54 protein-coding genes and 1 pseudogene (1 of these 55 running past the window's edge) are annotated in these 57671 nt (G+C 59.6%); 41 read left to right on the top strand and 14 right to left on the bottom strand.

Annotation, left to right across the window (positions count from 1 at the left end; translation table 11 throughout):
* Nucleotides 1-429, top strand: partial view of an NAD(P)/FAD-dependent oxidoreductase gene (locus L6D81_RS12275; protein WP_236179770.1) — the end only. Its footprint begins 720 nt before the window's first position; only the last 429 of its 1149 coding nucleotides appear in the window; its start codon lies beyond the left edge, outside the window; the stop codon is at nt 427-429.
* Nucleotides 430-619: 190 nt separating this feature from the next.
* Nucleotides 620-892, top strand: a complete 273-nt coding sequence (locus L6D81_RS12270) for an HU family DNA-binding protein (RefSeq protein WP_236179768.1) — start codon at nt 620-622, stop codon at nt 890-892.
* A 102-nt stretch (nt 893-994) separates the two neighbouring features.
* On the opposite strand, the gene L6D81_RS12265 is transcribed toward L6D81_RS12270, so the two are convergent.
* The 5 genes and pseudogenes from L6D81_RS12265 to tssI all read right to left on the bottom strand — a co-directional run bounded on the left by L6D81_RS12265 (nt 995) and on the right by tssI (nt 7260).
* Entirely contained in the window at nt 995-1939 is a 945-nt protein-coding gene (locus tag L6D81_RS12265) for a phosphatidate cytidylyltransferase (protein ID WP_236179766.1), read from the bottom strand.
* Complete coding sequence (locus L6D81_RS12260) at nt 1936-2535, bottom strand: lysophospholipid acyltransferase family protein (RefSeq protein WP_236179764.1); 600 nt, start codon at nt 2533-2535, stop codon at nt 1936-1938. Before L6D81_RS12260 ends, L6D81_RS12265 begins: the two co-directional genes overlap by 4 nt.
* The gene (locus L6D81_RS12255) at nt 2522-3154 is read right to left on the bottom strand and encodes a CDP-alcohol phosphatidyltransferase family protein (RefSeq protein WP_236179762.1); all 633 of its coding nucleotides are present in this window, start codon (nt 3152-3154) and stop codon (nt 2522-2524) included. Before L6D81_RS12255 ends, L6D81_RS12260 begins: the two co-directional genes overlap by 14 nt.
* A gap of 82 nt (nt 3155-3236) precedes the next feature.
* Nucleotides 3237-3908: a DUF2931 family protein gene (locus L6D81_RS12250; protein ID WP_373874304.1), complete on the bottom strand. Its 672-nt coding sequence runs from the start codon at nt 3906-3908 to the stop codon at nt 3237-3239.
* A gap of 10 nt (nt 3909-3918) precedes the next feature.
* Nucleotides 3919-7260, bottom strand: a pseudogene (gene tssI / locus L6D81_RS12245) (type VI secretion system tip protein TssI/VgrG).
* Nucleotides 7261-7975: 715 nt separating this feature from the next.
* Between tssI and tssA the strand changes: the two are divergent.
* The 37 genes from tssA to L6D81_RS12060 all read left to right on the top strand — a co-directional run bounded on the left by tssA (nt 7976) and on the right by L6D81_RS12060 (nt 47259).
* On the top strand, nt 7976-9538 hold the full coding sequence (gene tssA / locus L6D81_RS12240) for a type VI secretion system protein TssA (protein ID WP_236179758.1): 1563 nt from the start codon (nt 7976-7978) through the stop codon (nt 9536-9538).
* Nucleotides 9539-9570: 32 nt separating this feature from the next.
* Nucleotides 9571-10074 (top strand): type VI secretion system contractile sheath small subunit, encoded by a 504-nt coding sequence (gene tssB / locus L6D81_RS12235; RefSeq protein WP_003229587.1) that lies wholly within the window; start codon nt 9571-9573, stop codon nt 10072-10074.
* 28 nt (nt 10075-10102) lie between these two features.
* Entirely contained in the window at nt 10103-11578 is a 1476-nt protein-coding gene (gene tssC, locus L6D81_RS12230) for a type VI secretion system contractile sheath large subunit (RefSeq protein WP_011336600.1), read from the top strand.
* Between the two features lie 9 nt (nt 11579-11587).
* On the top strand, nt 11588-11995 hold the full coding sequence (tssE, locus tag L6D81_RS12225; protein WP_064379801.1) for a type VI secretion system baseplate subunit TssE: 408 nt from the start codon (nt 11588-11590) through the stop codon (nt 11993-11995).
* A gap of 11 nt (nt 11996-12006) precedes the next feature.
* The gene (locus L6D81_RS12220) at nt 12007-12513 is read left to right on the top strand and encodes a PAAR domain-containing protein (RefSeq protein WP_236179750.1); all 507 of its coding nucleotides are present in this window, start codon (nt 12007-12009) and stop codon (nt 12511-12513) included.
* A 3-nt stretch (nt 12514-12516) separates the two neighbouring features.
* Nucleotides 12517-13422: an alpha/beta hydrolase gene (locus L6D81_RS12215; protein WP_236179749.1), complete on the top strand. Its 906-nt coding sequence runs from the start codon at nt 12517-12519 to the stop codon at nt 13420-13422.
* Nucleotides 13423-13716, top strand: coding sequence for a hypothetical protein (locus L6D81_RS12210; protein WP_236179747.1), 294 nt, complete (start codon nt 13423-13425; stop codon nt 13714-13716).
* Nucleotides 13717-13827: 111 nt separating this feature from the next.
* Nucleotides 13828-14130 carry a hypothetical protein gene (locus L6D81_RS12205; RefSeq protein WP_236179745.1) on the top strand — a complete coding sequence of 101 codons (303 nt, stop codon included), beginning with the start codon at nt 13828-13830 and terminating at the stop codon, nt 14128-14130.
* A 128-nt stretch (nt 14131-14258) separates the two neighbouring features.
* Nucleotides 14259-14702, top strand: coding sequence for a hypothetical protein (locus L6D81_RS12200; protein WP_236179743.1), 444 nt, complete (start codon nt 14259-14261; stop codon nt 14700-14702).
* A 17-nt stretch (nt 14703-14719) separates the two neighbouring features.
* Entirely contained in the window at nt 14720-15151 is a 432-nt protein-coding gene (locus L6D81_RS12195; RefSeq protein WP_373874305.1) for a hypothetical protein, read from the top strand.
* A 27-nt stretch (nt 15152-15178) separates the two neighbouring features.
* Nucleotides 15179-16966, top strand: coding sequence for a type VI secretion system baseplate subunit TssF (gene tssF / locus L6D81_RS12190; protein ID WP_011336593.1), 1788 nt, complete (start codon nt 15179-15181; stop codon nt 16964-16966).
* Nucleotides 16930-17937 (top strand): type VI secretion system baseplate subunit TssG, encoded by a 1008-nt coding sequence (gene tssG / locus L6D81_RS12185; RefSeq protein ID WP_039765146.1) that lies wholly within the window; start codon nt 16930-16932, stop codon nt 17935-17937. Before tssF ends, tssG begins: the two co-directional genes overlap by 37 nt.
* 11 nt (nt 17938-17948) lie before the next feature.
* The gene (gene tssH / locus L6D81_RS12180; protein ID WP_236179741.1) at nt 17949-20606 is read left to right on the top strand and encodes a type VI secretion system ATPase TssH; all 2658 of its coding nucleotides are present in this window, start codon (nt 17949-17951) and stop codon (nt 20604-20606) included.
* Between the two features lie 10 nt (nt 20607-20616).
* Complete coding sequence (locus L6D81_RS12175; protein WP_236179739.1) at nt 20617-22143, top strand: sigma-54 interaction domain-containing protein; 1527 nt, start codon at nt 20617-20619, stop codon at nt 22141-22143.
* A 93-nt stretch (nt 22144-22236) separates the two neighbouring features.
* Complete coding sequence (locus tag L6D81_RS12170) at nt 22237-22377, top strand: hypothetical protein (RefSeq protein WP_003229566.1); 141 nt, start codon at nt 22237-22239, stop codon at nt 22375-22377.
* Between the two features lie 18 nt (nt 22378-22395).
* Nucleotides 22396-23589, top strand: coding sequence for a type VI secretion system-associated FHA domain protein TagH (tagH, locus tag L6D81_RS12165; RefSeq protein WP_236179737.1), 1194 nt, complete (start codon nt 22396-22398; stop codon nt 23587-23589).
* 5 nt (nt 23590-23594) lie between these two features.
* Complete coding sequence (gene tssJ / locus L6D81_RS12160; RefSeq protein WP_011336587.1) at nt 23595-24095, top strand: type VI secretion system lipoprotein TssJ; 501 nt, start codon at nt 23595-23597, stop codon at nt 24093-24095.
* Nucleotides 24096-24097: 2 nt separating this feature from the next.
* On the top strand, nt 24098-25429 hold the full coding sequence (tssK, locus tag L6D81_RS12155) for a type VI secretion system baseplate subunit TssK (RefSeq protein ID WP_236179735.1): 1332 nt from the start codon (nt 24098-24100) through the stop codon (nt 25427-25429).
* Between the two features lie 5 nt (nt 25430-25434).
* Entirely contained in the window at nt 25435-26310 is an 876-nt protein-coding gene (gene icmH, locus L6D81_RS12150) for a type IVB secretion system protein IcmH/DotU (RefSeq protein WP_064600459.1), read from the top strand.
* A gap of 13 nt (nt 26311-26323) precedes the next feature.
* Nucleotides 26324-29863, top strand: a complete 3540-nt coding sequence (gene tssM, locus L6D81_RS12145; RefSeq protein ID WP_236179733.1) for a type VI secretion system membrane subunit TssM — start codon at nt 26324-26326, stop codon at nt 29861-29863.
* Complete coding sequence (locus L6D81_RS12140; RefSeq protein WP_085696803.1) at nt 29863-30591, top strand: PP2C family protein-serine/threonine phosphatase; 729 nt, start codon at nt 29863-29865, stop codon at nt 30589-30591. The genes tssM and L6D81_RS12140 overlap by 1 nt, the downstream gene beginning before the upstream one ends.
* On the top strand, nt 30588-31589 hold the full coding sequence (locus tag L6D81_RS12135) for a serine/threonine-protein kinase (protein WP_236179731.1): 1002 nt from the start codon (nt 30588-30590) through the stop codon (nt 31587-31589). The genes L6D81_RS12140 and L6D81_RS12135 overlap by 4 nt, the downstream gene beginning before the upstream one ends.
* 28 nt (nt 31590-31617) lie before the next feature.
* Nucleotides 31618-33855: a type VI secretion system Vgr family protein gene (locus tag L6D81_RS12130; protein ID WP_236179729.1), complete on the top strand. Its 2238-nt coding sequence runs from the start codon at nt 31618-31620 to the stop codon at nt 33853-33855.
* Complete coding sequence (locus L6D81_RS12125) at nt 33852-34859, top strand: DUF2515 family protein (RefSeq protein ID WP_207984337.1); 1008 nt, start codon at nt 33852-33854, stop codon at nt 34857-34859. Before L6D81_RS12130 ends, L6D81_RS12125 begins: the two co-directional genes overlap by 4 nt.
* Nucleotides 34856-35734 carry a hypothetical protein gene (locus L6D81_RS12120; protein ID WP_236179727.1) on the top strand — a complete coding sequence of 293 codons (879 nt, stop codon included), beginning with the start codon at nt 34856-34858 and terminating at the stop codon, nt 35732-35734. Before L6D81_RS12125 ends, L6D81_RS12120 begins: the two co-directional genes overlap by 4 nt.
* A gap of 173 nt (nt 35735-35907) precedes the next feature.
* Nucleotides 35908-36414 carry a hypothetical protein gene (locus tag L6D81_RS12115; RefSeq protein ID WP_236179725.1) on the top strand — a complete coding sequence of 169 codons (507 nt, stop codon included), beginning with the start codon at nt 35908-35910 and terminating at the stop codon, nt 36412-36414.
* A 207-nt stretch (nt 36415-36621) separates the two neighbouring features.
* The gene (locus L6D81_RS12110; RefSeq protein ID WP_236179723.1) at nt 36622-37047 is read left to right on the top strand and encodes a hypothetical protein; all 426 of its coding nucleotides are present in this window, start codon (nt 36622-36624) and stop codon (nt 37045-37047) included.
* A 9-nt stretch (nt 37048-37056) separates the two neighbouring features.
* Nucleotides 37057-37518: an XAC2610-related protein gene (locus L6D81_RS12105; RefSeq protein ID WP_236179721.1), complete on the top strand. Its 462-nt coding sequence runs from the start codon at nt 37057-37059 to the stop codon at nt 37516-37518.
* Between the two features lie 20 nt (nt 37519-37538).
* The gene (locus tag L6D81_RS12100; RefSeq protein WP_236179719.1) at nt 37539-38903 is read left to right on the top strand and encodes a lysozyme inhibitor LprI family protein; all 1365 of its coding nucleotides are present in this window, start codon (nt 37539-37541) and stop codon (nt 38901-38903) included.
* Nucleotides 38904-39043: 140 nt separating this feature from the next.
* Nucleotides 39044-40438 (top strand): TIGR01777 family oxidoreductase, encoded by a 1395-nt coding sequence (locus L6D81_RS12095; protein ID WP_236179718.1) that lies wholly within the window; start codon nt 39044-39046, stop codon nt 40436-40438.
* A gap of 9 nt (nt 40439-40447) precedes the next feature.
* Complete coding sequence (locus L6D81_RS12090) at nt 40448-42898, top strand: PEP-utilizing enzyme (RefSeq protein WP_236179715.1); 2451 nt, start codon at nt 40448-40450, stop codon at nt 42896-42898.
* Nucleotides 42895-43617, top strand: a complete 723-nt coding sequence (locus L6D81_RS12085) for a hypothetical protein (RefSeq protein WP_236179714.1) — start codon at nt 42895-42897, stop codon at nt 43615-43617. Before L6D81_RS12090 ends, L6D81_RS12085 begins: the two co-directional genes overlap by 4 nt.
* Nucleotides 43618-43747: 130 nt before the next feature.
* The gene (locus L6D81_RS12080; RefSeq protein WP_236179712.1) at nt 43748-44257 is read left to right on the top strand and encodes a hypothetical protein; all 510 of its coding nucleotides are present in this window, start codon (nt 43748-43750) and stop codon (nt 44255-44257) included.
* 22 nt (nt 44258-44279) lie between these two features.
* Nucleotides 44280-44762 (top strand): hypothetical protein, encoded by a 483-nt coding sequence (locus L6D81_RS12075; RefSeq protein WP_236179710.1) that lies wholly within the window; start codon nt 44280-44282, stop codon nt 44760-44762.
* A 28-nt stretch (nt 44763-44790) separates the two neighbouring features.
* Nucleotides 44791-45168: a hypothetical protein gene (locus L6D81_RS12070; protein ID WP_236179708.1), complete on the top strand. Its 378-nt coding sequence runs from the start codon at nt 44791-44793 to the stop codon at nt 45166-45168.
* 19 nt (nt 45169-45187) lie between these two features.
* Nucleotides 45188-46054, top strand: coding sequence for a tetratricopeptide repeat protein (locus L6D81_RS12065; RefSeq protein WP_236179706.1), 867 nt, complete (start codon nt 45188-45190; stop codon nt 46052-46054).
* A 161-nt stretch (nt 46055-46215) separates the two neighbouring features.
* The gene (locus L6D81_RS12060) at nt 46216-47259 is read left to right on the top strand and encodes a hypothetical protein (protein WP_236179704.1); all 1044 of its coding nucleotides are present in this window, start codon (nt 46216-46218) and stop codon (nt 47257-47259) included.
* Nucleotides 47260-47320: 61 nt separating this feature from the next.
* Here L6D81_RS12060 and L6D81_RS12055 read toward each other — a convergent pair whose 3' ends face one another.
* Nucleotides 47321-47680: a DUF6124 family protein gene (locus L6D81_RS12055; protein WP_236179702.1), complete on the bottom strand. Its 360-nt coding sequence runs from the start codon at nt 47678-47680 to the stop codon at nt 47321-47323.
* A 436-nt stretch (nt 47681-48116) separates the two neighbouring features.
* On the opposite strand from L6D81_RS12055, the gene L6D81_RS12050 reads away from it, so the two are divergent.
* Nucleotides 48117-48500, top strand: coding sequence for an SCP2 sterol-binding domain-containing protein (locus tag L6D81_RS12050; protein ID WP_236179700.1), 384 nt, complete (start codon nt 48117-48119; stop codon nt 48498-48500).
* Between the two features lie 36 nt (nt 48501-48536).
* On the opposite strand, the gene L6D81_RS12045 is transcribed toward L6D81_RS12050, so the two are convergent.
* The 8 genes from L6D81_RS12045 to exbB form a co-directional block, all read right to left on the bottom strand.
* Nucleotides 48537-49298, bottom strand: a complete 762-nt coding sequence (locus L6D81_RS12045; RefSeq protein WP_236179698.1) for a Fic/DOC family protein — start codon at nt 49296-49298, stop codon at nt 48537-48539.
* Nucleotides 49295-49552 (bottom strand): hypothetical protein, encoded by a 258-nt coding sequence (locus tag L6D81_RS12040; RefSeq protein WP_039765180.1) that lies wholly within the window; start codon nt 49550-49552, stop codon nt 49295-49297. The genes L6D81_RS12045 and L6D81_RS12040 overlap by 4 nt, the downstream gene beginning before the upstream one ends.
* A gap of 137 nt (nt 49553-49689) precedes the next feature.
* On the bottom strand, nt 49690-51090 hold the full coding sequence (locus tag L6D81_RS12035; protein ID WP_236179689.1) for an aminoacyl-tRNA deacylase and HDOD domain-containing protein: 1401 nt from the start codon (nt 51088-51090) through the stop codon (nt 49690-49692).
* A 79-nt stretch (nt 51091-51169) separates the two neighbouring features.
* Nucleotides 51170-53245, bottom strand: a complete 2076-nt coding sequence (gene recG / locus L6D81_RS12030) for an ATP-dependent DNA helicase RecG (RefSeq protein ID WP_236179687.1) — start codon at nt 53243-53245, stop codon at nt 51170-51172.
* 9 nt (nt 53246-53254) lie between these two features.
* Complete coding sequence (locus L6D81_RS12025; RefSeq protein ID WP_064379831.1) at nt 53255-54184, bottom strand: hydrogen peroxide-inducible genes activator; 930 nt, start codon at nt 54182-54184, stop codon at nt 53255-53257.
* A 175-nt stretch (nt 54185-54359) separates the two neighbouring features.
* On the bottom strand, nt 54360-55106 hold the full coding sequence (locus tag L6D81_RS12020; RefSeq protein WP_236179685.1) for a TonB family protein: 747 nt from the start codon (nt 55104-55106) through the stop codon (nt 54360-54362).
* A complete protein-coding gene (gene exbD, locus L6D81_RS12015; protein ID WP_236179683.1) occupies nt 55103-55531 on the bottom strand; it encodes a TonB system transport protein ExbD in 429 nt (142 codons plus the stop codon). Before exbD ends, L6D81_RS12020 begins: the two co-directional genes overlap by 4 nt.
* Before the next feature lie 6 nt (nt 55532-55537).
* A complete protein-coding gene (exbB, locus tag L6D81_RS12010; RefSeq protein ID WP_236179682.1) occupies nt 55538-56491 on the bottom strand; it encodes a tonB-system energizer ExbB in 954 nt (317 codons plus the stop codon).
* Between the two features lie 188 nt (nt 56492-56679).
* Between exbB and L6D81_RS12005 the strand changes: the two genes are divergently transcribed.
* Nucleotides 56680-57537, top strand: a complete 858-nt coding sequence (locus tag L6D81_RS12005) for an SDR family oxidoreductase (protein WP_236179680.1) — start codon at nt 56680-56682, stop codon at nt 57535-57537.
* The last annotated feature ends 134 nt before the right edge of the window (nt 57538-57671 follow it).

Below are 57671 nucleotides of genomic sequence, written 5' to 3'. Positions count from 1 at the left end.
CCACGGATCGATCTGGCGGCGGCCGCCGGTATCCAGACCAATCGCGGCGTGGTGGTCGACCGCCGTCTGCAAACCTCGCACGCCAACATTTACGCCTTGGGCGACTGCGCCGAGGTCGATGGGCTGAATCTTCTGTACGTCATGCCCCTCATGAGCTGTGCGCGAGCGCTGGCACAGACCCTGGCCGGCAACCCGACCGTGGTGAACTACGGGCCGATGCCGATCACCGTGAAAACCCCGGTCTGCCCGCTGGTGGTTTCCCCGCCGCCACGGGGCCGCGAGGGTGTCTGGACGGTCGAAGGGCAGGGCGCCGACGTCAAGGTGCTGTGCCACGACGCCGAAGGGCAATTGCTCGGTTATGCCCTGACCGGCGCGGCGGTGATGGAAAAACTTGCGCTGAACAAACAGCTTCCGGCCTTGCTGGCGTAAATACCGGTCGTTCTGTCGGAATCACCCCGCTTTTGCCCCCACAAAGGTCGCGGGGAGACTGGCGCCGCCCTTAACCGCGTGCCATCCTCACTCCCGTCTGCCGCAGAGTAGAGCCTGCGGCGCCTTGGGCGCTGTTCCAACGAGAACAGCACGGACATAACAACAAAAAACCGTCAAAGGGGCTTCACTAATGCGTAAACCAGAACTCGCCGCTGCAATCGCTGAAAAAGCGGATCTGACCAAAGAGCAGGCCAACCGCGTTCTCAATGCCGTTCTCGAAGAAATCACCGGCGCCCTGCACCGCAAGGACAGCGTCACGCTGGTAGGCTTCGGCACCTTCCTGCAACGCCACCGCGGTGCCCGCACCGGCAAAAACCCGCAAACCGGTGAACCGGTGAAGATCAAGGCCAGCAATACTGTTGCGTTCAAGCCAGGCAAAGCGTTGAAAGACAGCGTCAATTAATAATGGCGGCAAACGCCCGGTCAGCCGGACGCGCTGCATGAAAAATGGGCATACCGATTGCGGTCGGATGCCCATTTTTTGTGGCTGATGATTGGGGCTGGATCAGGCCGAGAAGAAGTAGCGGGTCAGGTGAAAGAAGATCGGCGCGGCGAAACAGATCGAGTCCATCCGGTCGAGCATCCCGCCGTGGCCCTTGATCATCGTGCCCCAGTCCTTGGCGCTCAGGCTGCGTTTGATCGCCGACATGGCCAGGCCGCCGAGGAAACCCATCACCACGATGACCAGCGACATCAACAGCGACTGCCAGAAGCTGAACGGTGTCATCCAGAACATGCAGCCGCCGATCAGCGTGGCGGACAGTCCGCCGCCGACCAGACCTTCCACGGTTTTCGACGGGCTCACCAGCGGCGCGACCTTGCGTTTGCCGAAGAGCTTGCCGAACACGTACTGCAATACGTCGCTCATCTGCACCACGAACACCAGGTAGAACAGCAGCAGGGCGTTCTGACCCTGGAAACCCTGCAGGTCCAGCAACAGCAGCGCCGGCGCGTGGCTGATGCAGTAGATGCAGATCATCACGCCCCACTGAATCTTCGCCGTGCGCTCCAGAAAGCCTTCGGTGTCCTGGCTCAGCACGGCAATCGCCGGCAGCAGCAGGAATGCATACACCGGCACCAGCAGCGTGAACATCGAATACCAATGGGTGCCGATCAGCAGGTACTGCAGCGGGATCAGAATGAAAAACGCCGAAAACAGCGCGTTATGGTCACCGCGCGCGGTCGGCGTCAGGGTGATGAACTCGCGCAGCGCAAACAGCGAAATGAAGCCGAACAGCACCACCGTCGCATTGGGGCCAAGCAGCCAGGAGACGAAGAAAATAATCACCATCCCCCACCACGCGTTCACGCGCTGGTTGAGGTTTTCGATGGTCGCGATCGCGCTTTCGCTCTTGGCGCGTCTGGCCAGTACGCCGCCAATCAGCGAGGCCACCGCCAGCAGCCCGGCGATGGCCGCGAAGAACCACAGGAACTTGGTTTCCAGACTCATTTCGACAACCTCACGATGGCGTCACGCGCCCGTTCCAGAAACACCTGTTTTTCCTCGCCTTCTATCCTTTGCAGCGGATCGCCGATGCGGATCGTGCAGATGATCGGCAGCGGCACATGTTTGCCCTTGGGCATCGAGCGATGCAGGTTTTCCAGGTAGATCGGCACCAGATCGACGTCTGGAAAAGTCTCGGCCAGGCGGAAGATTCCGGATTTGAATTGCCCCGGCAGCGCCTGGGTGGAGCGGGTGCCTTCGGGGAAAATGATGATCGAATGACCGGCCCGCACCACATCGAAGATCGGCTCCAGCACATTGGTGCCCGGTGCCGGATTGCGCTCGATCAGCACCGCGTTCAGGCCTTTCTGCGAGATGTACGACAGAAAGCGGTTCTTGCCCCAGTAGTCGGCGGCGGCCACCGGTTTCACGTTCAAACGCGCTTCGGGTGGCAGCGCAGCGATGATCGCCAGGGTGTCCATATGGCTGGTGTGGTTGGCGTAGTAGATGCGCTGGCGCGAGAGGTCCGGTGGGCTTTCCCAGCGAGCGGTTACGCCGATCAAGAAACGCAGCACCGAAATCAGCGCATTACTGATCCACATGGGTATTCCCCTTCAGTTGTCTGGCGATGGCCAGGGTGCGCGTGACGCATGTGGCGACAGAGCCAAGGGCGATGATCACCAGCGCGATCAGCAAAGCGTAGTGGGTCGCGTAGTAAAGGGTTTCGAACACGTTCAACAGCAGCGCCACGGTCATCACCGCCATCCGGTGCTGCTTGGCCATCGGCCCCATGAAGCTCTGCGTGAGCCCTAGAGCGCCGCCGAACACACGGACATACGCTGTCAGCGCAGCGGCCAGTGCTGCGAACCAGCCAAGATCGGACTGGCCGATGGCAAAACCCAAGCCGACGATCAGCAGGCTGTCCGCGACCCGATCCGGAAACTCGTTGTACAGGCTGCCGACGGCCGATTGCTTGCCGCCTTCGATCGCCACCATCCCGTCGAACAGATTGCACAGCAGCCGCAGTTGAATGCCGACGATGCACAAGATTGAACCGGCCACGCCGTTGTCGATGTTCAGCGTCACCGCGCCGAACAGCGCGAAGAGCATGCTGATGACGGAGATCTGGTTGGGGGAGATGTCCCGCTTGACCAGTTCATCCGTGAAGCGTTTCGCCCAGCCCGCCGAGCGGGTCTTGATGGGCCGTCTGTTTTCATCCATTTGCCAATGTCCGTATCAGTGAGGAATTGCAGTAAGTTGAATTGTGGTCGCTGGCGGTAGACGGTGCTCGACAATCGAGTGGTCACCAGGAGTCGTAGGGAATGCCGTATTTTTCGATGTAAGCCTTGGACTCTTCATGGAGCTGTCGATGTCGTCCGTTGGATCTCCCATCGTAGGGGCCTTTGGGGTTGATCGTGGCCTGGACTCGCATGATTTCGGTTGACAAAAGGCACTGACCGCGCAACCAGACCTTGGCGATGCCGCCTGGCGCGAGACCAATGACCATCATATTTCGGTAATCCGTGATCCATTTGCCGTCTGCCCCACAGTAAGCTTTTTCACTCTTGAGCATAACTTGGCGCGCCGACTCCGGAATCTCTATGTAGGCTTCGTAGGTCTGCGGCTCGGCCATGGACTGCCAGCGCACGTAGACCAGACGTGGCAGTGCGGCGCCCGTGACATATCGGCCTTTCCCTGCCGCACTTTCCGGCCACCCTATCGGTTTCCCCCGAAACTTGGCGGGTACACCTTTACTGAGTGGCCGAGGGTAGGAAATGGCCGGAATTCCAAAGGCTGCGCCTCGAAACACGCGCTTGTTGACGTCAACAACGTCGGCAGTTTCGATCCAGACCTCCATGTAATCGGGAGCGAAAAATCTGAGCATCCAGCCGTCGTAAGGCAGTGATTTTCTGTCGGCGAACGCGCAGCCGCCCAGCAAAACAGCCAATGTCAGAGCGAAGACAATCTTGAGCATGTACGAGTTCTCACGCATTGGGGTGCACCACACGAGCGGACTTGTCGGCGGGGCGATTGATAAACAGGATGCTAAGCCCGGTTTCGTTGAATCCCTTCGCAGCATTCCAGTTGGATGACAGATGAATGTAGCGTTGCGCGAGTAGCGCTTGCTCGTTCAGGTTCAGATCGATACTGCGGGTTTCGCCCAACGCATAAGTCATCAGTTTCTTAGCGATACCCTTGAGTTCTTCTGGTAGCACGTATTTCTGATCTTCTTCATCAATTGTCTGGAACTCGACCCCGTGCCTGGTCGCCAACTCCCGCATGATTCGCAGGTAAATCAGGGACAGGTCATTGCGCACGACGCGTTCGCTGTAGACCGCTGCATAGACATTTTTTGATTTGCGCCGATCACCCTTGACGTTGCTGGCCGTTTCCACCGCCCAGGTTTTGACTTGAAGCGTCAGTCCATAGAAATGCAGTGGGTCCTGAAGCCTGCCGAGTTCTTGCTCGGCCAATCGATAAGCGTTGGTCGAAGACGAAGGGGTATTGAAGTCCACGTCGCGACTGCAGCGCGGCTTGCTAAGCAGTACCCGTTCGACAAAATTCGGTAAGTATCCGCCGCCCAAGTCGGAGTGGACGCCCGGCAACACAATGTCGGCGTTTCCGGCGCTGTTAAGCGAAAAGTTGTGGCGGCGTTCGTCCCGGGCAACCAGGTGCACAACTTTCTTTGCAATGTCCGGCGCCAGATACAGATTGACGCCGGGGTTGTTGGCGTCATGGACGCTGAAATCGCCGTCAGCCATGCTGCCTATGGCGGCAGCGGTGTCGAAGATGCCGATGAAGTTGATGCTGACGTCAATGCTCGTCCGCCAAGCGAAACCCTCAAGGAACAATGACGAGTTTGCCGGTATTAACTGTGCCAGTGAACTTTGCTCGCCCTTCATCACTTCATTGGCAAAATGCCTCGCGGCAGCCGCGCCGCGACTGAAGCCGAAGATGTCGAACTGAACTGTCTTAACCTTCCGGATTGGGTTTTCCGACTTGAAAATATCAATTCCTTCAAAGATGCGCGCTCGGCTCTGTTTGACTTTCGCCAATACACCTTGTGCACCTGTGCCGGTCATCTGCGAAAAAACCGAGTCGTCCTGATTGGTGCTTGTACCGATGCCATCAAGATAGATCGGGATGTACGCGATAGTTTCGTCCTCAGATAGTTGCCGGTTCTGATCATCTTTATACAACCCATACAACCTCGCCACATTGCTCGCATCATTCCCATAACTGTTATCCGGCACATTGCCCTGTCCGTCATACCCATGCATCTGGCAGAACTGTCGAATGTCCTCGGCTTCCTCCTCAAGATTCACATCCCGCGCATAGCAGCCTTTCACTTGTTCGCTATTGAACAGATTGTTCCCCGTCCCATCGAAAAACACGCCGATCCGCAAGGTGATGCCGGCAGGCATTTCATCTTCCAGTTCAACTTCTTCCTCCTCTTCTTCAAGTTCGCCGTCTTCCGAGTCTTTATTGGAGGAGGAAGTCAGTCCGGCCGCCAAGGCACCCGCCATCGCGGCTTCTGGATGATCAGCGGCTTCGCTGGCGGACGTCTTTCCACCCGCCACCATCTCGGTACTGCTGAAGATCCCGCCCCTGTCGATCACGATATGGTGACCGCCCGCCTTCAGCGTGATGCTGGCGCCGGCATCCAGCACCACGCTGGCGCCGGCCTTGATCTGCACTTGCTGGCCCGCCTCGACGGTAATGATTTTCCCGGCCGTCGTCTGGCTGCTGCCCTGGATGCTTTCCCAACGATCACGCCCGACCGCCAGCCGGCTGTCATGGAGAACCTGCCGCTCCATGTCGCGCTGGGCACGCAGGTAGACCAGTTCCAGTCCGGCGCGGTCTTCAATCGTCAGTTCGTTGTAGCCACCCGTGTCAGGCGAGCTGCGGCTGCGCAGCACGGTTCGGGTCTTGTGCTCGGGAAGCTTGTAGGGCGCGGGGGTGACCTTGTTGATCACGCAGCCGGTAATCAGCGGCTGGTCGGGATCACCTTCCACGAAGGTCACCACCACTTCCATTCCGATGCGGGGGAGGGCGATGGCACCGAAACCGTTCCCGGCCCAGCTCGACGACACCCGCACCCAGCAACTGCTGCGCTCACTGTTTAATTCGGCGCGGTCCCAGTGGAATTCGACTTTTACGCGGCCGAATTCATCGCAGTAGATCTCTTCGCCTTTGGGGCCAGTCACTCGAGCGGTCTGGCTGACCAGCGGTGGCCGGCGTGCGGGCAGTGGCGGGCGGAAAACCACCTCGGCCGGAATCGCGCGGAAGGTGTTGCGATAGCCTTGGGTAAAGCCGTCCGCCGATTGAGTTTCGCTGCTAACCGACTCTTCGAGCACTTGCGGCTGCCGTCCGGTGTGGGTGACACCGAGCAGCAGCCACAGAGCGTTGTATTTCTGGCGAGGGTGTTCGGTCAGTTCAAGCAGATGGCCGCAGCGCAAGGTAGGTTGGTTGCTTTAACCCTCTGCCATTTCATAGTCTGCGCGATGGCGCTCCAAGGCCTGACGGGCCAGTTGCTTGCCACGCTTTTCGTTGTCTAGCGGCAACGGGTATTGGTAGTCCTCAAGCGTCGGGGTGAATTCGGCGCTGAAGCGGCATTCGATTAAAAGCGTCGGTCGCCTCAGGTCATAGTCGCGTCGCGTGACCCGGCTTGTCCGGGTGGCGGCGCGCAAGGAAAACCTGCTGACTACTGGATATACCGGGACCATCCCGCTATCCCGGCGATAGGGTGTGGCGCGCAAAGTCGGGAGGAAAACCGCGTCATCGGTGAACACCAGCAAATGGCCTTGCGCGGAGTGCTGGTGATGCCAGGCGATGCCCTCCTCGGCACACAAGCGCTGAATGAACTCGAAATCACTTTCGCCGTATTGGGTGCAGTACTCCCGTGCCGACAGGGGCTGGACATGAAAGGTGAATGCATCGGCGAGGATGCCGTGTCGCTTGAGTGTTTGCGTGATGATCTGCGGAACGGTCTGACTTTGGTAAATCCGTTGACCGTGACTGAACTGCAAATAGTGCAGGCTCGGCACCAGAGTCAGGCGATAACGGGTCAGGCGTTTGTCGGATTCACCCGCCAACACATCGTCGATGCGTCCATGAATGCCTTCACCGTTCAGGCCGAACTGCAGGAAGGCAGGCTGACTGAGCAGGCCTTCCATATCGAAGTCGGGGTCTTCACTGACCAGTTCGACGTGGATGGCATAAAGGGTGCTGATGGTCTCGGTGCCTTCGAAGGCCAGCACCTTGAAGTCGTTGCGAACAGCGGGAATCTGCAGCGTAAAGCGCGCAGAACTGACAGCTCCAGACATACGCTTGTCCTTAAGCAGAGAGGGGAAGACGGCGTGATGTCGAAACCCTCCCTGGTCAGCGCACGCGAACATTGGCCGGCACGCTAACAAGGCGTTAAACAGATTTATGTAAGAAGGATCGCTTGTTTAAGTCGGAGCTTTCCGCGTTGTAAAACAACGTGGAAATTGTGGGAAATGGCTGTGAGAAAGTGACGGTGGGTGATTGGAATCCTGCGTAATAGTCTTGTGCAACCAAGGATTCAGGACTTTTAAACATATAGATGCCATCAAATTGATGGCACTTTTAATGTTGTCTGTTGTCGCCAGTCAATTGTTAATAAATGGAGGTGTATTTTCGGAAGCGTCCTACTTTAAATTTTTTCCGGGTTTGTCATGCTTTCTCCGCTTACTTGTGGAACGAGCGTGCAGATGTTCTCGATGACGCGCTCCGGCCGCTCTGGCCCAATGCTTTCGGAAGGGATAGGCGAAAAAGTGAAATATTAAGGGACATCAGGGAATCCCCTGTCACATATAGGGCGATCTCCTACAGAGCCCAATGAACAGTTCGTCTTGTTGTTTAATCAGATGCTTGCTAGTGGCCATCATAGTGATTACGATGCGCCCACTTGAAAGAGCACGCACTCAATTGGATGAGTCTTTCGACTGCTCTTCGATACTGTCCCGCGCCGCTGCAACTCCAATAGGCGCACGACCGTAATCCAAATAAAGGCCATGGATGTCCTACTCAAGCAAACTTTCTGCCCATTACCTCGAACTCGCTAAAGTCTCTGTTTCCAAAGAGAATTTTGCGGGTGAAGACGTTCGTTTCTCGAGCGAATTCGAGGCCCTGGAAAGCGAGCTGGCCAAAGCCTCGTCGATGCACGAAAGCGGGCAGATCGACTGGCTGAAAATTCGCGAAAACAGCGAAAACCTCCTGCGTACCCAATCCAAGGATTTGCGTGTCGGCGCCTGGCTGACCTGGTCGCTGTACCAGCGTGAATCCTTCCCCGGTCTGCTGGCCGGCCTCGGTTTGCTGCACCATTTGTCGGAAAACAACTGGGCCGAGATTCACCCGCTCAAACCCCGTACCCGGGCCGCCGCCATCGGCTGGCTGGTGCCGCGTCTCGAGCAGGTGATCACCGAGAACATCGCGATCAAGGAACAGCTGCCGATGTTCCGGCAGTTGTCCGAGCATCTGTCCGGTCTCGACGCGGTGTGCACCGAGCATCTGGGCGATGATGCGCCGCTGCTGCTGCCGCTCTCCCGCCGTCTGAAAACCATGATCCAGCGCGCCGCCGACAACCAGCCGGCGCCCGGCGTGGTGGGCGCGGCGGTGGCCCAGGTCAAGCAGGCCGCCAGCCAGTTGCTGGCGCCGGGCGCACCGATCGACAACGAGAAAGAGGCCCACAAGGCCCTGCGCGCCCAACAGGAAAGCGCCCGTCCGCTGTGCGCCTGGTGGCTCAAGCAGAAAGCTACCGACCTGCGCGCCCTGCGCCTCAACCGCACCTTGCTGTGGATGACCATCGACGCGGTGCCCGAGCGTAACGCCGAGCAGATCACCGTGCTGCGTGGGTTGCCGATCGACAAGCTCAAGCAGTATCAGGACCGTTTCGATCAGGGCAAATACGCCGACCTGCTGGTGGAACTGGAGGCGAGCCTGGCGAAGGCGCCGTTCTGGTTCGATGGCCAGCGAATGGTCTGGGAATGTCTTCAGAACCTCAACGCCGAGCTGGCCATGCGCGAAGTGGAAATCCACTTCGCGCTTTTGATTCAGCGCCTGCCCGGCATCATCGAGCTGCGTTTCCATGACGGCGCGCCGTTCGCCGATCCGTCCACTCGGGCGTGGATCGCCGGCAACGTCATGCCGCACCTGCAAAGCGCCAGCGCGCCGCGCAAGGTCGAGACCGAGAACGTCGAAACCCAGCCGGCCTGGGAAAAGGCCCTCGAAGAAGTCCAGCCGATCCTGCGCAAGGAAGGCCTCAAACCCGCAGTGCAGATCCTCAAGCAGGGGCTGCAATCGGCGCACGGCGGGCGCGAACGCTTCTTCTGGCAGTTCGCCCTCGCGCGGCTGTGCTTCCTGGCCAAGAAATACGAACTGGCCAAGAACCAGCTCGAAACCCTCGATCAGACATTACAGGACTCAGGCCTGCACGCCTGGGAGCCCGATCTTGCATTGGAAGTGCTGCACCTGCTGCACAGTTGCTGCGAGTTGTTACCGCAGAACCATGCCGTACGTGAACGCAAGGAAGAGATTTATCGCAGGCTGTGCCACCTCGACCTCGAAGTGGTACTCGAATAGGCCCCAGGGCCACAACCGCAAGGAGAAAAGCCATGGCCAAAGAAGGCTCGGTAGCCCCCAAGGAACGCATCAACGTCACCTTCAAACCCGCCACCGGCGGTGCTCAGGAAGAGATTGAACTGCCGCTGAAGCTGCTGGCAATCGGTGACTACACCCACCGCAAGGACGATCGCAAGATCGAGGATCGCAAGCCGATCAGCATCGACAAGATGACCTTCGACGAAGTGCTGGCCAAGCAAGAGCTGGGTCTGACGCTGAGCGTGCCGAACCGTCTGCAGGAAGATGGCGAGGCCGACGAGCTGGCCGTGCAACTGCGCGTCAACTCCATGAAGGACTTCAACCCGGCCAGTCTGGTCGAGCAAGTGCCTGAGCTGAAAAAACTGATGGAACTGCGCGACGCGCTGGTGGCCCTCAAAGGCCCGCTGGGTAACGCACCTGCGTTCCGTAAAGCCATCGAAGGCGTGCTCGCCGACGATGAATCCCGCGGTCGCGTACTCGGTGAGCTGGGCCTGAACGCCGCAGCCCCGGACGCTTGAGACTCCAGCAGCCAAGGAAGCCAACACAATGAGCACTAGCGCAGCACAACAGAACGCCGCAGAAAACGGCGAGTACAGCATTCTCGACAGCATCATCGCCGAAACCCGCCTGACGCCGGACGACGAAGCCTACGACATCGCCAAGCGCGGTGTGTCGGCGTTCATCGAAGAGCTGCTCAAGCCGCAGAACAACGGTGAGCCGGTCAAGAAAGCCATGGTTGACCGCATGATCGCCGAGATCGATGCCAAGCTCAGCCGTCAGATGGACGAAATCCTGCACCACCCGGACTTCCAGGCGCTGGAATCGTCGTGGCGTGGCCTGCAACTGCTGGTCGACCGCACCAACTTCCGCGAAAACATCAAGATCGAAATCCTCAACGTCTCCAAAGAAGACCTGCTGGACGATTTCGAAGACTCGCCGGAAGTCATGCAGTCGGGCCTGTACAAGCACATCTACACCGCTGAATACGGCCAGTTCGGTGGTCAGCCGGTTGGCGCGATCATTGCCAACTACTACATGTCCCCAAGCTCGCCGGACGTGAAGCTGATGCAGTACGTGTCCAGCGTAGCCTGCATGTCCCACGCGCCGTTCATCGCCGCCGCCGGCCCGAAATTCTTCGGTCTGGAAAGCTTCACCGGTCTGCCGGACCTGAAGGATCTGAAAGATCACTTCGAAGGCCCGCAATTCGCCAAATGGCAGAGCTTCCGTACTTCGGAAGACTCTCGCTACGTTGGCCTGACCGTGCCGCGTTTCCTGCTGCGTAACCCGTACGACCCGGAAGAAAACCCGGTCAAATCGTTCGTGTACAAGGAAAACGTTGCCAACAGCCACGAGCACTACCTGTGGGGCAACACCGCTTACGCGTTCGGCACCAAGCTGACCGACAGCTTCGCCAAATTCCGCTGGTGCCCGAACATCATCGGCCCACAGAGCGGCGGCGCGGTTGAAGACCTGCCTCTGCACCACTTCGAAAGCATGGGCGAAATCGAAACCAAGATTCCTACCGAGGTTCTGGTTTCCGACCGTCGTGAATACGAACTGGCCGAGGAAGGCTTCATCTCCCTGACCATGCGCAAAGGCTCCGACAACGCGGCGTTCTTCTCCGCAAGCTCCGTGCAGAAGCCGAAGTTCTTCGGCATCAGCGCAGAAGGCAAGGCGGCAGAGCTGAACTACAAGCTCGGCACCCAACTGCCGTACATGATGATCGTCAACCGCCTGGCTCACTACCTGAAAGTGCTGCAGCGCGAGCAACTCGGTTCGTGGAAAGAGCGTACCGACCTCGAGCTGGAACTGAACAAGTGGATCCGCCAGTACGTGGCCGACCAGGAAAACCCGAGCGCCGAAGTACGTGGCCGTCGTCCGCTGCGCGCTGCGCAAGTGATCGTCAGCGACGTTGAAGGCGAGCCGGGCTGGTACCGCGTCAGCCTGAACGTGCGTCCGCACTTCAAGTACATGGGTGCCGATTTCACCCTGTCGCTGGTTGGCAAGCTGGACAAAGAGTAAGAGCGACTCATGGACGGATACGGCAGCCTTTTCGAACGCCTCAATGGCGACGCGGAACAGCGCAAGGGCAAGAGCCTCGAGGCTTCGGCCATGGCGTCGGTGGCTGCCCATCTGGCCAAAATGCTCAGCACCCGGGCCGGCAGCGTGCAAACGCTGTCCGACTACGGGTTGCCCGATCTCAATGACATGCGCCTGAGCCTGCACGACTCCCTGAGTCAGGCCCGCCTGGCCATCGAAAGCTTCATCGAAGCCTACGAACCGCGCCTGAGCAACGTGCGTGTCATTTCCCTGCCGCGTGACCACGACCAGCTTCGCCTGGCCTTCAGCATCGAAGGCCTGCTGGAAGTCGAGGGTTTCAAGCGTCAGGTCAGTTTCGCCGCGCGCCTGGATGGCAGCGGTCAAGTGAAGGTCAACTAAGGAGAACCCCGATGTCTGGCAAACCTGCAGCACGCGTATCCGACCCCACCGCTTGCCCGCTCCCCGGCCACGGCACCAACCCGATCGCCGCCGGTTCTGGCGACGTGTTCTTCGACGGCCTCGCGGCTGCCCGCCAAGGCGATGCCTCGGCGTGCGGTGGTGCGTTGGTCGGCGATCTTGCGACTACGGTTCTGATCAACGGCAAGCCGGCTGCCACTGTTGGTTCGGTAGGTTCTCATGGCAACAAGGTCACTGCTGGATCAGGGACGGTGATTATCGGCAATTCGCATTCGCCGGCGCCGTTTGTGCCGCCATTGCCGTTGATTCTTCCTGGTTTTGATGAGCAGTTCGCCCTTACCGACGAGTCTGGCGCCCCGATGGCTGATCGCCGATATCTCATCGTTCGGCAAGATGGATCGCAGGAAGAGGGTGTTACCAACGCAAAAGGATTCACTCATCGGCTATCTCGCCACGAAAGTGCAGAGACAGTTGAAATCTATGTCGCAAAGGGAGATTGATAGATGGGCGCTGACGTCATCAATACTTCAAGTGGTGCTTTTTCGAAAGTTGCAACGATGAGCAGTACCCCAACCAAGGACCTCACGCCTAAGCCTATCGTTGTTGAACAAGGTCTGACGGTATTCCTGGGTGGGGCTGGAATGATCGGTGCTTACAACGCGGATATGGTTGCAGCACTCAAGGAAGCCGGCATTCCCAATGCTGTATTTGGTAACTATTCATCTCTCACGGCAGGGCTGGATAAACATGTCCCAGACATGGTGGACATGCTAAGCGATGCGGCCTCTGTCGTTTTATATAATCAAGATGAAAGTGATCCGGTCATATTTGAATATGGCGAGCTGCAGAAGTGCACTTATGGTGGTGAGTACATAGAGAAGAAATATCTCTACGGCTTAATTACGATCAAAAGTAATAGCGTTGTGGAGTGTACGCCCACCAGCGATATTCTAGCCGTAAAAATTAGTCGCGATGTTTCGAAAATAAAGGCGACGGAATTTCCTCTCGAATCAATGGAAATTACAAAACCATTACCCAAGGTCGGGCAGTTCAATATAGTCGGATACTCTTGGGGGTCCGTAATCGCAGCGCGAACGGCAATGTATTACGCGCGCTCGGGCGTAAAAGTTGATCACGTTGTCCTCATCGGTGCTCCGATTAATAAAAGCCTGAAGGATGCAGTGAGCAGTCACGAAAATATAGGTAAGGCAATAATCATAAACCTGCAGGACAAGGGCGATCCTATTTACGCCGGCATGACTGACAAGGAGTTGGTGGACTCTGCATTGGAGCTGGGTAAGCAGATGCCTACGGCGGAGGGGCACTTTTACTACTCCGGAGACACGGCTGACGGGAAGGCCAGACGGCGTGAGCTTGCGAAGCTCCTTTACTCAAAGGGTCTTCGTTAAATGTTTCGCGTTTTCTATTTTTTGATATCAGCTCTGTTGCTGCTGATGTCGCTCACCGAGCCCCAGAGTAAATGGTCGGTGGGTGGCGTTGAGTTGTATGGGTATTTTTTTGTTTTTTGTATTGTTGTTTATGTTCCATTGATGGTCGCTGCCTTGTTTTTTTTTACAAGGTCGTTGGTTGTGATCGTTAGAACAAGAAATCTGCGAAATGGGGTCATGCCTTTGGTTACGGCTTTTGCAGGTGCGATCGCCCTCTATGAATTTAACTATTGGGTGTTCAATGTTATTTACTGACTCGAAAAATATGAGGCTGTGCGGATCCTGTTATTGCGACATTTTTCGCGCGCCAGAAGCTCTGCGTCAATTATGGTTTGCGCTCCCTCTTCGCTTCGAGGTCCTGCGCTGATGAATTACGCAGTGAAAATAAAGTTGATGATCTTCATGGCGATAGCCCTCGTTTTTCCATTTTTGGTGTTCGAGGTGTTCGCAGTTTTCAAATTGGATTTTGCGGAGCCGTATAGTTATGCGTTGTCCGTTCCATTGGTAATTTTTTCTTTTTTTATTTTGCAGTTTGCTATCGGCTTGAGTGTTGTAAAAGGTTGGGCCTCTAGTGGTATGCCTAAAAACTACGTTTATTTGTTTTTTTGGGTTTTTAGTACCGCTTTGCTTTTCGCTCTTCCTAAGGCTTTTGGCAGAGGTGGAGTTTAAATGCAGGGATATCTGGCGGGAGTGGCTGACAGCGATTCGAGCTGGCATCGTTTGCTGACCTACATCGTTCTGGCGTCTGTCGTCGCAATTCATGGTGCAGGTACTTGGTACGGGAATGTGAAGCCGGCATGAACATCTACGCCCGCGTTGCCATGAACCTGGCTTTCCATGCCGCTGGATGTGTTGCGTACGTTTTCCTGAACGACGCAGTGGTCGTTGCCTACAAAGCATTCAACGGCGGCTTCACCACCCGTGGCGTGGGCATCGGCATCGCACATTACATGTTCATTTATATTTTTTTCGCGGTGAACGCACTGGCCGCTGTGTTCCCGAAGCTATGGGCAAAACTCGGCCTGCTCGCGCTGATGGTCTCTTGGATTCTATTCATGATGGTGCCCGACAACCCGTTGCGGGCGCTGTTCTACACCGTGGCTCAGGGGGGGGTGACGTTGCTGGCGATTCTGGCCACGCAGGTCATTGAGCTGCGCCTGGAAAAGCGCGCGTTGATGCGGCAGGCATTGCCTGCGATTGCTTCGCAGGACGTGGTTTCGCAGATGAGGGCTTGCCCGTGATCGGGGTATCGAACCAGATGCCCATCCTCAGCCGCGCGCAGCTGAGTTTTTTCATGGGTGCCTTGTGGACGCCATTCTTGGCCATGCTCGCGTTTTCATCCTATGGCCTGTGGATTGGCGAATATTCGACATTCGATTCGTCCGAGACCCACTGGGTGTATCTGTTGTGGTTCGGCATGCCCGGACTGTTGTTGTTTGCGCTGTGGGTATCGCGGGCCGCGAAGAGCCGCAATGAGCAGCAGGCGCTGCGAATGGTCTGGCTGGCGCCGTTGAAGATCATCCCTTTCTACGCGGTGCCCTGGATGCTTTATGGCTTGTGCAGCCTGGTCGTCGGGCCGTTCGACAGTGCTTTCATGGCCTACGGCTGGATCCTGCTTGTGCCATACCTCCTGATCGCCGGTTACTTCTGCGCCGGCGTGACGGTTGCGCTCTACAGGATATTTTTTTGATGAGTTCCACTACCAGGCAGGTAACCCGTGTCCTTTAACCACTACTACCAAAGCGAACTCACCGCACTGCGCCAACTGGGCCGCCGTTTCGCCGAGCGTAGTCCGGCGTTGGCGCCGTTCCTGGGGCAGGCCGGGCGGGATCCGGATGTGGAGCGGTTGCTGGAAGGCTTTGCGTTTCTGACCGGGCGGCTGCGCCAGAAGCTCGATGACGAGTTGCCGGAGCTCAGCCATTCCCTGATGCAGTTGCTCTGGCCGAACTACATGCGCCCGCTGCCGGCGTTCAGCATTCTGCAGTTCGACCCGCTCAAGCGTTCGGGTCCGGCGCTAAAGGTCGAGCGTGACACGCCGATCGAGAGCGTGCCGATCGAAGACGTGCGTTGCCGCTTCCGCACCTGCTACCCGACCGAAGTCATGGCGCTGGATCTGGCCGCGCTGAACTACTCGGTGAAAGGCGACGGTTCGTTGCTCAGCCTGCGCCTGGAGATGAGTGCCGACGGCCACCTCGGCGAGCTGGAGCTGAGCAAACTGCGCCTGCACTTTGCCGGCGAGCGCTACATCAGCCAGATGCTCTACCTGAGCCTGCTGCGCAACCTCGACGGCATCGAACTGATCCCGCTCGACGGCGCCGGCAAGCCGATCGATGGCGTGAGCGGCAAGCCGATGGCGTTCAAGATTCCGGGCGATCGGGTCAAACCGGTGGGCTTTGCCGAAGAAGAAGCGCTGATCCCGTATCCGCTGAACACCTTCCGCGGCTATCGCTATCTGCAGGAATACTTCGCCTTCCAGGACAAGTTCCTGTTCGTTGATGTCCACGGCCTCGACATTCTCAAGGCGCTGCCGGAAGACACGCTCAAGCAGATGCGCGGCCTGGAATTGCGCTTCGACATCCGCAAGAGCGGCATCATGCGCATGCGTCCGACCCTGGATAACGTGAAGCTGTTCTGCACGCCGATCGTCAACCTGTTCAAGCACGACGCGCTGCCGATCCGCCTCGACGGCAAACAGGACGAATACCTGCTGCTGCCGGCCGAATACGATCTGGAAAACTGCGGCGTGTTCTCGGTGGAGACCGTGACTGGCTGGAAACCCGGCGGCCTCGGTTATCAGGAATACGTGCCGTTCGAATCCTTCGAGCACGACCCAAGTTTCGACGTGCCCAACAGCCGTCCGCATTACAGCATCCGCCAGCGTTCGTCGCTGCTGCACGACGGCCTCGACACCTACCTGAGCTTCGGCATCCGCCACACCGAAGCCCACGAAACCCTGTCGATCGAGCTGGTCTGCACCAACCAGAACCTGCCGCGCAAACTCAAGCTCGGGCAGATCTGCATGGCGTGCGAAGAGACCCCGGAGTTCCTGAGTTTCCGCAACATCACCCCGGCCACTTCCAGTTTCGCGCCGCCGCTGAACCGTGACTTCCTGTGGAAGCTGATCAGCAACATGTCGCTTAACTATCTGTCGCTGGCCGACGTCAATGCACTGAAGGTGATTCTCGAAACCTACGACCTGCCGCGCTACTACGACCAGCACGCGGAGAAGGTCAGCAAACGCCTGCTCGGCGGCCTCAAGCACATCAAGCATCACCACGTGGACCGCTTGCACCGTGGTTTGCCGGTGCGCGGTTTGCGCACCGAACTGACCATCGACCCGGAAGGGTATATCGGTGAGGGCGACCTGTTCGTCTTCGCCTCGGTTCTCAACGAGTTTTTCGCGCTTTACGCCAGTCTCAATTCATTCCATGAGCTGCGGGTAAAAAGCACACAGGGAGAGGTGTACCAATGGACACCACGTATGGGCCTGCAGCCCCTGCTTTAAGCGGGCTGACGAAGGTAATACGCGAGTACTCGCTGTTTCAGGCCGTGCTGCTGGTGATCGACCGGCTGCGCGATGCGCACCCGTACCTGAGCGAAGACGATTTGTACGACCAGCTGGAATTCCAGGCCAACCCGAGCCTCGGATTTCCGCGCAGCGACGTCGATCGCGTGGAGTTTTTCGAAGAGCACGGGCAGATGCGCGCGCGCCTGCGGTTCAACCTGATCGGCCTGGTCGGCTCCGGTTCGCCGCTGCCGGCGTTCTATGGCGAGCAAGCCCTGGGCGACAGCGAAGACGGCAACCCGACGCGCAACTTTCTCGACCTGTTCCACCATCGCCTGCAACGGCTGATGCTGCCGATCTGGCGCAAGTACCGCTACCGCGCGAGCTTCCAGAGTGGCGCGGTCGACCCGTTTTCCTCGCAGCTGTTCGCCCTGATCGGCCTCGGCGGCGACGAGATCCGCAAGGCCAAGGAACTGAACTGGAAACGCCTGCTGCCGTACCTCGGCCTGCTCAGTCTGCGGGCGCACTCGGCGGCGCTGATCGAAGCGGTGCTGCGTTACTACTTCAAGCACGAAGACCTGGTCATCGAGCAATGCATCGAGCGCCGCGTGGAAATCCTCGAAGAGCAGCGCAACCGCCTCGGCTTCGCCAACAGCGTGCTGGGTGAAGACCTGGTGCTGGGCGAACGCGTGCGCGATCGCAGCGGCAAATTCCGCATCCACATCACCGAACTCGACTGGGAGCGATTCCACGAATTCCTGCCCATCGGTTTCGGTTACCAGCCGCTCTGCGCGCTGGTGCGGTTCACCTTGCGTGACCCGCTCGATTACGACATTCGCCTGGTGCTGCGTCCGGAAGAAATCCGCGAACTGCGCATTGGCGAGAAGAACGACTGTCGCCTGGGGTGGACCAGTTGGCTGGGCTGCGAAAAAGCAGACGGCGTGGTGACCTTGGGCAGCAAAATTCATTAAGGACGTGAGCCATGATCAACGTAGACCTGCAACAACTTATCCAGGCGCTGGACGCCGAAACCCGTCGCGATCTGGAACGTTCGGCCGAGCGCTGCGTGGCCCGTGGCGGCAGCAAGATTCTGGTCGAAGACTTGCTGCTCGGCCTGCTGGAGCGTCCGAACGGGCTGCTTTCCCGTGCACTGCAGGATGCCGACGTTGACGCTGGCGAACTGAGCGCCGCGCTGCAATCGCGGGTCGAGCACAGCGCTTCGCGCAACCCGGTGTTCGCCCCGGAACTGGTGCAGTGGCTGCAAGACGCGCTGCTGGTGGCCAACCTTGAACTGGGCCAGACCTCGGTCGAAGACGCGGCGCTGATCCTCGCGCTGCTGCGCAACCCGATGCGCTACGCCGGCAGCCGCTATCAGCCGTTGCTGGCCAAACTGAACATCGATCGCCTGAAGGAATTTGCCCTGTCGCAACAGCCTCAAGCCGCGGCCAACGGCAAACCGGCCGCCCAGGGCGAATCGCTGCTGGAGCGCTTCACTCACAACCTGACCCAACAGGCCCGTGACGGCAAACTCGACCCGGTGCTGTGCCGCGATGGCGCGATCCGGCAGATGGTCGACATCCTCGCCCGTCGCCGCAAGAACAACCCGATCGTGGTCGGTGAAGCCGGTGTCGGGAAAACAGCCATCGTCGAAGGCCTGGCCTCGCGCATCGCGGCCGGTGAAGTGCCGCAGGTGCTCAAGGGCGTCGAGTTGCTGTCGCTGGACATGGGCCTGTTGCAGGCCGGCGCCAGCGTCAAAGGTGAATTCGAACGTCGTCTGAAAGGCGTGATCGACGAAGTCAAAGCCTCGCCGAAGCCGATCATCCTGTTCATCGACGAGGCCCACACCCTGATCGGCGCGGGCGGCAATGCCGGCGGTTCCGACGCGGCCAACCTGTTGAAGCCGGCGCTGGCCCGTGGCGAGCTGCGCACCATCGCCGCGACCACCTGGGCCGAGTACAAGAAATACTTCGAGAAAGACCCGGCACTGGCCCGCCGTTTCCAACCGGTTCAACTGCACGAACCGACCGTGAGCGAAGCCGTGACCATCCTGCGTGGCCTGGCGCAAGTCTATGAAAAGAGCCACGGCATCTATCTGCGCGATGACGCGGTGGTGTCGGCAGCGGAACTGTCCGCCCGTTACCTGGCCGGTCGGCAACTGCCGGACAAGGCCGTCGACGTGCTCGACACCGCGTGCGCCCGTGTTCGCATCAGCCTCGCCGCGGCCCCGGAAAGCCTGGAGCGCCTGCGTGGCGAACTGGCTGAAGGTGGCCGCCAGCGTCAGGCCCTGCGCCGTGATGCCGAAGCCGGTCTGCTGATCGACCACGAAGCGCTGGAGGCACTGGAAGCGCGTCTGGACGAAGCCGAAGCGGAAAGGGTCGCACTTGAAACCCAGTGGACCGAACAAAAACAACTGGCCGAGCGCCTGCTGGAACTGCGTCAGCAACTGGCCAAGGCCCGTGAAGCCGCTGCGGTCGAGCCGACAGTGACTGTTGAAGAAGACGCCGAAGGCACGGTGATCGAAACCGTTGCTGCTGAAGTTGAAGAAGGCCAGAGCGTCGAAGCACTGGAAGCGCAACTCAACGAAACCCACAGCGCCCTGACCGCCGCTCAGGTCAAGGAGCGTCTGGTCAGCTTCGAAGTCTGCCCGCGTCTGGTGGCCGAAGTGATCAGCGCCTGGACTGGCGTGCCGCTGGCGCAACTGGCCCGCGAACACAACGCCAAGGTGGCGAGTTTCGCCACCGACCTGCGCACCCGCATCCGTGGCCAGGAACAAGCCGTGCACGCACTGGATCGCTCGATGCGCGCCACCGCTGCCGGCCTGAACAAGCCGGACGCACCGGTCGGCGTGTTCCTGCTGGTCGGCCCAAGCGGCGTCGGCAAGACTGAAACCGCACTGGCACTCGCCGATCTGCTGTACGGCGGCGATCGTTTCATCACCACCATCAACATGTCCGAGTTTCAGGAGAAGCACACCGTTTCGCGCCTGATCGGTGCACCGCCAGGCTACGTCGGTTACGGCGAGGGCGGCATGCTCACCGAAGCCGTGCGCCAGAAGCCGTACTCGGTGGTGCTGCTCGATGAAGTCGAGAAGGCCGACCCGGACGTGCTCAACCTGTTCTACCAAATCTTCGATAAAGGCGTGGCCAACGACGGCGAAGGGCGCGAGATCGACTTCCGCAATACGTTGATCCTGATGACCTCGAACCTGGGCAGCGACAAGATCAGCGACCTCTGCGAAGACGGTGCGCGTCCGACCGCCGAAGTGCTGGAAGAGACCATTCGCCCGGTGCTCAGCAAGCACTTCAAACCGGCGCTGCTGGCGCGGATGAAAGTGGTGCCGTACTACCCGGTCGGCGGCCCGGTGCTGCGCGAGCTGATCGAGATCAAGCTCGGTCGTCTGGGCGAGCGCCTGAACCGTCGTCAGCTGGATTTCAGCTGGTGCCAGAACCTCGTCGATCACCTGTCCGAGCGTTGCACCCAAAGCGAAAGCGGTGCACGCCTGATCGACCACTTGCTCGATCAGCACGTACTGCCGCTGGTGGCCGACCGCCTGCTCGACGCCATGGCCACCGGTGAAAGCCTCAAGCGCGTGCATGCGACGCTCGACGGTGAAGCCAGCGTGACCTGCGAGTTCGCCTGAGGTGAGTGTGATGTTCACCCAAGTGCCGCAGCCACTGCTCTATGCCGAAGCCTTGCTGGCGCAGTTCGCCAGCCTGTCGCGGGCGGCGGACGGTGCTGCGCTGCTGGGTGACTTCGTGCGCGGTCTGGCCGGGCTGAGTGCTTGTGAACTGACCCAGCTGTACTTGCTTGACGCCACGCACACGTCGCTGGGGATGAATGCCGAATGCCTCGACGGTGTGCTGCAACCGCGCAGCGCGGCGAGCCTGCCGGCGGACTACAACGGCGAGCAACTGTTGCAGTTCGCCCTGTGCCAGAACCGCGTGGTGTGCTTCGACGACCTGGGCGGCAGCCTGCATGAAACCAGTTTTCTGCCGGCGTCTTCCGTGCCGTGGCAGTCGCTGTTGTGCGTGCCGCTGGTCAATCAGCAGAAGGCTGTCGAAGGCCTGTTGTTGTGCGCCAGTCGTCGCCGCATCGACCTGCAAGGCTTTGCCGATTCCCTCGGCCAGCTCGGTTCGTTCGTGCTCGGCCAGTTGCACTTGCTACAGCGTCTGCGCCAGCCAGTGAACGCTGCCGCGCCGGTGGTGCGCAGCCTGCCGAGTGCCAGCGGCTACGGCCTGATCGGCAAGAGCGCGGCGATGCGCCAGACCTACTCGCTGATCAGCAAAGTCCTGCACAGCCCGTACACCGTGCTGTTGCGTGGCGAGACCGGCACCGGCAAGGAAGTGGTCGCGCGGGCGATCCACGATTGCGGCCCGCGCCGGTCCCAGGCGTTCATCGTGCAGAACTGTGCGGCGTTCCCGGAAAACCTGCTGGAAAGCGAGCTGTTCGGCTACCGCAAAGGCGCCTTCACCGGCGCCGACCGCGACCGCGCCGGGCTGTTCGACGCGGCCAACGGCGGCACCCTGTTGCTCGATGAAATCGGCGACATGCCGCTGTCGCTGCAAGCCAAGTTGCTGCGCGTGTTGCAGGAAGGCGAGATCCGCCCGCTGGGTTCCAACGACACTCACAAGATCGACGTGCGCATCATCGCCGCGACGCACCGCGATCTGTCGGTGCTGGTCAGCGAAGGCAAATTCCGCGAGGACCTGTACTACCGCCTCGCGCAATTCCCGATCGAATTGCCGGCCCTGCGTCAGCGCGAAGGCGACATCCTCGACCTGGCCAAACACTTCGCCGACAAGGCCTGCACGTTCCTGCAACGTGATCCGGTGCGCTGGTCGGACGCGGCGCTTGAACACCTGTCCGGCTACACCTTCCCCGGCAACGTGCGTGAGCTCAAAGGCCTGGTCGAGCGTGCGGTGCTGTTGTGCGAGGGCGGCGAGTTGCTGGCCGAACATTTCTCGCTGCGCCTGGAATCGGCGCCGGTGCCGGAAGACCACTGCGGCCTCAATCTGCGCGAACGACTGGAAGCGGTCGAACGCAATCTGTTGCTCGATTGCCTGCGCAAGAACGACGGCAACCAGACGCTCGCCGCCCGGGAACTGGGCCTGCCGCGCCGCACGCTGTTGTACCGGCTCGGCCGCTTGAACATCAATCTGGGTGATTTCGATGGGTAGGCGAAAGTCCGTCGGATTCACCTCGAACACCTATTTCAGCGCCGCCCGCAAGGGTCGGCGCTTTGTGCTTTGTCTACACCTGGAGACCCTCTGATGTCTGTTCGTCACTGGCACGCTGTCCTGCTGACCCTCGTCGTTCTATGCGGCCTCGGCGGTTGCAGCGGCAATTACAAATTCAACGATAACGATTACCGCCCGCTGGGTGATCCGCAGGCGGTCAATCGCGGCAAGTGACCGCAAGGAGCATCAAACATGGAATTGGTTTTCGAAATGCTGAACACCAAGCAGTTCGTGCCCACCGAGCTGTGCCAGCGGACCTTCAAACAGGCCGGCGGCGTGATCGGGCGGGGCGAGGACTGCGACTGGATCATCCCTGACCGCAAGCGGCACTTGTCCAACCACCACGCCATCGTCAGCTATCGCGAGGGTTCGTTCTTCCTGACCGACACCAGCAGCAACGGTGTGCAGGACGGTGACAGCGGCGCACGCTTGCACAAGGGCGAACCGGTGCGCATCGAGCACGGCAGCACCTACGTGCTGGGCGACTTCGAAATTCGCGCGCGACTGGTGCGCGACCCGGCGACGTTCGACGGTGAAGTCGGCCTGCCACGTGCCGCCGGCAGCATCATCCCGGACGACGCCTTCCTCGACCTCGACCCGTTGAAGTCGCTGGAGCAGCAAGAGCGCGTGTACTCGGAATTCGAGGAAATGCTCGCGCCGGTGACCGACCCTGAAGACTCCCGTCAGCGTGCCGACTACGCGCGCATCGACATGGAAAGCCTGATGGTGCCGGAGCTGATCGTCGAACCCACGCCTGAGCCTGCACCGGCACCGAAAGCGGTGGAGCGTCAGAGTGAAACCTTCTGGGATAAATTCGGCGCGGCCCTTGGCGTGAACGTGAAGAACCTCAGCCACGACGAGCGTGAAGCTCTGGCGCTGAACGCTGCACGTCTGCTGCGCCAGAGCGTCGGCGGTCTGCAACAGAGCCTGCGTACCCGCTCCGAGCTGAAGAACGAATTGCGTCTGGCCCAGACCACCGTGCAAGGCACCAACAAGAACCCGCTGAAATTCGCCGTCGATCCGAGCGAGGCGCTGGACATCCTGTTGCAGCCGCACAAGCCGGGCCATTTGCCGGCCGAGCAGGCGATCTCCCGGGCGTTCCGCGATTTGCAGGCGCATCAGGTGGCACTGCTGACCGCCAGCCGCGCGGCGGTACGCGGCACTCTGGAACACTTCTCGCCGGAGCAGCTGACCCTGCGTTTCGAGCGCGACAACAAGCCGTTGCTCGCCACCGCTGGCGGGCGCTGGAGAGCGTTCAACCGTTATCACCATGCGCTGCGTCAGGACGACGACTGGAGCGAGCGCCTGCTGGCCCGCGACTTCGCCCAGGCCTACGAAGAACAGATTCGCCTGATCTCCACCCTCCACACCGACCACCAAGGATGATGCGCATGTCTCGCCGCTCGACCGCTTTTTTCAAGACACTGACCGCGCTCACCCTGTTGGTGCTGCTCGCCGGTTGTTCGTCGCTGTCGCCGTATTCGAAAGTGACCAAGATCAACCTGAAGCTGACCGGCAGCGATCAGCTGAACCCGGACCTCAACGGTCGTCCGTCGCCGATCGTGGTGCGCCTGTTCGAACTCAAGCACCCGGTGACCTTCGAGAACGCCGATTTCTTCAGCCTCTACGAGCGCGCCAAGGAATCCCTCAACCCGGATCTGGTGGCCAGCGAAGAACTCGAACTGCGCCCGGGTGAAACCGTGGAGCTGAAACTCAGCGTGGAGGAGGGCAGCCGCTTCATCGGCATCCTCGCCGCGTATCGCGACCTGCCGGAAACCAAGTGGCGCCACACGTTTCCGATCACGCCGCTGGAAGTCACCGAAGCCGATCTGACCCTGGATCAGGCCGGTATCCGCAAGACCAACGAAGTGCTCGCCAAGGCGGATGACTGACCATGAATACCCATAAAGTCATCTGGCAGGAAGGCATGCTGCTGCGTCCGCAGCACTTCCAGCATAACGACCGCTATTACGATCACCAGATGAAGACCCGCACCCAGTTGCTGGGCGGCTACACCTGGGGTTTCCTGAATCTCGAGATCGACTTGCAGTTCCTCAACATGGGCAAACTGGTGATCAGTGAAGCCTCGGGGATCCTGCCGGACGGCAGCCTGTTCGAACTCGGCGGCAACACCGAGCCGCTGGCGCTGGACGTGCCGCCGAACACCGGCAACACGCCGATCTACCTGGCGCTGCCGCTGGTCACCGGTAACCACATCGAGGCCCGTCGCCCGGAGCAGTCCGACGTGCTGGCGCGTTACACCGCGTATGACGCCGAAGTGGCCGACTCCAATGCCGGTGATGATTCCGCCAGCCAGGTCAGCTGCGGTCGCCCGGACTTCAAGCTGTTGCTCGGCGAGCAGCAGAGCGACCAGGCCTACGTGAAGCTGAAGATCTGCGACGTGCTCGACACCACGCCGGATGGCGTGATCAGCCTCGATCCGGATTTCGTGCCGACCTACATTCAGGCCCACGCCTCCAGCTACCTGCTGTCGTGCCTGAAAGAAGTGATCAGCATGCTCGGTCACCGGGGCGACACCATTGCCGAGCGCATTCGTTCGAACGGCAAGGTCGGCGGCGCGGAAATCGGCGACTTCATGATGCTGCAACTGATCAACCGCACCGAACTGCTGCTGCGCCACTACCTGGGCTTGGAGCAGGTTCACCCGGAAGAGTTGTACCGCACGCTGCTGACCATGCTCGGCGATCTGGCGACCTTCTCCAGCGACAGCAAACGCCCGCGTCTGGACAGCCGCTACTCCCACGCTGACCAGGGTGCGAGCTTTCGCAAACTGATGGAGTCGATCCGTCAGGTGCTGTCGATGGTGTTGGAACAGCACGCCATCGAACTGATCCTGCAAGCGCGTCAGTACGGGATCATCGTGTCGCCGCTGCACGACCACAAACTGCTGGGCTCGGCGTCGTTCGTGCTGGCAGCCAGTGCCAACTGCGACTCCGAAGAACTGCGCAACCGCTTGCCTGCGCACCTCAAGGTCGGCCCGGTGGAGCGCATCCGCCAACTGGTCAACCTGCACCTGCCGGGGATCAAGGTCAAACCGTTGCCGGTGGCCCCGCGGCAGATCGCGTTCCACTCCAACAAAACCTATTTCATCCTCGAACTCAGTTCCGAAGACCTGGCACAACTCGAGCGCTCCGGCGGCTTCGCGTTCCATGTGTCCGGCGAATTCGCCGAGCTTGAACTGAAATTCTGGGCCATCAGGAACTGACCGACATGATCAAGGACATGGAACACAACCAGGACGACAAAACCGTCCTGCTCGACCGTCAGGGCCATGGCCCGGCGGCGAGTCCGCTGACCGATTTCGCCGCGCCGCCGCGTTTCGAGCAACTGGAAGAACGGATGATCTACGCCGCGCGCCTGCGCCCGGCGGAAGCCTTCAACATCAGCCTCAATTCGCTGGTGGCGGCGTCGTCCGAACTGCTGTCGGAAGTGGTGCGCCTCAAGCACAGCGAAACCCGCGAAGACCTCTACGCGCTCAACGAGCGCCTGACCGCCGGGCTCAAGCTGTTTGAAGTACGCGCCCTGCACAACGGCGCCGAAAGCAGCCAGGTGATGGCCGCCCGTTACGTGCTCTGCACCGTGGTCGACGAAGCCGTCGTGACCACGCCGTGGGGCAACGAAAGCGAGTGGTCGCAGATGAGCCTGCTCAGCAGCTTCCACAACGAAACCTTCGGTGGCGAGAAGTTCTTCCAGCTGCTCGATCGGCTGTCGAAAAACCCGGTCAAGCACCTGCCGATGCTGGAACTGATGTACCTGTGCCTGTCCCTCGGTTTCGAGGGCAAGTACCGCGTGCAGGCGCGCGGCATGCTGGAACTCGAAGGCATCCGCGACGCCCTGTACCGGCAGATCCGTCAGTTGCGTGGCGATGTGCCGCGTGAATTGTCGCCGCAGTGGGAAGGCCTCAACGATCAGCGCCGCAACCTGGTGCGCATCGTGCCGGCGTGGATGGTGGTGCTGTTTACCTTCGTCTGCCTGGTGATGATGTATTCGGGTTTCGCCTGGGTCTTGGGCGAGCAGCGCGACACCGTTCTGCAACCTTATCAGCCGCTTGATCCGGCCGCGGCCTCGCCGCAGTCGCAGCCGTAAACAGGGACGTGTGATGAAAAAGTTTTTCAAGAAAGTCGGCGCCTTCCTGCGCCAGACCTGGGTCTGGACCTTGCTGCTGGTGCTGTTCGTGGCGCTGCTGGTGTGGTTCGTCGGCCCGTTGTTGGCCGTGGATGACTACAAGTTCTGGGAAAGCGCGACGTCGCGTCTGCTGACCATCAGCGTGCTGTTCCTGATCTGGGGCCTGACCATGGTCTTCGTCAGCTGGCGCGCCGGTATCCGCAAGAAAGCCGTCGAGGAAACCGAAGACGGCCAGGACCGTATCCGCCGCGAAGAATTGATCGACGAAGAGCAGAAAGAGTTGAAGGAGCGTTTCAAGGACGCCCTGAAAACCCTCAAGACTTCGAGCCTGTACCGCGGTCGCAGCGAGCGCTGGCGCAATGACTTGCCGTGGTACTTGCTGATCGGCCCGCAGGCCAGCGGCAAGACCAGCCTGCTGGACTTTTCCGGGCTGGAATTCCCGATCAACAAGATCGACCGCAAACTGACCCGCGACACCCACGGCACTCGGCATTGCGACTGGTACTTCGCCGATCACGGTGTGCTGATCGACACCGCCGGCCGCTACCTGACCCAGCCGGATGCGGAAGTCGACGGCAGCGCCTGGACCACCTTGCTGGAGCTGCTGCGCAAGCGCCGTCGCGGTCGTCCGTTGAACGGCGTACTGGTGACCATTCCGGTGGAAACCCTGACCGGTGGCAGCGAACAGGACATCGAAACCCTGGCCCGCCAGGTGCGTGCGCGTCTGCAAGACGTCTATCAGAAGCTGCACGTCGATGTGCCGGTGTATCTGGTGCTGAGCAAGGCCGACAAGCTGCTGGGCTTCGACGAGTTCTTCGACCAACTGACTCGCGAAGAAAGCGATCAGGTGCTGGGCACCAGTTTCCGCAAGGATCAGGTCGGCACCGACGTGACGGTGCTGCGCAACGAGTTCGAAGAGCTGCTGCGTCGCCTCAACAGCCAGGTGATCATGCGCATGCACTCCGAGCGCGACACCCAGCGCCGTGGCCGCATCCTCGACTTCCCGCACCAGATGGGCCTGATCGGCGAACGCCTGTGCCTGCTCGTCGACATGGCGTTCACCGGCAACCGCTACCAGCGTGCGACGCAACTGCGTGGTTTCTACCTGACCAGCGCACCGCACCTGACCCAGGAAATGGACTCGACCACCGCCGGCATCGGCGCGAGTCTGGGCATGAGCGCCGGCGTGCTGCCGACGCTGCGCAGCGGTCGTTCGCGTTTCATCCATCACTTGCTCAGCCGGGTGATTTTCCCCGAGGCCGATCTGGCCGGTCTGGACAAGCGCGAGCGCAGCCGCATCCACTGGGGCCAGCGTGCGTTGTACGTCGGCGCACTGGGTGCGCTGGTGCTGTTCGGCATGCTCTGGGCCGGTGGATTTTCGGCCAACTACGAGCGTCTGGAAAACCTGCGCAATCTGGCGCAGAACTGGACGCAGCAACGCACGGCACTGTCGCCGCGCGATGACGCCATGGGCGTGCTGAAAACCCTCGACACCAGCTACGCCGCGACTCAGGTGTTCCCGAAGAAGGGCGACGCTGCCTACCACGAACGGATGGGGCTGTATCAGGGCCAGGACGTCAATCCGGTGGTCAAGGAGGCTTACGAGCACGAGCTTGAAAAGCAACTGCTGCCGCGCGTTGCAACGATGCTTGAAGGCCAGATCCGCGCCAACATGAAGGACCGAGAAAAGCTGATCAACAGCTTGCGCGCGTACCTGATGCTGAACATGAAGGATCGTCGCGACGCGGCATGGCTCAAGGACTGGATCGCGGCGGACTGGTCGCAGCGCTACACCGGCAACACCGCGGTGCAGAACGGTCTGAACACGCACCTCGAGCGTCTGTTGCAGCAGCCGTTTATCTATCCGCTCAACGAGCAACTGGTGGCTCAGGCGCGTCAGATCCTGCGCAGCGAGTCGCTGGCGACCGTGGTTTACCGCATGCTCCGCGAGCAGGCGCGCAACCTGCCGGACTATCGCTTCAGCCAGCATCTCGGGCCGCAGGGCTCGCTGTTCATCGGCACCGAATACGTGATTCCGGGCTTCTACACCCAGACCGGTTATCAGCAGTATTTCTCGGTGCAAGGTGCGTCGCTGGTGACCGACATCCTGCGCGACAACTGGGTGCTGGGCGAAGGCGCGGGCATCAGCGACATGGACTTGCGTCGCCTGATGGTCGAGCTGGAGCAACTGTACTTCCGCGACTACGCCAACTACTGGAGCGAAGCCGTTGGCCAGGTGGCGCTGCCGCCGATCAGCGATGCCGGTGAAGGCGCCGAACAACTGGCGGGCCTGACCTCGGCCAACTCGCCGGTGCTGGCGCTGCTGACCGAAGTGCGTGAAAACACCCGCTTCCCGGCCGCTGCCGATCCGGTGGACGAGGCGGGTGACGCGGCTGATGCGCTGGCCGGACAGAAAGGCAAACTGGGCAAGGTGGGCAAACTCGCCGCGGCGGCAGCGGACAAGGCCTCGGCCTTGAACGTGGCGAAGAACCTGCCGGACACCGCCAAGAAGTCCCTGCAACGTCGCTTCGAGCCGCTGCACAAGTTGCTCGACGACAACAACGGCCCGGCCGCTGACCTGACCCCGGCCTTCACCGCGCTCAACGACCTGCAACTGCAACTGGCGGGCCTCGCCCGTTCCAGCACGCCGGAGCAAGCCGCGTTCGAGCTGGCCAAGACCCGCATGAGCGGCCAGCGTGATGCGCTGACCAACCTGCGCAATGCGTCCGGTCGTCTGCCGCGTCCGCTGAGCGTGTGGTTCAACGTGCTGGCCGAAGACTCGTGGCGCCTGGTGCTGAACGATGCCTACCAATATCTGAATGGCCGTTATCAGAACGAGCTGTACAGCGTGTATGGCAAAACCATCAACAAGCGTTATCCGTTCAGCGCGTCGAGCACCAGCGATGTGGCGATCAGCGATTTCCGCGAGTTCTTCCGGGCTCAGGGCACCATCGACCGCTTCTTCGACAGCTACATGCGTCCGTTCGTCAGCGGTGATCCGGGCAACTACCGGATGCGCAGCATCGACGGTCGCAGCCTGCCGGTGTCCAAGGTCTTCCTCGATCAGATGGCGGCGGCCCTGAACATTCGCCAGAGCTTCTTCTCGATCAACCCGGCCGAGCCGACCGTGCAGTTCAAGCTTGAGCCGTACACCCTCGATCCGGCCGTCAGCCGTTCCGAGTTCAAGTTCGGCGACAAGACCATGGAATACCGCCACGGTCCGATCCTGCCCATGAGCTTCAAGTGGCCGACCGATGCTGAAGACGGTCGCACCAGCCTGGTCATGGACAAGATGGCCGGGCGCCCGATCGGCATCGAGAAGAACTCCGGCCCGTGGTCGCTGTTCCGTCTGTTCGACCTGATGCAGACCGAGTACCTGACCGGTCGCGACGTGCTGGTGCTGAAAGCCGATGTGGGTGGCCTGCGCGCCAACTACCTGCTGACCAGCCAGCGCACGCCGAACCCGTTCGACATGGGCGTGCTGCGCACCTTCCGTATGCCGGTGCAGCTCTGATGCTGGTGGCCAGTCCCTGGCGCAGCGCGGCGCGAACCGACCCGGGCAAGGTGCGGTCGCGCAACGAAGATGCCTTCCTCGACACCCCGCAGCATGGGCTGTGGGTGGTCGCGGACGGCATGGGCGGTCATCAGGGTGGCGACATCGCCAGCCAGTTGATCGTCGCCAGCCTGGCTGAACTGCCGCAGCACGAAGACTTCGACGAACGCCTCAAAGCCATCCGCCAGTGCCTGCACTGGCTGAACCGGCGCCTGGGGCAGGAGTTGACCGTCACCGCCGGGCGTCACGACAGCATCATGGGCAGCACCGTCGTGGCGCTGCTGGTGGAAGGCAATCGCGCGGCCTGCATCTGGGCCGGCGACAGCCGTTGCTACCTGTGGCGTGGGCAGCGGTTGTATCAGCTGTCGAAGGATCACTCGCTGCAGCAGCAACTGATCGACGAGCAACAGATGAGCGTCGAACAGGCAGCGGCGCACCCGGCGGCCCAGGCCTTGACCCGGGCGGTCGGCGCGGCGGAACAACTGACGCTGGATGTGCTGGAACTCGAGGTCTATCCCGGTGATGTGTTCCTGCTGTGCAGCGATGGTTTGTATCAAGGCCTGAGCAGCGATGCCCTCGGCAACGCCCTCAGCCTGGCGGCGCCGCATGTGGCGCTGGAACGTCTGTTCGACGGTGCCCTGCGTGGCGCCGCACGCGACAACCTGACGGCCGTGGTGATCCGCCAATGACTGAAATCGAATCCTCAGTCGACGACTTGCTGATGAGCGAAGAGCAGGCCAACAACCTGACCTATTTCGCTTTTGCAAAGCAGCACAACGCCGAACCCGCGCTGGCGCCAACCAAGGCCAGCGTCGGCGCACTGCCGGATGTTCTGGCAGGCCGCTACCACCTCGAGCGTCTGCTCGGGGCCGGTGGCATGGGTGCGGTTTACCGGGCCCGGGATCTGCTGCACGAACAGTTCGGCGATCCCGATCCTTACATTGCGCTGAAAATCCTCAGCGAAGAATTTGCCGAGTCGCCGGACGCCAGTGCCTTGCTCTACAGCGAGTTCGCCCTGACCCGACGCCTGCGCCACGACAACGTGCTGCGACCGCACACGTTCGAAGTGGACACCGATTGCCAGCGGGCCTTCATCACCATGGAACTCATGCGTGGCCTGACCCTGGACAAACTGCTCTGCGAGCGGCCGCTGGGCCTGCCGTGGAAAGAACTGCGCGACATCGCGCTGCCGCTGCTCGACGCGCTGGCCTACGCCCACCGTCGCGGCGTGCTGCACGGTGACATGAAACCGAGCAACGTCATGCTCAGCGAAGACGGCGTGCGCCTGTTTGACTTCGGTCTGGGGCAAGCCGAGGAGGGCATCCTGCCCGGCCTGCCGCACCTGAGCCGCGAGCGCTTCAACGCCTGGACCCCGGGCTACGCCGCCCCCGAACTGCTTGAGGGCCAACCGCTGTCGGCCAGCGCGGACGTGTACGGCGTGGCCTGCGTGATCTATGAACTGGCGGGCGGCAAACACCCGTTCCGCCGCTTGCCCTCGACCCAGGCCCGTGACGAACACCTGGAGCGCGAGCTGCAAGCACCGTCGAATCTACCGACACACTGCTGGCCCGCGCTGTGCACCGCGCTGGCCTTTGACCCGGCAGAGCGCACCATCACTGCCGACCAATTGCGTGACGCCTTGGGCGCCACTTCGTCCTGGCTGCAGCGTTTGCGACTGCGGGCGTAACGGATGACTTTCGAACAGGGAGCACTTTATGTTCAACCCAGCTAACGAAACGCACTTCAGCCTGACCGTTGAAGATTACGTAGGCGACCTGCAAGTCCTGTCGTTCACCGGCACCGAAGGCATCAGCCAGCCGTTCCGTTTCGACCTGGAACTGGTCAGCGAAAACCCGGATCTGGACCTGGAAAAGCTCCTGCACAAACAGGCGTTCCTCGCCCTCGATCCGCAGGGCTCGGGCATCCACGGCCAGATCTACCGCGTCGCCCAGGGCGATGCCGGCAAGCGCCTGACCCGCTACAAAGTCTCGCTGGTGCCGCAGCTGCAATACCTGCATCACCGCACCAACCAGCGCATCTACCAGCAGATGTCGGCGCCGAAAATCATCGCGCTGATCCTCGACGAGCACGGCATCAAGGGCAACGCCTACAGCTTCCAGCTCAGCCAGCCATGCCCGGATCGCGACTACTGCGTGCAGTACGACGAAACCGATCTGCACTTCGTCCAGCGCCTGTGCGAAGAGGAAGGCATTCACTACCACTTCCAGCACAGCAAGAAAGGCCACCTGCTGGTGTTCGGCGATGACCAGACGGTTTTCCCGAACCTCGGCCAACCGACCGCGTACGTGCAAGGCAGCGGCATGGTCGCCGAAGAACCGGTGATCAAAGGCTTCAAGCTGCGTCTGGAAACCCGCACCAGCCGCACCACCCGCCGCGACTACGACTTCGAAAAACCGCGCCTGCAAATGGAGGCGGCTTTTAAACCAGAGAGTAAGCCGGATGGCGAGAGCACCGAACCGGATCTGGAAGACTACGACTACCCCGGCCGCTTCATCGACCGCGCCCGCGGCAAATTCCTCAGCCAGCGCGCCCTCGAACGTCACCGTGCCGACTATCGCCAGGCCGAAGGTCGCGGCGACCAGACCAGACTCGTCAGCGGCCACTTCATGGAAATGTCCGATCACCCGCGCAGCGAGTGGAACGACCTGTGGCTGCTCACCGAAATCTTCCACGAAGGCAAACAGCCGCAAGTCCTCGAAGAATCGGTGACCAGCGACACCACCGACCACAAGGACGACTTCCACCAGGGCTACCGCAACACCTTCCTCGCCACCCCGTGGGACGTGTTCTACCGCCCCGCCCTTGAACACCCGAAACCCCGCGTGCTCGGCAGCCAGACCGCCATGGTCACCGGCCCCAAAGGCGAAGAAATCCACTGCGACCAATACGGCCGCATCAAGGTGCAATTCCACTGGGACCGCGAAGGCCTGGCCGACGACAAAACCAGCTGCTGGCTGCGCGTCTCCAGCTCCTGGGCCGGCGACCGCTACGGCGCCATCTCCATCCCGCGCATCGGCATGGAAGTCCTCGTCACCTTCCTCGAAGGCGACCCCGACCAGCCACTGGTGACCGGCTGCCTGTACCACAAGGAAAACCCGGTGCCCTACGCCCTGCCGGCGAATAAAACCCGCAGCGTCTTCAAAACCCTCAGCTCCCCGGGCGGCGGTGGCTACAACGAACTGCGCATCGAAGACAAAAAAGGCGCCGAACAAATCTTCATCCACGCCCAGCGCGACTGGGATGAAAACGTCGAACACGACCAGAAGATTCGCGTCGGGAATGAACGTCACGACACGGTGGTGAAGAACAGCTACACCGAGCTGAAGGCTGAAGAACATCGCACCACGATTTCCGACCGCAAGATCGAAGCGCGGATGGACGACCACCTGACTATTGGCGAGAGCCAGCATGTGAAGCTCGGGACGGCGCAACTGACCAGTGTCGGGAAAGAGATTCACATCAAGGCGGGGGACAAGATTGTCATTGAGGCGGGGACTGAGCTGACGATTCTCGGCGGCGGCAGTTTCATCAAGCTCGATGGCGGTGGTGTGACGGTGGTTGGGCCGGTGGTGAAGATTAATGCCGGAGGCTCGGCGGGAAGCGGGACGGGGATTGGCATTCTGGCACCGGTCATTCCGCTGATTGCGGATCAGGCTCGGGCGGGAAACACACTGAAGTCCGGTACTGCCAATAGTCCGAAGTATGACGAACAAATCCGTTTTGTGACCGGGCTCGGTCAGCCCATAAAGTCTGTGAAGGCAGCGATTATTGTCCCTTCGTCGGTCGCTCCGAAAATCTCCAAAAGCAACACGGATGGCCTGCATCCGCGTGTGGTGACTGACAGCGAGGAAACCGCTGAGGTCCATCTGATGTGGGACGAACTCATCGTGCCGGAAGGCTCCGACGATTACGAAGCGAGTAGAAATAAATGAGCGCACCCGTTGCTACATTCAAAACCAATAACCAAAGCTGCTCCGTTCAAGACATCACGTTGAAATGCGACAAGCTATGGACGATGGGGCAGCAAGAGGCTATCAGCCGATTGAGTGTGCCAGAAAAGAGCTGGTTTTCTTCGTCAACCAAGATGGTTTTGGTGAAGGATTTCGGCGCTCGGGCCGCTCGGATTGCTGCTGCTTATGCTGAGTTTTATCTGGAGCGCGGCGAAGATGGAAAACCGGACTTGAAAGGTCGTTTTTACTGGATGGGGCTGGCGGCTTTTGCAAGTAAGCAGGTCAAGTGTGGCTTGGATTTCATACCGGCGGAGCCTTATTTGACTGTTGCGGTGCCACCCGTAGGTCAGCCAGCTTTGAGAGTGGGAAAAAGAGGGTTGGGTAAAGGCAATTTTTGGTTGTTTCAGGATATTTTTGTCTGGCATTGGTTTTATAAGAAGTATCCGAAGCAGTTTGATGAGTGTGCACCGACTCGAAATGCAAAAAGTTGTGATGCTCAAGTTCAAATGAACATAGACAAGTTGCCGTGGGCGGATGAAGCGCTACCTGTTCTCAAGAATCTGGCTATCACACCCGATGTGAAAAAGGGTTTTGACCGAATTAAAGAATCTGAAACCGCTTCAGACAGTAATGTGAAGAGAGACTTGCAGTACAGTTCGTTGCTTGCAATCGCTGATCATGAGCAGCGTCGTATTCTCCAGCCACTGATTTACAATGAGTTCTTTTTTCAAGCGACATTGAAGGCCCAGGCGGCATTTGAGTGGGCGCCGTTTGTTCCTGTTCGGGTAGCCGCGTTTAGCACTGCATGTGACGTTGATAATAAGGATCTGCGCGTTCAAATGGAAAAAGGCAATCTTTACAATGAGTCTGATCGCATGAAGTTCATTGCCAAAATTGCTGGGCAATATCATAAGTTGATGGGTTCAAAGAAGGACTATATGGAAGGTCAGATTGCGACGATTGCGACCTGGAAGAATGCCGTATGAGAAGCATGTTGTTTTTGTTGTTTTTATTTGTCGGTGCTTGTGGTGATGTCGGTGATAGCGGGAGTGAAGCAATGAGTGGCAATAGTCCGTCGATTCAAATTCAAATGCAAAAAAATGCCAGCGATCTAGTGGCGGCAAGCCCGGTGCAATTCTCTGAAGAGTGCATGTCGGAGGTGAATATGTGCTGGTATAAAGTTGAAAAATCCTTTGGGGATTCAGACCTTCCCACTGTTGTTGTCAATAAGACGCTGACCCTGGAACACGTCGCGGGCATAAACATTGCCGTAGATAAAGATGAGAGTGATAACATCGAGGATGTTGAACTTTCGATTCGGTCTCTTCCTGACAACAGCAGGCACGAAGAGTATCAAGCCTTTTTATATGCTTTGATCGATAAGGTAAAAGCTGCCGGTTGGCATCATTACTATGCGCCGTCTGATCCGAGAATTTCCGGATCTCAAAGCGACAAAATTACTTCGCCAAACAAAGTGCTCGGTGATTATGTCATGAGCCATCCGTGGCTGGATCCAAACTATCGTCTTGATTTGGCGCGTTGGTTGAAAGTCGATGATTTTTATACATGGCACTTTTTCAGCGGTGATGGTTATCTTACTGTCAAAGCATGGCGTCGTGATTCTGACGATGCGCCTGCCGAGCGCGGAACTTACCTGGTTAGCTTGAGCTTTAAAAGTCAGTCGGAATACTGGCGTTCAGCATTTGATAGCGCTCAGGAGAAAGAGAATTGGAAAGAATTGTTGCCGCTAAAATTAAAAGAGTATCAAGCCATCAGGGCGGCGAGAGAGGAGAAAGCAAGAGATGCCGGAATTGAGGTTGATGTCGGCTATCAAGATCCTTCAATCCAAGCCTTGAAGTAATGCACCCTTCGTATCTCTATAATCTGGATCGCGATCATGTAGGCGGTTTCGTCAAATAGTTGAGTCGAAAGCGCCTGTTTCCTTACTTGTGGGTAAAGGCTTCACGGCAAAAGACAGAAAAGGTGACAGATTTATTTGTAGTGAATACCATCATTTGTTAAAAGGCAAAAGCAATGATCAGATTTTTTATGCTATATCTGCTGTCCTCGTTCTCTCTCGTCTATGCGGGAGATGGTCTAGTGGTGGAAAGTAATGGCTGCATTATTAAGGCGCATGGCGTAAACGGTTTTTCAGTTATGAAGTCGGATGAAGGTGTGACGTTTTTAAAATACAAGTACAAGGACGGAAGAACCGAAAATGTTAGGGTTCGATGCAAGGGGATGACACTTGAAGACGCTGTCTCTAACGAGTATGTTCAAGAGAAAGATGGTTTGAAGTTTGGTACGGGATCTGAGCCGTTAGCAAAGGCCGGGCGGATTTCTGGAGGGAGTTGGTCTGGTGTCGAGGCAACTTATTTTCTTGATTCGGCTTGCTTTACCACGTCTTTTGAGGCTGGAAAGGAGCACGTTTTTTCTATAAATTTATGTGGTGATGATGACGATATAAACGAGTTTCGGAAAAGTTTTCTAAATCTGCTTAAGCATTCAGAAACGCATTATGCAGAGATTGAAACGAAGTGACAGCTGGAAATTGAATCAGAGAGTGATGGGGCGGATTTTATTGCGCTCAACGGCGTTGACCTTTGTGGCGCGAAAGGGGCAGATTGAATTATTTGGCTCTACGTTGTTAGTGTTTGACAGGGTCTTAAATAAATCTGTCCACTTTTTTATAGCAGCGCTACATTGGTTTTTTGAGAAAACGTCCGTGGTTAACGAGTTTCGATAAATATGAAAAAGTCATATTTTGGTTTTTGGGCGTTATTTCCTTACGCCGCCCACAGCGCAGTCACCAGCGAATCACTCTGCTTCGAACGCTCTGAAACCAGTCCGGTGAAGTTCGAATTCCGAACCTTTTACGACGCTTCCAGCAAATGGTCTGGCGGCTACGTCAAGTACGCCAAGTCCAGCGAGCCAATTTCCATTGTGTTGACGGATACCCAGAACGAAATGCTCGGCGCCGACGTCCCTTGGCAGAGCACCAGAAGCTGGTCTGAAGTCATCAGCGGCAAGGTCTCAGGGATCTACGAGCTCGTGACTCAAGGAACGCAGATCGTCTCGATGACGTACACGAAGAAGTCCAACGGCAAGGTTTACTATTTTGGAAATAACACCAGCGTCGATTCCTCTTTGGAGTCCGGATGCAAGTGGGAGTAGGGCGGATACATGAGATCAAAAACGCTAGCAGTATCAATGCTCGGTCTGCTGTGGGCGATGCCGGTGTTAGCCGAAACCACTACGTTCAGCCCAACCAAAGGCGTCGAAGCAACACTGGTTCTCGAAGGCTCCACGCTGAAAGTCGCGGTTAAAGGCGAAACGCATAACGAGTCGCGGACAATCGATTTTGAAGCCGTAAACGAACTCCATGTGCAGGTCGATGATTTCAATTTCGACGGCGCCAAGGATTTCGCGATCTGGCAACTCGATGACGGCATGGGCACTTACCACTATTACCGGGTGTTCATTTACCAAGCCAAAACCGGCACCTTCCAAGAGTTGCAGCCAGACTGCGGCGATGGTTTCGTTAATTTGCGCGTCGACAAAAAGCGTAAAGCGTTGCTCAGCACCTACTGGGAAATGAACATACCCAAGCAATGCGTCACCCGGTTCGCCAAACGCAAAGCCTGAATCACTCAAGGAAGAACACAGTGAAACGTTTTGTTTTTACCCTGCTGGCAATGCTGCTGCCTGTTACAGCGGTGTACGCGCAGGATGACTGCAGCCATGTCACCTCAAGTCTGGAAATGGTGCCCTGCTCGGAGGCGGCGAAGAAGGCTGCCGATACGCAGCTGAACGTCAGCTACAAGCAATTGATGGCGCGGCTTGAGACCGACTATCGAGCAGATCCGGCATTGGGCGCGGAGTACGCGGCGAAGGTTAAAGAGTCGCAACGCGCGTGGCTGAAATTGCGCGATGCGAATTGTCCGTTGGAGGCATTCGAGATCGAGACGGGAATGCCAGCGCATGTGGTCACGGTCAACTCGTGCATCACCAGAATGAGCCGCGAGCGCTCGGCGTACCTGGACAAGATCGTCCCTGCTCTTGCATCCGACAAGAGCACTTCGACAGCGCCGGCCAACGGCGCTTGTCCTTCGGAGGAATTCCCTGCTTTCCTGACAGCGTTTTCCGCCAGCAGTGAATCACAGCGCCGTCTCACTGCGATGACGGTCAAGTCGCTTGTGTTGAAGCCGGTTGCCGGCAAGGACCGTAGTACCTTTGAGCCTTCGACCTCGGGTGTCAGCGGAGCTTCCTTCACCTACCCGCTGATGGCCGCCATCACACCCGGCAAGACACCTGGAGTCGAGATTGAAGAGGCCGATGACAGTCACGTCAACGTGGTCGATAAGCGTGCGGGCAACAGCAATGTAAAAATCTTCAATTTCTCTCGTCAGGCGTGCTGGGTGCTGGAGGGGATTGAGGATTGGTCGGTCAGCGAACAGTATCTGGTGGCAACAAATAACCCAGGAATGAGCCGTGCCGAGCAATTCTGTTATCAACGTGCTGAAGCGTTAGGTGGGTTAGGGTTTCTTGAGCAGTACCGACTGACGGTGGAGTTGATCGAAGCGTCCTTGGAAAATTACTTGTGTGCCGCAGAGTCGGGGGATGCACGGGCGAGCCTGTCGGCGGCAAGCCTTAGCCTTTCGCAAATGGCGTCTCAGTTGGAAACCCCAAGGGTTGAAGCGCTGTTCAAAGCGGCTTCGAAAATACCGAGTGGCGCGTTGGCCTATGCCACGTTTTTTTGCTTAGGAAATTCCACAGACTATGGCGGCCCTTGCCTTCATCCCGCGCAAGCGGAAGAGCAGATCATTCGGGCGGTAAAGATGGATTCGACCGAAGCGATGAATTATCTGGCTTCTACATTCGAGGGTGGAAGACTGGGCACAAAAGATATGTCCCGCGCATTGGCTTGCTACCAAATGGCTGCTGACAAAGGTGACCCCCGGGCGAAGGAGCACTTGAAGCTTTTGAGCTCGCAAGGCACACAGCCGATCAAAGCCAGTCACTGCATTTGAAGTTTGTGGGGCATGTTTGGTGCGCTTTCGCACGCGCTGATCTTGAACCAGTCGCACTAAAACGCTTAATGCTTGTGCATCTGACACCCCCCATTTTCCTTTAAACTCCCCGCCCTCAAGGAACGCGCTCAGGACACGGAATGCCAGCCCCCTCTTTCTCTCTTCGCCCCGCGATGGTGCTTTGGCTGTATGCCGCCGCGATCGTGCATGTGCTCGCCGGTCTCACGCTGACCTGGGCCGGTCATTCCGGATTACTCGACGGCTATTTGCACACCCTCGAACTCGCGTTTTGGGCCGCGGATGCGGTTCCTGCTGCCGGTCACGAGCAGCAGGTCTGGTGGCTCGCGTTGTTCGGCGCGACGCTGCAAAGTTATTCGCTGTACATGCTCGCGTTGGTGCACCTCGGCAACCGTCTTAAAGCTCCCGCAATTTGGGGATGGTTGATGGCGGGCATGCTGTTGTGGGCACCGCAGGACATGTGGCTTTCAGCGCAAAAACAGGTCTGGTCGCATCTGTGGCTCGACGGTTTTGCGTTGCTGGTGCTGTTGCCGCCGCTGATCTGGTTGCTGCTCCATGATCGTCGGAAGTCTCCGCCAGAAAGGGCCGTGAGCAAATCCAACCCGTTTGCCGGCGGCGCCTACAAGCGGGTACTGATCACCGGTGGCACCGGGTTTATCGGTGAAGCCGTGGTCAATCAATTACTCGATGCCGGCCACACCGTCAGCGTGTTGGCGCGTGATCCGCTGAAAGCGGCGAACCTGTTCGACGGTCGCGTCCGCTGTGTACGGTCGTTGAGCGAACTCGGCCGTGACGAACCCTTCGACGTGGTGATCAACCTCGCCGGCGCACCGGTCGCCGGCCCACGTTGGAGCCCCGCGCGTCAGGCGCAATTGCTCGCCAGTCGGGTCGATACCACCGAAGCCTTGATGACCTGGTTGAAGCACACGAGCCATAAACCCGCGCTGTGGATTCAGGCATCAGCCATCGGTTTCTACGGCGTGCGCGATGCCAGCGAAAGCCTCGATGAACAGGCCAGCAAGGGCGACGGTTTCATGGCCGAGCTCTGCGCGCGCTGGGAGGCTTCGGCGCAACCCGCCACGCAGTTTGGCGTGCGTCAGGTAGTGCTGCGTCTCGGCGTGGTGTTCGGGCCGGGCGGTGCGTTGTTGCCATTGCTGATCCCGTTCCGCCTGGGCTTCGGCGGGCGCATGGGTGATGGTCGGCAGGTCATGAGCTGGGTGCATCGCGACGATGTGATTCAGGTGATCGCTCGATCCTTCCACGATGAAAATTTGCGCGGCACCTACAACATGGTCGCGCCCGAAACCGTCAGTCAGGCAGCGTTTGCCGAGAACGTCGGCAGGGTTCTCAAGCGCCCGGTGTGGTTCCACATTCCAGCCGCGCCAGTGCGTGCCTTGGCCGGGGAGATGGCTCAGCTGTTTTTCGACGGTCAGCGCGTGGTGCCGCAGCGTTTGAGCGAGGCGGGTTACACGTTCCGCTATCCGATCCTCGACGCCGCGCTGCGCGATCTGGCCTGAGGATCACCCATGAGCAAGCCCCGGATGTACCTGCTGGCCGGCAACGGCAGCGCCGCCGATTGGTGGGATGATGCGCTGCCGCATTTTCAGCGTTACGACGTGGTGCCGCTGGAGCTGCCGGGTTTCGGCGCCAATCCGCAGCCGCCCTGCGAGGATCTGGCGGCTTATGCGCAGACCTTGTTGGCGATGACGCAAAAGGGCAGCGCGATCATGGCCGTCGGGGTCAACGCGTTGCTGGTGCTGCACTCACTGCAACGTCGGCCCGGGCACTTTTCTCGCAGTGTGTTGCTGGCGCCGGTGGGCGCCTTTTTGTGGCAGCGCCGATTGCCGGCGCTGATGTCACCGTTGCCGATCCGCAAGTCCATTCACTGGCTGCTGTCGAACAAGCCCACGCTGTTCGCGCGCAAGTTCTCCAACCAGACCTGGACGCCCGCGCAGTACCAGCGCATGGGCGCCGGTTATGCGCGTTGCCGTGCGTTTGTGCCGCACTGGGATCTGATCCGTGCCGACACCGCGCTGCCATTGCTGGAGTGGATCACCGACCCGGTCGAACTGGTCTGGGGCGATCAGGACAAGGTGCTTGGCATCGAACAAGCGGCGGCATGGTCGGCGATTCTTGCGCGCGCAGACCTGACTATCAGCCTCAAACCCGGTTGGGGTCATTACCCGTGGATCGACGCGCCCGCGCAGTTTGCGCAGTGGCTGGAGTCGGGCGAACGCGGCTTCGTCGCGCACACCAAGGGCGGGCGTTTGCGTCTGGCGGAACTGGCTCGGCAACCGGTGCCGGCGGCGCTGACCCTCAACGATTGCAACGACCTGCGACTACCGACCTTTCTCGCCAGCCAACCCCAGGCGATCTGGGCGGTGCGTTCCTCCAGTTACGGCGAAGATCAGGCCGACTCGGCGAACGCCGGTTTGAGCACGACCTACCTGCGCGAGCCTACCGCCAACGTGCCGGCGCGCATTGCCGAGCTGACTGCCGAAGGTGTCGAGGAAGTGGTGGTGCAGCGCTTCATCACGCCGCAGGTGTCGGGCATCGCGTTTGTGCGTCATCTGTCGGTGGAACTCGAATGGGTTGAAGGTCATCTTGAGTCCCTTGCCGACGGTCAGATCAGCCCGGAACGAGCGACGCTTTCGCGGCTCGGCGAAGCCTGGCGCAGTGGCACGTTCACGGCCGCCCACGGTTTGACCGAAGACACGCTGTGGCGCTTTCTCCAGGATGTCTTGCGGGTGTTTCACTATGTGCCGGGCGATGTCGAATGGGCCTGGGACGGTACGCAACTGTGGCTGCTGCAATACCGGCCGATCAGCGACTACGGCTGGCGCCGCCACCTGACGGCCGCCAACATCGCCGAGATCCTGCCGCCGCAACCCAGCGTGCTGGTGGAGTACGCCCAGCGCCGGGCCGCCGCGAGCATTCCGGCGATCATGGCCCGTTGGGATGCGCGGGTGTTGCAGGACAACGAGCCGTTCACGGCCGTGTTTGGCGGTGCGTCCTACATCAACAACGACCTGTTTCTCGCACGGTTGGCCGACTGGGGCATCAGCGCCAGCAACTACGCCGGTGAAGTCGGCGGCGCGACTCCGCATCTGCCGTGGCGACCGCTGCGGATGTTGCGTTCGCTACCGTTGTTTCTGCGTATGCAGTGCATCGCTCGCGGGCATTTGCTGAGCCTTGAACACGGCTTGCAGCGCTTCGACAAAGAGCTGACCGACCTCGTCGCCCAGGGTGCTGACGGTCAGCAACTGGCCGATTGGTTTACCCGGTTCTATGTGTTCGTGGTACAGGGCAATCTGTGCATCGCCACGGCGCTGGCCAGCAGTGGCGGGGACTGGCTGGGCCGTCCGCCCACCGCTTACGACAACCTGGAAAACAGCCCCCATCGACTGCCGTGGGAGACCGATCCCGCCACACCTCGACCCGCGTCGAGCGCGCTGCCACTACAGGCCTTCCCGCAATGGTCAGGCCTGATCCGCCTCGCCCATTCGACCGGCCTGCCGGGCCTGCGTGGTTACTACCTGCAAGTGCGCGAGTGGTATCGCGACAACCTGATGCGCATCTTCTTCCGCTTGCATCACGCCATGCCTCTGGCGGATCGCGAACACTGGTTTGCGCCGCACCCGGACATTCGCACGCGCGACGGCAGCTTCTGGCAGGACGGCCGCGAAGGTGCCGAACAGGCCGCCGGGTTCATGATTTATCCGGGGCAGGTGAGGGGCATTCTTGGCGAAGACATCTTGCTGGAAGACACCCTCGATCCCGGGCGCCACGCGCACTATCAGGCCGCGCGGGCGGTGATTGCGCGGATGGGCGGGCGGTTGTCGCATGGTTCGACGTTGTTGCGGGAACTGCGCAAGCCTTCAGCGGTGATGCCGCAGGTGGATCTGGCGTGGATCGGGTGCGAAGTGTTGTATCGGGATGGTGAATTGGAATTGATGAATTCGAAGGATGTGAAGTGAACGCCCGATACTTCCATGGGTTGATGTCTGGTTTGCTCGTGCTTGCTCAGGTGGGCCATGCCGCCGATGCCGTGATAGTCGGCAATTCAATGGGTCAGTCACAGGTCCTTCACGGCCCGGCGGCGGCAGTTGTAGACATGGAGTCATGTCGGTTCTCAATGCCGCTGCTGCAAGACCAATGGTTGACGTTCGATGATTTCTATCCGGTCTTCGTGGCAGCCAAACAGTTGCCCAAATCGTCCAGCGCGCCTCGCTTGTGGCAAGCGCCAACGTCGAGTGGCTCCGAGTGGCACTTCGAGAAACCCTCCAACCTGAGCCAGCCGTGGTTTGGTTTGATGTGTGAAAGTACGGAATTCTTTTCCCGCCTCACCGCCTGGAAACCTCCGGAAGACGATGCGTTTGCGGTGCAAGTCCTGCGTGATGACAACGACCGAAGGTGCCCGGCGACCCTCACTGATCACGGTTGGGTGCCCAACGAGTTGGCGGGTCGCGGGAGCACCTACACCTTCGAGCAATGGGCTGGGGAGGCTTCTTCAGGGTTCATCTTCGGCTTCCACGACAAGTCACGACGGCACATTACCCGCGTCGCTTTTTGCCTGCTGCGGGGTAAAGACGTGCTGATCGGCTCGGCGGAATCAGGCTCGGCCAAACCGTTGGCGATCAGCACCGAAGGATTTGAACAAATCAAAACAGCGGTGCGCAGCATGGTTTTTGAGTAAGCCTGCGAAGACCGAACGGAGTTACCGCGTGAAATGTTGCTGGCGAATAGCGCTACGGCGAGCGCGCCCTTTGCTGCGAATGGAAAAACACTCCCGCTGAATTGAGACGGGTTAGTTCAAAGGAAATGAAGTGAAAAGACTGCTGTTGTTATGTATGAGCTGGTTGCCTATGGCAGGGATGGCGTCGGATTTCTGCAACGAGGAAAGCGATACAAAAAACTTCCTCTCACAATGGGTGGAAAGAGCTGATTACGTTCTGGACATACACTCAAGTTTCTACGACGACAGATTCAGGCGGGAAGAAGGTAGGGTGGTATACCGCGGCGACCTCAATGGCGACGGCCAAGAGGACTTTATTTTCACTTCCTATTCCAGTCACGGCTCGGCTGGTGACTTGACCTTTGCCTTCCTGATTCAGTGCCATGGTTATTTGAAGCATGCGGGTGGCGAGTATTTCGCCGGGGTCAAAGTTCTGGACGGTCCACCCAAGAACGGCGGCGACTTCAAAGACATCGAGATCTATTCCTACATCAGGGATAAGCGCGCCCAGATTCGCTACAAAAATAACGTAGCCATGACCCGACCACATCTGTGGCAATTCAACCCGCAGACACAGCGTTATGAAGGTCAATCCGAATAGATTTCAGTTACGGAGTTACAGCGTGAAAGGATATTCAGTTCTACTCGGTGGCCTCTCGGCCATTGTCACGTCCGTGGCTTTCGCCGCTGACCCGGACTTCAAGGATTACACCGTCACCCCAGTGTTCGCCGGCACTAATCATGAACCGGTGCCGCAAGAGCACAGCAACCCGAGGATGGATAAGGACCGTGCACAGGCACTCAAACGCAAGGTCAACTTTGCCGGCCACTACATCCTGTACCAGTTCGCTTGTGGCGGCAGCACCTTGTGCGGCGAAGTGCTGGATGCGCGTACGGGGGAGGTTGTCGGCGGACTGCCGAATGCATACGACGGCAATACCTTCAGCCTGTCGAACAAGCCCGATAGCCGTCTGCTCATTGTTTCCGGCATTGCGGCCGATACCGAAGAGGACGCGCAGGGTAATGAGCTGGAAAGCCGCTACAGGACCCGCTACTTCGAGTTTGTGAACAACGAGTTCCGGCTGCTGACGTTCAAGGATTTGTGATCGCCGCTGTTTGATTAAGGATGATTGGATGAACCGCTTTTCCATTCGGCCCATGCTGAGTGCACTTCTACTTTTGCCCATCATCTACGCCATTCCGGCAAGTGCCGAAGCGGGGAGTTGCTACGGCTATCTCACCGAAATGGTCAGGAGTAGCAACTTCCCGTTTCGCTATGTCGGCAAGGACAAGGTCAACCTGTTGATTGATGAAGACGACGGTGAAATGGTGCGAGCCCAGTTGCTCTTTGATACGGACGGCACCGGCACCATCGGCTGGATCAAATACACCCCGGCCACTCGGATGTTGCTCAACACCTCGGCTGAACTGGAAGAGCCGTTGGAACTGTCATTCGATGCCAAATTCGCCGACGGCTACGCAAAGTGCCTGGCTGGACAGCAGGCCGGCTAACGGCAAAAGGGAAATTTCCATGAATCAGCATCTTCTCGCGGGCAGCCTTAAGTGGGTATCGATGATCGGCTGTCTCTTCGGAGCTATGAGCGCCTTTGCCGAGGACCCGCCAATAGTCGGCGTCAACGGGAACGCGGTGTCATTTCGGGCTACAGAATGGACGATGCCCGGTGTGGATTCGGCGACTGCATGGTTCACCGCCAATGGCAAAACCTTCCCGCTCTTTGGCGCCGATATTGGCGCCGATGGGCACTCCAATATGCTCAGTCCTGACAAGAAAACCTTGCTGCTCGACCCGGTGATTTTCGGTATGTTGTCGGACGAAAACGGTGAAGAGAAGCTAGTGTCGCAACAGCATTGCACGGTGATCTCCATGGAGACCGGTTGTGTGCTGGCTGATCGTTCGGCCACTTTTTGTGTCGGCCAGTGGAAGGGCAATCAATGGGTTACCGACGACGGCGAAGTGCTCACTCCCGCCCTGGAGACGAGGTCTCCAAAGGACTTGCTGAAACATGTCACAAGTAACGAACTGGCGCAGTCCCGAGCAGAGTCCATCGAATGGGGTCTGGTCTTTTTAAGTCCAGAGTCCTACATGGCGTGTCATCCCCCGGCGCAAAATGTTCAGGTCTATAACGACCTGGGCTTTTACCTGGCCGAGGGCGGCAAAGATGAGCTGGCGCTGAAGTTTTATCGGGGCGTCGAGACCGTCGGTAAACGCACAGTGCTGATGTTGAACATCGCCGACTCACTATGGCGCCTTGATCGCAAAGACGAAGCGCAGCGCTATTACAGCCAGTACCGCGACGCGATGAGCGCCGACGGCAAGGCGCAGAAAATACCTCAACGCGTAGTTGAGCGATCCGTCATTCAGGGAATGAAAAATTGAACATGTTTGTGCGTTTTATCGCGTTGAGTATCGGTTTGTCCGTGGGCAATGCTGGCAGCTGGAAGAAGTGATGGATTACTCGCTTTGAAGCAGGTGGCAAGTTGAAAAGATTAGGTTTGATAGCGTTATTGCTGTGTTCTTTCTCTGCAGTGGCGGGGCCGATGTTCCCGTCTCTCACGTCGTGCAGGGACGCTGACAGCGACTGTGCGCTGGCGCTGAAAGACAATTTTCTGGTGGACGCACATTCCGGGCAGCGCCTATCCGAGACGGCGGAGCCGGCTGGAGCAATGAGTGGCTTTTGGCTGTACCGAGATGGCGAGCGCTACATCCTTCAGGAAGAAAACTACTCCCAGGCGAAGACGCGCCGTTGGCTGGTTTTCACCTATGACAGCGGCAAAGTTGTGCTCGACGGCGCTTATGTTTTCTCGATCGACATTGATATGAACACCGGGCCTTACTGGCATGGCTACGACTGCCGAGGTGATGCCAAGCCGTTCGCCGTGCCCACGAAAGATTCGTTCAGTGAGGTCGCTTTGGAGGCGTTGTGCGGGGAGGTCGAAGGCTGGGTCGTCTCGGGCGGGGATACCAAGGTGCCGGTGTCGGCCAAAGGGCTGGCCGTCAGTGTTCCCGTTTATCACGACCGCAATCGTGAGGGTTCAGCGACGTACCTGTTTACTGAAAGCGATGTTCCGGATCTTTCGAAACTGGTTTGCCTGTCCAACTGTGCTGATGTCGCGCAAACGCCGGAGCGCGTTTCGCAGGAGACGGCGCTGTTGAAGGGCGGGCAGGATGAAACGTTGTGCTCGGATGACGAAGACATCTACTTTAGTTGCCCGTTGCGGGGCGGAAAGACGGTTTCTGTTTGTGCGACGGGAAACAGCAAGCCCACGGCCGGTTCTGTTCAGTATCGCTATGGTGTGCCGGGGAACATCGAGATGGTTTACCCAAAGAACGCTATGCCACCCAAGGGCAAGTTCTTTGTTGTAGATGCGTCGGAAGGCAGCGTGAACCTGAACATCATCAAGTTCAAAAGCGGTGCGTATACCTACCTCGTTAACCAGGCCTTCGTAAGTTTTCTGACGGTGCTCAAGGGGGACAAAGTTGTATTCCGACAGTCCTGTAATGCCGGTGGTCATGCTTACGTCCATCGGTTGGCGGATTTCGGGTTAGAGACGCGACCAAAAAGCGCAGAGGACTTTCGCTAGTTGCTGTTGCCGAAGATCGGAAAGGGGACTCAACGTCCCCTTTTTGCCGCCCGCGATTCAGCTACGGCTTGGCCTGATACTCCCGAAACTCAATGTGATCGAGTGTGCCTTCCACCATCAAGCGCACGCCATCCGCCATTCTGCTCAGGCCCAGTGCCATCGAGCGGCGGGGACCGTCGAGGTCGTCGGCCAGGTTGGCGGCGAAGGCGCTGATGGACAGGAGGTCTTCGGAGGCGTTGGCCATGAGGGCTTCGGCGTCGGCGTTGGGGCAGAGGGCGAACAGGCCGCCGAGGCGTTTGGGGCGTGGGGCGGTGGGTTTGAAATGGTGGTCGAGGGCGCGTTCGGCGGCTTCGTGGAGTTTTTTCGAGTCTGGGAATTCGTAGGGGGAAACTTCTTCGTCAGTGAGGGTTGGATCGATCATCGGTGTAAATCCTTTTGGAGTTGGAAAGATTTGCCCCGGTTTTCGGACTTGCACATCCGGCCACCGATTTTGCGGTGACGGGAAGAGGTTATCGATGAACCCCAAGCACGCCTAGTTCATGGACAGCACCGCAGTTTGAAGGACATTTCCCAAGGATTTGCGGGGTAGAGGAACAAGAAACCACTGCTATCGGCAGCTCCTACAGGAATGCGTTTCTTCAGGTGTAGGACGGGAGGATGGTGTGACGCGGAGCGTCACGGGATGCATTCCCAAGCAGAGCGTGGGAACGATCGGGTTCAGGGGCTGGAATTCGTGACTTGGTAGTCATCTGGCAGGAAAAGCGCTGCATCGTCTTCTATCAGTCTTGGATAGTGGCGAATCCATCCGAATCCCTTACACTCCCCCAGCCGTTCATTTTCCTTTTGAGGCTGTGCGCATGAAATTTCGTTTTCTTCTGTGGATGCTGGGTCTGTTGATGGGTAAGGCCAGTCGGACAAATCCTGCGTTCCAGCAGCAGTTGGGTGACAAGGATCTGGTGTTTCAGCTGCAGACTCTGGACGGGAAGGTGGCGCGGCATTTCGTGGTGAAAGGCCAGCGCATTACCAGCAAGTCCGGGGTGGTGGCGGAGCCGGCGTTTGCGATTGCGTTCAAGGATGCGGCGTTCGGGTTTGCCACGATGCAGGCGAAGAACAAGCAGCTGGCGTTCATGCAGGGGATTCAGGACAAGTCGATCCAGCTCAAGGGCAATCCGGCGCTGGTGATGTGGTTTCAGGGGTTGATGAAGTATTTGAAGCTGCGGAAGGCCAAGCCGAAGTCATAGGGCTTTCAGGCAGCTTGTCGGGACGGGCCTGCCTCTTCAGCTTTCGGGCTCGGGAGGCTCGGCGTCCAGGGGCTGGGCCCGGTATGTCTTGTAGATCTGCTGGACTTGCGGGTTGTCCAGGTTCTCGTAAGTGATGTCTTCCTTGTCCAGACCATCCAGGCCTCGGATGCCACTAATGGTCTCTGGCCATTCGTCACGACTGGATATATCGACTACGAACGGGTTGAGGTAGTTATCGAGATGCCTTTCGCGCGGCTCTCGGATCTCGTCGCTGAGGGCCCGCAAGTAGTCGTCTTTGTTTGTTCTTGACCAGTCGATGGCGAACCCGGCTCGATAACAGAGTTCCATGAAGACCAATAGAATCGCGCGTCCATTGCCGTCCAGGAAGGGGTGTGCGAAAGCCAGTTGGCCCATCACTCCACCGGGATGGCCTCTGAAGCGTTTTTTGTCTGATGCGAGCTTGAGCGCATAGTCGACAGACATTTTGATGGAGTCCGGGCGCTCGAAGACGGTGCTGCGAGGGTCGTCGAGAGAGCCCTTGAAGACTGCCAGGTGGGGGACAAGCTCGTTCCGGTCTTTTCCTGCCCAGTGATAGAAGCCGGAGAACAGGATTTCGTGAACCTTGAGTACAGTCTGGTAATCGATTGGCTTTTTCTTGGCCAGATAGGCAAGCGCCTCTTCGATACTCAATTCGAACGAAAGATGCTCTGACTCTTTTACTTCAACGGGATCTTTCAGTTGCAGCGAGTTTTGAAGATATCCAGCCGTGTCGAAGTCGCCGAACGGATCAAAAGTCATGCGCTACGTTTCTGTGCGCGCCTTTCTTGAAGATAGCGCCCTTGGAGCGCCAGGATTTCAGATTTGCTCAGAACGCCTTTTCGCTTGAGATTGACGAGCAACTGTTCGATGCCATCCAGCTCGACGACATCGCCAGACAAGCGGGTAATCCCCACGGCCATACGACTCATGCCGTCACGACTGGCTGTAACCTTGTTGTCTTTGGCAAGCTTGCGCACTTCGCTTGCAACGCTGACAGCATCTGTTTGGGTCATCGGAAATTCCTCTGAATGCCGTCAAATCATAGCAGGGCGCTTGTTTGCTGTCGTTGCTGGCAAAGTGGCCGAAATCTGTGGAGCCAGGGCCCTATCTGCAATCAAGACAGGCCCTGGTTGACGTTCCGAAGAATGCTTTAAGCCTGGCTGAACTGCGAAGCCAGTTCCCGCAGCAACACTTCCGCCTCAAGCACTTTGCTGACCACATCATTGGCCTTGTCGCGAGTCAAACCAACACGCTCCAGCAGCGCATCCGGAATATCTTCATCCGGGCCGGAGCCGATGCCGCGACTGCGCAGCAGGCGCACGGCCAGGCAGACTAGGTTCGGGTATTCGGCGTAGGCGCCGTCGTAGTTCGGGTCGTGCTGGAAGCGCAGGGCGGTGGCCAGTTCGTCCGGCATGTCCCAGTAGCGCATCAGCCAGGAGCCGATCTGTTCGCGGCTGATGCCCAGCAGGTGTTGCTCGACAAAGCTGTGGCACAGGTGCGGGTTGACCTCCAGGTGGCGGCAGATCAGCGAGAAATGCGGCGGGAACACGTGGGCCAGCAGCAGGTAGCCGAAGTTGTGCAGCAGGCCGGCGAGGTAGGTCAGGCCGGATTCCGGACGCTGGGCACGCGGCATGGCGCGGGTCAGGCCTTCGATGACGGCGGCGGTGTAGATCGACTGCTGCCAGTACGGCGTGGTGTGTTGCGGGTGGTCTTTCGGCAGGCTCAGGGTCTTGCCGAGGGCCAGGCCCAGCGCCAGGTTGATCACCAGGTCAAAGCCCAGCACGCGGACGATCGCGTCTTCCACCGAACGGATCTTGCCCGGCGAGGCGTAGTACGGCGACGCCGCCCAGCTCACCACTTGCGCGGCCAGTGCCGGGTCGGTTTCGACCACGCCGGTGATGTCGTCGATGGTGGCGTTCGGGTCGACGCGCAGCTTGATGATTTTTTGTGCGGTTTCGGCCAGCGGCGGAATCTCGATGGTCGCTTCCAGACGCTGCTGGATGCGCCGCGCGGTGAACGCCTGCACGGCCTGGGTGATTTCCTCGCGGTCATCGTCCGGGCGGTCGAGGTTCGGGCGGATGCTGCTCAGGGCTTCGCCGAAGTTGGCGGCGCTGGCCTTGGTCAGCATGGTCTTGAAGTCTTCGCTGGCGATTTCCAGCAGCAGGCCCGGCTCGCCGGAGTTGATCAGCAACTTCGGCTCGCGCAGCAGGCTTTCTTCGTAGAGGCACGGCGAGCTGGTCAGCGCCGGCAGGCCCGGCAGCAGGCTCAGGCTGTGTTTGCCGAGCATCTTTTCCAGGCGCTCGGTGGACACGGCGGTCAGGCGACGGCCCGTCAGCTCGGCGAGGCGGTTGAGATCCAGCAACTGACTCTGTGGAAACAGCACCATCAGCGCACCGACCGCGTCGTCCAGCAACACCGCCTGCACTTTGCGCGAGGCGTTGAGGCCGTGGTGGTCGAGCACTTCTTCGTAGGCGACGCCCAGCTTGTTGAGCAGCAGCCGAATAACAGACGGAGCGTGCGGGGATTCGGGGGCGAGAGCAGCTTCGGTCATGGTCTGTATCCGTTTTTGAAACAATTGCAGGAGTATAACCAGCTTGGTTGGAACGAGCTGTCAGAAACTGCGACGGTGCTCACACTTGGCCGTATTGCTGCCCGTGTCGCAGCCAGCGGTCGAGCAACGGGCTGACGTGGGTAGGCCAGCGTTCGAGCAAGGCCTGGGCGGCATCGCGCACGGCGGGCAGCAGATCGGCGTCGCGCATCAGGTCGGCGACCTTGAATTGCAGCAGACCGGTCTGGCGGGTGCCAAGCATTTCGCCGGGGCCGCGCAGCTCGAGGTCTTTTTCGGCGATGACGAAACCGTCGTTGGTCTCGCGCATGATGCCCAGGCGCTGGCGGCCGATCTGCGACAGCGGCGGATGGTAGAGCAGCACGCAATGGCTGACCGCGCTGCCCCGGCCGACCCGACCGCGCAACTGGTGCAGTTGCGCCAGACCAAGGCGCTCGGGGTTTTCGATGATCATCAGGCTGGCGTTGGGCACGTCGACGCCGACTTCGATCACGGTGGTGGCGACCAGCAGTTGCAGGTTGCCGGCCTTGAATTCGGCCATGACGGCGGCTTTCTCGGCAGGTTTCATGCGGCCGTGGATCAGCCCGACCTTAAGCTCGCCGAGGGCGGCGGTGAGGTCTTCGAACGTGGTTTCGGCGGCCTGGCAGGTCAGCTCTTCGGACTCTTCGATCAGCGTGCACACCCAATAGGCCTGTCGACCTTCGGCGCAGGCGCTGCGTACCCGCTCGATGACTTCGACGCGACGGGTGTCGGTGACCAGCACGGTGTTGACCGGGGTTCGGCCGGGCGGCAATTCGTCGAGGATCGAGGTGTCGAGGTCTGCGTAGGCGCTCATCGCCAGCGTCCGCGGAATCGGCGTGGCAGTCATGATCAATTGGTGCGGGCACATGCGCCCGCCGACGCCTTTCTGCCGCAGCGCCAGACGTTGCTGCACGCCGAAGCGGTGTTGTTCGTCGATGATCACCAGCGCGAGGTTCTTGAACTGCACTTCGTCCTGGAACAGCGCGTGAGTGCCGACCACCATCGGCGTGCCGCTGGCGATCTGCTCCAGCGCGGCCACGCGGTTCTTGCCCTTGAGCTTGCCGGCCAGCCACGCCACGTCGATGCCCAGCGGTTCGAGCCAGCGCTTGAAGGTGATGAAGTGTTGCTCGGCGAGGATCTCGGTCGGCGCCATCAGCGCGACCTGATAGCCCGCTTCCAGCGCTTGCAGCGCAGCGAGGGCGGCGACCACGGTTTTGCCCGCGCCGACGTCGCCCTGAATCAGCCGCAGCATCGGTTCGTGCTGGCTGAGGTCGTAGGCGATTTCGTTGCCGACTCGTTGCTGAGCGCCGGTCGGGTTGAAGCCGAGGTTGGCCAGGTATTTCGCCGGCAGCTTGGTGGCTTTCGGCATCGCCGGCGCACGCAGGGAACGCATGCTTTCGCGCAGGCGTTGCTGGGATAGCTGGTGAGTCAGCAGTTCTTCGAAGGCCAGACGATGCTGTGCCCAGTGATGACCGAGGGCGAGCTCATCGACGTCGGCATCGGCGGGCGGGTTGTGCAGGTAGCGGATCGCATCGGCCAGTGGCGCCAGTTGATAGTCGCGGGTCAGTTCGGTCGGCAGCCAGTCGGGCAGGGTGGATGGCTTGAGCAGGGTCAACGTCTGCATGCACAACTGGCGCAGGCGTGCCTGGGTCAGGCCTTCGGTCAGCGGGTAGACCGGGGTCAGGGTTTCATCCACCGGCGGCGGTTCGTCGCCTTTGATGGCGCGGTATTCCGGGTGGTAGATCTCCAGCCCCGAGGCGCCGGGCCGGGCTTCGCCGTAGCAGCGAATCCGCGTGCCGCGCTTGAGGCCTTCTTTCTGCGCGTTGCTGAAGTGGTAGAAGCGCAGGCTCAAGCCACCGGTGCCGTCCTGCAAGCGCACGACGAGGCTGCGGCGCCGGCCCATGACCACGTCGGCGCCGCTGACGGTGCCTTCGACCACGGCGTCCTGTCCCGGCCGCAACGCGCCGATCGGCACCACGCGGGTGCGATCCTGATAGCGCAGCGGCAGGTGGAACAGTACGTCCTGGAGGTTTTCCAGACCGACCTTGGCCAGTTTCTCGGCCATGGCTTCACCGACACCCTTGAGTGCGGTGACCGAGACCTGCGACAGCTCCGTCATGACGCTGGCTTAACCGGCCGTGACCGGCGCGGCAGGCTTGGCGACCGAGCACAGGCGAATGGAGTCGGCGAGGATCTCGATGGCTTTCGGCCGCGGGAAGCTGGCGCGCCAGGCGATGGCCACGGTGCGGAACGGCACCGGTGCCGACAGCGGACGCACTTCGATCACGCCCGGGGCGTAGTGATGGCTGTCCACCGCCGACAGCGGCAGGATCGAGATGCCCAGACCGGACGCGACCATGTGGCGAATGGTTTCCAGCGAGCTGGATTCGACCGTGGTGTGCTTGGCGCCGTCGTTGCCCTTGGTCAGGGTCGGGCAGGCTTCCAGCACTTGATCGCGGAAGCAGTGGCCTTCGCCGAGCAGCAGCAGGCTCTTGTCGTTGAGCAGGGCGGCGTCGATGGATTCTTTCTGGGTCCACGGGTGCTGGGCCGGCATCAGGACGTAGAACGGCTCGTCGTAGAGTGGCAGGGTCAGCACGTCGGCTTCGTTGAACGGCAGGGCGATGATGATCGCGTCGAGCTCGCCGTTGCGCAGTTTGTCGCGCAGCACGTGGGTGAAGTTTTCTTCGATGTACAACGGCATCTGCGGGGCGACCCGGTGCAGTTGCGGAATCAGGTGCGGGAACAGGTACGGGCCGACGGTGTAGATCGCGCCGACTTTCAGCGGCGCGGTCAGTTGGTTCTTGCCGGCCTGGGCCAGTTCGCGGATGCCCTGGGCCTGCTCCAGCACTTTCTGCGCCTGGGCGACGATGCCTTCGCCGACCGGGGTCAGGCGCACGGCGCTTTTGCTGCGCTCGAAAATCAGCACACCGAGTTCGTCTTCAAGCTTTTTCACACCCACCGACAGGGTCGGCTGGCTGACGTGGCAACGCTCGGCCGCGTGGCCGAAATGCTGCTCTTGGGCGAGGGTAACGATGTAGCGTAATTCTGTGAGAGTCATAGCAAGCGTCCATGAAGATGCGGGCCAAGCATACCGGCTGCAATCGATAGACGCACGTTATCAGACTGAGTGATGAATGCGACACCGGGCAATGCCGGTTTGCCGCGGATGGATAAGCAAAAGGCACCTTTCGGTGCCTATTTGGCTGGATCAAGCCGAGCTCCGCGAGCGCGGATCAGCGGCGGCGTTCCAGCGAGTACACAAACGGCGCAACGATTTCGATCGCGCCATTGGTCAGCATATCGGCCGGTGGCTTGGGCAGCGGCTGGGCGCGGCGGATCATTTCCAGGGTGGCCCGGTCCAGATCAGCGTTGCCGGAGCGGCCCACCAGTTCGAACGACAGCACGTTGCCTTCGCCATCGACCACGAAACGCAACCGGTTCAAGCCTTCCTTGCCCCGTGCCTGAGCGCTGGCCGGGTACTTCTTGTACTTGGCCAGATGCGCAAGCAAGGCGCCTTGCCAGCTGGCCTTGGCGGCCATTTGTGCAGGCGACGGGCCCGGTGCCGGCTGGGCGGATTTCTCCGTCGGGGCCTGAGTTGGCTGGGTGTCGGCCGGCTTCTCTTCGGACGGCTTCTCCTTCGGCGGATCGGGCAGTTTCTTCTCGATCGGCTTCGGCGGTTTGGGTTTCGGCTTGGGCTTGGGTTTGGGCACCGCGATCTCGGCTTTTGGTGCTTCGGCCAGTTTCGGGATCGGCAGTTCTTCAACCGGAGCCGGTGGCTGCGGTGGTGTGACGACTTTCGGCGGTGCGGGCGGTGGCGGGGCTGGAACCGGTGCCAGCTCGACCATCATTGCCTGCGGCGGCAATTCGATGGGCGGGCGGGCGGTCCAGTTCAGCGCCAGCGCGATGGCCAGCGCGTGAACGCCCAGCACCACGGCCAGGCTACCGCTGTAACGCGTCAGCTTATGGCGCGTGGTGATCATTTCTTGACTGCGCTCTCGAGCCCGACCAGGCCAACCTTCAGGTAACCGGCAGCGCGCAGGTTATCCATCACGCCCATCAGGTCGCCGTAATCCACGCCTTTGTCGGCCTGGAAGAAGATCGTCGTGTCTTTCTTGCCCTGGGTCTTGGCGTCGAGTGCGGCGCCGAGGGTTTCGGCTTTCACTTCGTCATCGCCCAGGAACAGGCGCTGGTCAGCCTTCACGCTGAGGAACACCGGTTTCTCGGGCCGCGGCGCCGGTTTGGCGGTCGAGGCAGGCAGGTCGACCTTGATGTCTACGGTGGCCAACGGCGCGGCCACCATGAAGATGATCAACAGCACCAGCATCACGTCGATGAACGGCGTGACGTTGATTTCGTGGTTCTCGGCCAGATCGTCGTCTGCGCCTTCTTTCAAATGCAGGCCCATGGCCGATTACCCCACTTTCACCATGTGCGGTTGCGAGCTGTTGCGCTCAGGCTGGTGGTCGAGGTCGCGGCTGACCAGCAGCAGCACCTGAGCCGACGCATCGGACACCTGAGCCTTGTAACCGGCGATGGAGCGGGCGAACACGTTGTAGATGACCACGGCAGGAATCGCGGCCACCAGACCCAGCGCGGTGGCCAGCAGCGCTTCAGCGATACCCGGTGCTACGACAGCAAGGTTGGTGGTCTGGGTTTTGGCGATGCCGATGAAGCTGTTCATGATGCCCCACACAGTGCCGAACAGGCCGACGAACGGTGCGGTGGAACCGATGGTGGCGAGGACGCCGGTGCCGCTGCTCATGTTGCGACCACAGGCGGCCACCAGACGCTCGAGACGGAAGCTGACGCGTTCCTTGATGCCTTCTTTCTCGCGGGCGTTGGTCGACAGGCGCATTTCTTCCAGCGCGTCGTGTACCAGCAGGTTGGCGAGGGTGCCTTCCTTCGCGGCGGTGGCGCTGGCCTCTTTGAGCGTGGCGGCTTTTTTCAGGGCGGCAATCTCGCCGCGCAGACGACGCTTGGCGCCCATCAGCTCGAAGCCCTTGGCGATCCAGATGGTCCAGGTGATGATCGAGGCGATGGCCAGGCCGATCATCACGGCTTTAACGATCACATCGGCGTTCTGGTACATGCCCCATGGCGACAGATCGTGGGCCATGCCCAGGCTGTTGTCGGCTTCGAGGACTTGCGGTGCGTCGGCGGCGCTGGTGTCTACGGCCTGCACCGGATCGGTCGCGGCAGGTGCGGCGGCCGGAGCGCTCTGCTCGGTGGCGGCTGGCGCGGCCGGGGCTTGTGTGTCAGCGAAGGCGGCAACCGGCGCCAGCATCAGGCTGAGCAGCAGGGCAGCCACGGCGCTCCAGGCGCGAGGTCGGTTGGTTGGCGAAGCGGAGTTTTGAATGCGTGTCATGCTGGCCGGACCTGAGATAGAAAAACGGTGATGCTCTTCCAGGCCTCGTGAGGCCGAGAACAAAAGTGGCGTGCATTATTGCAAGTAATTCTTGTTAACAGAAGTAATAGAGTTGCTTTTTTTCCTTCATTGCTAGCCGCTCGTCCCTTGCCGAGGCTAGTCTGTCGCTTTCCGATGGGAGATTTTTGATGTCCGCGCCTTCTGTTTTGATCGCCGGTTGCGGTGATGTCGGCAGCCGTCTGGCCACGCAATTGCTGGCTGCCGGCTTCCAGGTCTACGGCCTGCGCCGTGATATTTCACGTTTGCCGGACGGCGTCATCGGTGTAGCCGGTGACCTGTTCAATGAAGATTGCCCCGAGACCTGGCCGGTGGGTGCTATCGATTATCTGGTGTATAGCGCGGCGGCCACCGATCACGATGAGGCCGGTTATCGCGCGGCGTATGTGCAGGGTTTGCAGCATGTGCTGGGTTGGCTGAACGATTACGGACAGGAGCCTGAGCGGCTGCTGTTTGTTTCCAGCAGCAGTGTTTACGGGCAGCAGAACGGCGAATGGGTCGATGAAAAATCCGAAACCGTCGCTGCGGGTTATTCCGGTCGGGTGATGCTGGAGGCCGAGCAGGTTGCGCTCAATAGCGGCATTCCCGCGAGCATCGTGCGCCTGACCGGTATTTACGGTCCCGGCCGTGAGTGGCTGTTGACCCAGGTGCGTCGTGGTTATCGTGTGGCGGTCGATCCGCCACTGTACGGCAATCGCATTCATGCCGATGATGCGGCGGGGTTGATGGCGTTTCTGCTGGAGGCGGATCGCAAGGGTGTCGCGCTGGATGGCATCTATATCGGCGTGGACGATGCGCCGGCACCGCTGGCCGAGGTGGTGGCCTGGTTGCGTGAGTATCTGGGCGTCACCGAATGGTCGGAAGACGAGAGCGTGCGTCGCACCGGCAGCAAGCGTTGCAGCAATGCCCGGGCGAAGGCGTTGGGCTGGGTGCCGAAGTATCCGAGTTATCGCGAAGGTTACGCCGCGATTCTTGAGGGGCGCTGCTGACTCTCGGTGTCTAGTCCTGAAATAGGTTTACACCTGTTTCACCCCAACGCCCGATGCATCGCATCGGGCGTTTTGTATTTCAACGACAGATGCGGACGCTCACGGTTGTAGATCAAGACCGACTCACTCACCAT

The sequence above is a fragment of the Pseudomonas sputi genome (genome assembly GCF_021603585.1).
In the GTDB taxonomy this organism is placed as follows: Bacteria; Pseudomonadota; Gammaproteobacteria; order Pseudomonadales; family Pseudomonadaceae; genus Aquipseudomonas; species Aquipseudomonas sputi.
This window is presented reverse-complemented; position numbering and strand designations above follow the sequence as displayed.

Excerpts from the sequence above, each read along its gene's own strand:
- L6D81_RS12270 (WP_236179768.1), top strand. The coding sequence starts at position 620 with ATGCGTAAACCAGAACTCGCCGCTGCAATCGCTGAAAAAGCGGATCTG.
- L6D81_RS12265 (WP_236179766.1), bottom strand. The coding sequence starts at position 1,939 with ATGAGTCTGGAAACCAAGTTCCTGTGGTTCTTCGCGGCCATCGCCGGG.
- L6D81_RS12260 (WP_236179764.1), bottom strand. The coding sequence starts at position 2,535 with ATGTGGATCAGTAATGCGCTGATTTCGGTGCTGCGTTTCTTGATCGGC.
- L6D81_RS12255 (WP_236179762.1), bottom strand. The coding sequence starts at position 3,154 with ATGGATGAAAACAGACGGCCCATCAAGACCCGCTCGGCGGGCTGGGCG.
- L6D81_RS12250 (WP_373874304.1), bottom strand. The coding sequence starts at position 3,908 with ATGCTCAAGATTGTCTTCGCTCTGACATTGGCTGTTTTGCTGGGCGGC.
- tssA (WP_236179758.1), top strand. The coding sequence starts at position 7,976 with ATGTCCTACTCAAGCAAACTTTCTGCCCATTACCTCGAACTCGCTAAA.
- tssB (WP_003229587.1), top strand. The coding sequence starts at position 9,571 with ATGGCCAAAGAAGGCTCGGTAGCCCCCAAGGAACGCATCAACGTCACC.
- tssC (WP_011336600.1), top strand. The coding sequence starts at position 10,103 with ATGAGCACTAGCGCAGCACAACAGAACGCCGCAGAAAACGGCGAGTAC.
- tssE (WP_064379801.1), top strand. The coding sequence starts at position 11,588 with ATGGACGGATACGGCAGCCTTTTCGAACGCCTCAATGGCGACGCGGAA.
- L6D81_RS12220 (WP_236179750.1), top strand. The coding sequence starts at position 12,007 with ATGTCTGGCAAACCTGCAGCACGCGTATCCGACCCCACCGCTTGCCCG.
- L6D81_RS12215 (WP_236179749.1), top strand. The coding sequence starts at position 12,517 with ATGGGCGCTGACGTCATCAATACTTCAAGTGGTGCTTTTTCGAAAGTT.
- L6D81_RS12210 (WP_236179747.1), top strand. The coding sequence starts at position 13,423 with ATGTTTCGCGTTTTCTATTTTTTGATATCAGCTCTGTTGCTGCTGATG.
- L6D81_RS12205 (WP_236179745.1), top strand. The coding sequence starts at position 13,828 with ATGAATTACGCAGTGAAAATAAAGTTGATGATCTTCATGGCGATAGCC.
- L6D81_RS12200 (WP_236179743.1), top strand. The coding sequence starts at position 14,259 with ATGAACATCTACGCCCGCGTTGCCATGAACCTGGCTTTCCATGCCGCT.
- L6D81_RS12195 (WP_373874305.1), top strand. The coding sequence starts at position 14,720 with ATGCCCATCCTCAGCCGCGCGCAGCTGAGTTTTTTCATGGGTGCCTTG.
- tssG (WP_039765146.1), top strand. The coding sequence starts at position 16,930 with ATGGACACCACGTATGGGCCTGCAGCCCCTGCTTTAAGCGGGCTGACG.
- tssH (WP_236179741.1), top strand. The coding sequence starts at position 17,949 with ATGATCAACGTAGACCTGCAACAACTTATCCAGGCGCTGGACGCCGAA.
- L6D81_RS12175 (WP_236179739.1), top strand. The coding sequence starts at position 20,617 with ATGTTCACCCAAGTGCCGCAGCCACTGCTCTATGCCGAAGCCTTGCTG.
- L6D81_RS12170 (WP_003229566.1), top strand. The coding sequence starts at position 22,237 with ATGTCTGTTCGTCACTGGCACGCTGTCCTGCTGACCCTCGTCGTTCTA.
- tagH (WP_236179737.1), top strand. The coding sequence starts at position 22,396 with ATGGAATTGGTTTTCGAAATGCTGAACACCAAGCAGTTCGTGCCCACC.
- tssJ (WP_011336587.1), top strand. The coding sequence starts at position 23,595 with ATGTCTCGCCGCTCGACCGCTTTTTTCAAGACACTGACCGCGCTCACC.
- tssK (WP_236179735.1), top strand. The coding sequence starts at position 24,098 with ATGAATACCCATAAAGTCATCTGGCAGGAAGGCATGCTGCTGCGTCCG.
- icmH (WP_064600459.1), top strand. The coding sequence starts at position 25,435 with ATGATCAAGGACATGGAACACAACCAGGACGACAAAACCGTCCTGCTC.
- tssM (WP_236179733.1), top strand. The coding sequence starts at position 26,324 with ATGAAAAAGTTTTTCAAGAAAGTCGGCGCCTTCCTGCGCCAGACCTGG.
- L6D81_RS12140 (WP_085696803.1), top strand. The coding sequence starts at position 29,863 with ATGCTGGTGGCCAGTCCCTGGCGCAGCGCGGCGCGAACCGACCCGGGC.
- L6D81_RS12135 (WP_236179731.1), top strand. The coding sequence starts at position 30,588 with ATGACTGAAATCGAATCCTCAGTCGACGACTTGCTGATGAGCGAAGAG.
- L6D81_RS12130 (WP_236179729.1), top strand. The coding sequence starts at position 31,618 with ATGTTCAACCCAGCTAACGAAACGCACTTCAGCCTGACCGTTGAAGAT.
- L6D81_RS12125 (WP_207984337.1), top strand. The coding sequence starts at position 33,852 with ATGAGCGCACCCGTTGCTACATTCAAAACCAATAACCAAAGCTGCTCC.
- L6D81_RS12120 (WP_236179727.1), top strand. The coding sequence starts at position 34,856 with ATGAGAAGCATGTTGTTTTTGTTGTTTTTATTTGTCGGTGCTTGTGGT.
- L6D81_RS12115 (WP_236179725.1), top strand. The coding sequence starts at position 35,908 with ATGATCAGATTTTTTATGCTATATCTGCTGTCCTCGTTCTCTCTCGTC.
- L6D81_RS12110 (WP_236179723.1), top strand. The coding sequence starts at position 36,622 with ATGAAAAAGTCATATTTTGGTTTTTGGGCGTTATTTCCTTACGCCGCC.
- L6D81_RS12105 (WP_236179721.1), top strand. The coding sequence starts at position 37,057 with ATGAGATCAAAAACGCTAGCAGTATCAATGCTCGGTCTGCTGTGGGCG.
- L6D81_RS12095 (WP_236179718.1), top strand. The coding sequence starts at position 39,044 with ATGCCAGCCCCCTCTTTCTCTCTTCGCCCCGCGATGGTGCTTTGGCTG.
- L6D81_RS12090 (WP_236179715.1), top strand. The coding sequence starts at position 40,448 with ATGAGCAAGCCCCGGATGTACCTGCTGGCCGGCAACGGCAGCGCCGCC.
- L6D81_RS12070 (WP_236179708.1), top strand. The coding sequence starts at position 44,791 with ATGAACCGCTTTTCCATTCGGCCCATGCTGAGTGCACTTCTACTTTTG.
- L6D81_RS12065 (WP_236179706.1), top strand. The coding sequence starts at position 45,188 with ATGAATCAGCATCTTCTCGCGGGCAGCCTTAAGTGGGTATCGATGATC.
- L6D81_RS12060 (WP_236179704.1), top strand. The coding sequence starts at position 46,216 with ATGTTCCCGTCTCTCACGTCGTGCAGGGACGCTGACAGCGACTGTGCG.
- L6D81_RS12055 (WP_236179702.1), bottom strand. The coding sequence starts at position 47,680 with ATGATCGATCCAACCCTCACTGACGAAGAAGTTTCCCCCTACGAATTC.
- L6D81_RS12050 (WP_236179700.1), top strand. The coding sequence starts at position 48,117 with ATGAAATTTCGTTTTCTTCTGTGGATGCTGGGTCTGTTGATGGGTAAG.
- L6D81_RS12045 (WP_236179698.1), bottom strand. The coding sequence starts at position 49,298 with ATGACTTTTGATCCGTTCGGCGACTTCGACACGGCTGGATATCTTCAA.
- L6D81_RS12040 (WP_039765180.1), bottom strand. The coding sequence starts at position 49,552 with ATGACCCAAACAGATGCTGTCAGCGTTGCAAGCGAAGTGCGCAAGCTT.
- L6D81_RS12035 (WP_236179689.1), bottom strand. The coding sequence starts at position 51,090 with ATGACCGAAGCTGCTCTCGCCCCCGAATCCCCGCACGCTCCGTCTGTT.
- recG (WP_236179687.1), bottom strand. The coding sequence starts at position 53,245 with ATGACGGAGCTGTCGCAGGTCTCGGTCACCGCACTCAAGGGTGTCGGT.
- L6D81_RS12025 (WP_064379831.1), bottom strand. The coding sequence starts at position 54,184 with ATGACTCTCACAGAATTACGCTACATCGTTACCCTCGCCCAAGAGCAG.
- L6D81_RS12020 (WP_236179685.1), bottom strand. The coding sequence starts at position 55,106 with ATGATCACCACGCGCCATAAGCTGACGCGTTACAGCGGTAGCCTGGCC.
- exbD (WP_236179683.1), bottom strand. The coding sequence starts at position 55,531 with ATGGGCCTGCATTTGAAAGAAGGCGCAGACGACGATCTGGCCGAGAAC.
- exbB (WP_236179682.1), bottom strand. The coding sequence starts at position 56,491 with ATGACACGCATTCAAAACTCCGCTTCGCCAACCAACCGACCTCGCGCC.
- L6D81_RS12005 (WP_236179680.1), top strand. The coding sequence starts at position 56,680 with ATGTCCGCGCCTTCTGTTTTGATCGCCGGTTGCGGTGATGTCGGCAGC.